Here is a 54,610-nt window from a genome sequence, read left to right on the forward strand (position 1 = left end):
GGTTCAAATAGCTTTGAGTCAAATGGGTAGCCATTGATTACGTGTGCCGATTCTTTAATGCGCACCAGTTTCCAATGGCTAGGGATTTTTCCTAGCCACTCAACCATAGAATCTTTATATTGAGAGTATGGCTTATATCGTCCGGCCATTACGAATGCACCTCTTGTAGTAACTGCATAATCTCAGCGGATACTGCATCCAGATCGACATCGATTTCTACCAAGTCTCGCGGCGGCTGATACTGATAAAAATGCCGATTAAAGGGGATTTCATACCCGACAATACCAACTTGCTGATCCTTAGCGTCTTTTTTGCTGGCGTCTATCCAAGCATCTGGCACGTGTGGCTGAATTTCTTTTAGGAAGTAAGCCTCATTGCTGGCATTAACGCTCTGACTCGGATCGAGCGCGACGTTTTCGTTGTCGCGCAGCTCACTGTCGGCTTGATACTCCAGTACTTCTCCGTCAACGCCAAAAAATCCATACAGTGGATTGGCTTTGGTTTTGTGAACCTTCTTGATGACCTTGGCGGCGGCTGGGTTCTTCCAGCTCACGGCATCGATGATCTGCTTTTTGTCTTTGGCGTCCAAGGCAATGCCCTGTTCCTTGCAGGCAGCTTTGACGGCCTCCTCAAAGGTGTTGAAGTCGTCATACTGGGCAGCACCGATGCTTGCCTGCAACTGTTGCGTCTTGAGCAACAGCCGCTTTTGGTTCATCCAGGTTGTTCTGCTTAGCAGATCCTTAATGTGCTTCTCTTTCAGCTCAGCAAAATGCAGCTTGCAGTAACGACGGACGGCCTCTTCATGGGTACTCAGATCACCGTAGAGCTTGCAGTTGTCGCCATCGCTCCAGCTCTCACCCTCTATGGCACTGTATTCCTGATAGAGCCACTGCATGGCGCTATTAAGGGCGCCGGGGGCGAAACGGCAGGTTGCCACGCGTTCGTCACTGAACTGCCAAGACAACCGCAATGGGCGCTCAATGCTGATACGCCGATAGCCGAACTCGTGGGTGCTGAAAATCTTGCTGGCGAAGGTCTTGGCTGCCTCGGCTTTGGGGTTGGCTGCCTGGCGGCCGCGATTGCTTTTTTGTGCGGCTTGTTTGTCGAGTTCGTAGGCATCGACTGCGGCAAAGCTGCCGAAGGCGCGTATCACTGTGGCAATATCGCTTTCGTCCATTTCATTACGCTTGGAACCGAGGGATTTGCGCATTTTGCCGCACAGGTTCACACCATTGATCAGTTGAACCTTGCCCTTACGCTCTTGGGTTTTTTTGTTGGACAATACCCAAATGTAAGTTGAGATGCCGGTGTTGTAGAACATGTCGGTGGGCAGCGCGACTATGGCTTCGAGCAAATCGGTTTCCAGGATGTAGCGGCGGATTTCTGATTCGCCGGAGCCGGCACCGCCGGTAAACAATGGCGAGCCATTCAGGATAATGCCAATCCGGCCACCACCCTGGGAGCCGTCGCGTACCTTGCTGAGCAGGTGCAGCAGGAACAGCAAGGAGCCATCGCTTACTCGTGGCAAACCTGCGCCAAAGCGGCCACTGAAACCCTTTTGTGTGTGCTCGTCGCTGATTTCTTGCTCGATCTTTTTCCAGTCCACGCCAAAGGGTGGGTTGGACAGCATGTAGTCAAATTCAGTGGCGTAGAGCTGGTCGTTCGACAAGGTGTTGCCGAGCTTGATGTTGCTGACATCCTGGCCTTTGATCAGCATGTCAGCTTTGCAGATGGCATAACTCTCAGGGTTGAGCTCCTGACCATAAGCTCGCATCACCGCCTGGGGGTTCAGCTCATGCACGTATTCCATGCCGGATGAGAGAAAACCGCCCGTCCCGGCCGTAGGGTCGTAGATGGTGCGGATGATGCCGGGCTTGGTCAGCGCATCATCGTCTTCCATAAATACGAGGGAGGTGGTGAGGCGCACGATATCGCGTGGGGTAAAGTGCTCCCCGGCGGTTTCATTCGAGCTTTCCGCAAAACGACGGATTAGTTCTTCAAACACTAGACCCATATCGTGGTTGGAGACCGCTGTGGGGCTTAGGTCGGTCTTTCGAATCCGTAGTACGATCTTGTAGAGCAGATTGGCATCGTTTAGCTGACCGATGAACTCGCTAAATTTGAAGTGTTCGAAAATTTCGCGGGCGTCCTTGGAGAAACCCTGCAGATAGGATTCGAGGTTGGCTTTGATGCCCGCTTCACCGAGTTTGGAGAGATCCATTTTTGAGGTGTTGAAAAACGAAAGCCCACCGCTAGCTCTTAGCAACAGTTTTTCTTGGGCTTCTTCGGAGTGATTGAGTTGCAGGAGTTTTTCATGCTGAATCAGCACCGCTGCTTTGGTCGGCTCCAACACACACTCCAGGCGCCGCAGCAAGGTGAACGGCAGAATGATCCGGCCGTATTGGCTTTGCTTGAAGTCGCCACGGAGTAAATCGGCCAATGACCAGATGAAAGCGGCCAGATTGTTGGAGGCTTGCGACATGTTCTGAAGTCCTTGTAGTGCTCGAAAGCTGCTGAACCACTGTGCAGCTCGGTGATGAATCTAACTGGGGCGCATTATGCTGCAACGACTGCGAGCGGTGATGGCCTCAGTTGGATATTTCACTCAATAGGTTGGGGGCGGGAGGTGACGATCACTTCCCTACAAAATATCCGTGGCGCATCCAGACGTGGGTAACCCTGTGAGATCACCGTTGTCCGCCCCTCCACGCGGGTCCATCCAAGCGGGGCTGCAAAGCCGCCCTGCTTGGATGGACCTCACTTAAAAAATCTAAAGCCCACGCAAACGGTCTGTGGAAAACCACAGATTTCCACCGCTGGATAATTTCATCCACAGCCGCAGAACTCCCGAAAATTGGAGTCTTGACCCAAATTATCCACAGGCGTAGAAAAGATCGGGCAAGCGCTGTCGTTGACAGCAACCCAGGTAGCCAGAACCTTTAAGGCTACGCCACACAGTGGTGGTTCTCCCAAAGTGCGATTAGCGTCCGGCGGCTCGCACGGTCACAGCGATGTGATGGATGCCTACTTTTACCAGTGTGCCCACTGCGGCAACTTCCCTCTTTCATAGCTGCCCTGCAGCAACCTATCCGCTTGGCCATTTCATTGCGCCAACCTGCGCCCGTCTCTTTCTCCCGGAAAGAGACGGGCGCTGCTACCACTGCTGCAGCCCACCTCGTACAAAGCATTGCGGCATTTCCCCTCGTGACAATCGGCGTGACAAACACCGAAGTCACCATCAACAGCGATGCAGATGATGGTGCCGCAGCCCACGGAATGGAACTGCACCTGACTGACAGTCAGGCATGCCCCGGTCATCGCATCACTGCCTTCACCCGACTCAGGATCTCGCGGCGGCGGTCTCGTCAGCCAATGCAGCCTCCACCCGCCCACCGGTATCGGTGCTCAGGAGGCCTGATCATGAGATGCCCAAGCTCCCGGTCGTAAAGAGCCGTCAGTCCCGCGTTAGTGGACAACCCTCACAGGTCGCAGGGGCCTTGATCCCTGATAACACTCAACATTCTTGGCGGGATGATGTGGGGAAAGTTTCAAACGTATGCCTTCGGAAGGAGTTTGATCATGGCACTGGTGGGCAGGCGAGATGGGCGCAATTTTGGCTATGGTCGGCAACTGAGTTATGCCGGGCCACAGGCATTGAAAGATTTGTTTGGCGGCGGGCATTACGGCACGGTCAAGGCGCACAGTGATCGCTGGCAGGCGTTTGTACGCTGGTGTCGCTCGGAGGATGGGCCAGGCGTCAACGATGCACGACAGATTGATCGGCAGACCTTGCTGGACTACGCCGAGCATCTGCGTCAGCAAGTTGAACAAGGTGCTATAGGCATCGCCACCGCGCAAAACCGATTGTCCAGCGTGAACCGGACCATGGCTGCGCTTCGCGTTGATCAGTATGTGACGGTAGTGAGTCCGAGCAAGGCTTTGGGAATGCGGCGCACCAGTGTTCGTCAATCGGTGCCGCAAGGCCAAGATCGCGAACATGTGAAACGGATCGTCGACATACTCTGCGAACTCCAAATGCAACGCGCTGCCGCCATCGTGCACTTGGCGCGAGCCGCCGGAATGCGCTTGCGCGAGGCCATTTTGGCCGACCTTCCTCGACTGCAACGGGAAGCCGAGCAACTCGGGAGGATCAACATCCAGGATGGCACTAAAGGTGGCCGCTCAGGTGCATCGGCACCTCGTTGGATTACGGTAGATGATCATGTTCGTGACGCGCTGAGGTTTGCCGAACAGGTCTCGCCCGACGGTAGCCGCAACCTGCTTGCACCGAATGAACGCTACCTTGAATTCCAACGGGGAATCGCTCGCCCGGCACGGGACATCCTCCATCCGTACAGCCTCAAAGGCTTCCACGAATTGCGGGCGGCCTATGCGTGCGAGCGCTATGAGCAAATCACCCATCATTTCGCGCCCATCAACGGAGGCAGTTGCTATCAGCTCGACCGACGCCTTGATCAGGCGGCCAGAGACCAAATCAGCTATGAACTCGGGCACGGCCGTATCGACGTGGTGTCGGCTTACATAGGCGGCCGAGCATGAGCAAGTCATTCGATATGGAGCTGTTCCTGGCGGGCATCCTGACCGGGTCACATACCACGCGCCAACGCCATCTGCGTCAGGCGAAGGCTATCCAAACAGCGATCGCTGAGCGCTGGCAACGCGACAATCCATGGACTTGGCAGAGAAAACACCTTGCGTGGTTTTTGAATCACCACCTAAACCAGCACACTGAATCGACGCGCTATTACTATTTGCTGACCATCCATTTGCTCACTCTTCGCTTAGGAAAATCCTGGCAGTTCAACCGCTAGACTTGAGCATTAGCGCGTCCCTGCGTCGTTCTGGGTATTCTCACTATCGCTGTCACCTTTGGCTGTAGCGTACTGAGCCCAAAGCTCCATCAGCTCTCGACGCTTTTCGAAGAAGTCAGATCGTGAATAAGCGCTTTCGGTTTCTCCTCGCTCATCATGAGCCAGCGCCAGCTCACAAATCTCTCGAGGGAAATTAGTCTGCTCGCCCGCCCAGTCGCGGAACGTTGAGCGGAATCCGTGGCGAGTGATGCTTTCATAGCCGAGCCCGTGCAGCAGGTTACGAATGCCGTTGGCATGCATGACGCCGCTGCGACCACTTCCTGGAAACACGTAGGGACTTTCGCGGCCGAGCTTGGGAAGACTCTTGAGTAGTGAGACGACTTCTGGCGCCAGCGGGACCGCGAAAGCCTGGCGGGTCTTCATTCGTTCGTCGGATAAAGACCAGCGGCCTGCCTCAAGGTCGAATTCATCCCAGCGTGCGAATCGGACCATATGTGAGCGAGCACCGGTTAGGATCAGTAACTGAGCTGCGATAGAAACGTGGCTGGTGTCCTTACGCAAGGCTTCCATGAGTTTTGGAAGGTCCTGCCATTTCAATGCCGGGTGATGTTGGCGTTTGCGAGCTTTCTTCTTCTCATGCCGGCTGAGGAGATTTTCCAGATGACCGCGCCAGCGAGCCGGATTCTCTCCGGACCTGAGGCCTTGGGCTCTTGCGGCATCGAGTATCTGTTCGATTTGCCCTCGAACCTCATCAGCCGTCCGTGTCTTGCTTGACCAGAGTGGCTGCAAGGCCTTGATCAGGTGCTTGGTCTCGATCTGGTCAGCGGACAGCTTCCCTACTATTGGGAAAGCATAGAGCTCGAGTTTCCTCAGCCAGCCTTTGCGCCATTTCTCTGACCAGCTCGAGCCATGGGCGTCACGGTAGTCGGAGGCTAACTTCTCGAAGGTTATCAGATGTGCCAGTTCTCTGCGTTCGGCTTCCCGCTGAGCAGCTTGTTCAGCCTGTCGTTTCGCGAGTGGATCAGTGCCGTTGAGGATATGGACTTTATTTTCATAGGCGGCTGCGCGGGCTTTTTTCAGGTCGAGTTGAGGGTAACTCCCGAGACCCATCTCCCTGCGTTTGCCGTTCAATTGAAAGCGGAGTACCCAGGTTTTTCGTCCTGAGGGTTTCACCAAAAGACGAAGCCCGTCACCGTCTTCGTACGTCCCTGCCTCAACCAGGTTTTTGACTTGATTGGCGGTCAGTTTGCCCATTTTTTCGCCCTCTGTTCCCCCACTTGTTCCCCCACTTACGCGTGGAACGCCTCGGATCAAAACGGAAGTCACAGGAACAAAAGTAGGCTGAAACCCTTGATCTAGCAAGGCTGTCGCGGTTTTCAGTAGATGAGGCTGGCTTTCAAAAAGGCATTAAAAAGCCGGCTTGTGGCCGGCTTCTCGGGGACTGGCTTGGATCATTTTTGGTAAACCGCGCCAGCCTTCAAAACGTACACCCGGATCTTGCGTCCGGCTGTGGGACTCGGCGAGAAAGTCATCTGCCTTGTCGGTGCGATCAGAGCCGCGGGGCGGGTTGATGCGCAAATGTGGGGCGCAGCATACTGATTTTTTGGGGAAATTCCCAGTGTGGTGTGCGGGGTAGAGCGATTGCGGTGATGTGTAGCAGCTGGCGAAGCCTGCGTTCGGCTGCGAAGCAGTCGTCAATCCGATACCCGCGGTGTACTGAAACATCGGGGTGAATGGTTGTACGACTGCTGCGCAGTCGGACGCAGGCTTCGCCAGCTGCTACAGGGGCTGTGTGTTTACAGGAACGGTACCGTCGGTCGACGTTTGTTCAGCGTCGACCACCAAAACACCCACCCCAACACCCTGATGTTCTGCTTATCAATCTGCTCGGCGCTGAAGATCTCATCCGGATGCTCGGTTTTGTTGTAGCTGCGCAACCGCAGCGCATTCCCGGGCATGCGGTGCAGGTATTTGATGCGCAGCATCCCGTCATGGTCGAGGGCGTAAATTTCCCCATCAATCACCTTGGTCAGCCCACGGTCGATGGCGAGGGTGGAGCCGTCCTCAATCCTCGCGCCCATGCTATTACCGAGCATGTGAATGCCGATCGCGTCAGCATGGTTGATTTCCAGGGAGTCGAGGTGGCTTTTGGGCAGGCGGATAAATTGGCCGGTGTCTTCCACGATGTGGGTTTTGTGAGACCCCGGGGCGATGGGGGATTCTTTGTAGAGGGGCAGTTCGACGTCGCTCGGCTCGATGACCGTGTAGATGCCACGAATCGCCTGGGCGTCGAAGGTGTTGCCTGACTCGTCGAGCAGGCGCAGGTGTTTGGAGTCTTGTGGACCCTCACCGGTCTTGAGCCAGTCGCTGTTGACCGACAGCAGTCTGGACACCTCTTCCATGCGGTAGGCGGGCACGCCGCGGGTGTACCAGTTGTGGATGTTTTGCGCTTCCGTGTCGAAGAAAGCGGCAAATCCTGTCGTCGTTATGTTCGCTTTTTCGAGGAGCGCTTTAAACCGTGGGCCGCTAGTGTTCTTTTTCATAAACACGAGTCTACGGGCGCAGGGTGGGCGTTTGAATAAACGAACCGTTCAAATTTCGAGGGAAATTTACGACCGGATGTAAGACGTATTTTGAACAAATTAAACAAGAAAAAACCGTGACGGCCAGGAGATAAACGTCCTGTTTAAAAACCACTTTATGAGCGCGCACAAAAAACCCCGGATCAACCGGGGTTTTTTTCAAGTCGTCAGTGGCTCAAGGCCAAAGGCGTCTTAGCCTTTGTAGGCTGCAACCGACTTGGTGATCGCGTCACGAGCGGCGTCTGCGCCAGCCCAGCCTTCGATCTTCACCCACTTGCCTTTTTCGAGATCTTTGTAGTTCGCGAAGAAGTGCTCGATCTGCTGGATCAGCAGCGGCGGCAGATCGGTGTATTCCTTCACATCGACGTACAGCTGGGACAGCTTGTCGTGCGGAACTGCGATGACTTTGGCATCGCCGCCGCCGTCGTCGGTCATGTTCAGGATGCCAACCGGACGGGCGCGGATTACCGAACCTGGAGCAACCGGGTAAGGGGTCACGACCAGCACGTCGAGGGGATCGCCGTCGTCAGCCAGGGTGTTCGGGATGTAACCGTAGTTGGCCGGGTAGAACATTGGGGTGGCCATGAAACGGTCAACGAACAGGCAATCGCTGTCTTTGTCGATTTCGTATTTGATCGGCGCGTGGTTGGCCGGAATCTCGATCGCGACATAGATGTCGTTCGGCAGGTCTTTGCCAGCCGGAATCTTGCTGTAGCTCATTGGGCGTTGCCCCCGTTAGTTGACCAGAAATACTTGGCCGGATTGACCAAAAAGTGGCGGCGATTATAGGCATATTCCGCCGATGACGCTATGTACCAGAGGTCGTGTAGACCTTAGTCGTGGTCCCGGTAGACCGGATCTTCAGCCAGAAGTTGCCGTAACCGGCTCAGCGGATCCTGCCGGTAGAAAAGCTTCAGTTGTTCATACACCTGTGGATAAGTCTCGTGCAGCAAATCCGGGGCGCTGAAGAAGTATTCACTGGTGACGGCAAAAAACTCGGCGGGGTTTTCTGCCGCGTACGGGTCGATGGCGGTTTCGGCATCCGGGTTGCGCTCCAGTTGCCGGTCGAGGTCATTGTAGGCCTCTTGCATCACCTTGGCCCATTCGCTGACCCGCATGTCGGGGTGCAGCGGCGGCAGGCCGTTGGCGACGCCGTTGAGCATGTCGAGTTTGTGCGCCAGTTCGTGGATCACCAGGTTGTAGCCTTCCCAGCCACCACTGGCCATTACGCCAGGCCAGGCGAGAATGATCGGCCCTTGCTGCCACGCCTCGCCACTGTGTTCGCCGTCCCACTCATGCTCCACGCCGCTGGCATCGCGATGGCGCTGGGGGCTGAGGAAGTCATCGGGGTAGAGGATGATTTCGTGAAAACCCTGATACCAGTTCAAGTCGCCCAGATTCAGCAGCGGCAATTGCGCCTGCGCTGCCAGCAACAGGCGTTGCTCCTGGTGCAGTTCGACGCCGGGCAGGGCGGTCAGGTGTTTGTCTTCGAGGAACAGCACGCAGGCTTCACGCAGCCATTGGTCTTCAACGGGGCTGATGCCATCGAGAAAGCTCAAGTGCTGGCGCACCCGCTGCCACATGTCGTCGGCAATCGGGTGCTTGGCCAAGGTGCGCTGGCGGCGCCAGGCGCTAAGCGACCACATCGCAGTTCAGCGCGATTGGGCTTTGGACGCGGCGTTGGCGAGGCGGCTGCGGACCATGCCGATGATCATTGGAACCAGCGACAGCAGGATGATGCCCACCACCAGCAGCGACAGGTTTTTCTTGATGAACGGTACGTTGCCGAAGAAGTAACCGAGGGTCACCAGGCCGCCGACCCACAGGATCGTGCCGAAGACGCTGAAGAAAAAGAAACGCGGGTAAGGCATTTTCCCGACACCGGCGACGAACGGTGCAAACGTGCGGATGATCGGCAGGAAGCGCGCCATCGTTACGGTTTTGCCGCCGTGCTTGTCATAGAAATCGTGGGTTTGTTGCAGGTAATCGCGGCGGAAAATTTTCGAGTTCGGGTTACTGAACAGTTTTTCGCCTGCCGTTCGACCGATGAGGTAGTTGGTGCTGTCACCGAGAATCGCCGCCAGCATCAACAGGCCTCCCAGCAATACAGGGTCCATGCCGCCACCGGCTGCAACAGCACCCGCGATAAATAGCAGAGAGTCGCCTGGCAAGAACGGCATCACCACCAGACCGGTTTCACAGAAAATCACCAAAAAGAGAATGGCGTAGATCCAGGCCCCGTAGTTGGTCACCAGCATGTCGAGGTAAACGTCGAGATGCAGCACGATGTCGATCGGGTTGAAATCCATATAAAGCACCTGTGGTGATGGCCCGGCTCTGCAGGCCTGTGCGGATGACTTGGTATTTAGACTACTGGTAGATGTAGTTTTTCTTACAAGCCGGAAAGGTCGTGATTATACGGACTGAAAAGTGAAAAGAGCGTTCAGTTTGTAGCGAGGGATGTCGCGGGGGGATGGATGGTTGATGCGGATTTTTTGTGGGAGCCAGGGAGGGCTCCCACAGTCGATCGGTGCGGTCAGAGTTCGTCGCTGATCGGCAGCACGTAGTTCTTGAACTCGGTGTCTTCCTTGAATCCGATGGATTCATAGGTTTTGCGCGCGACTTCGTTGTGGCTGCTGGTGGAAACACGCATGCGTACGGCATTGGTTTCCTTGGCCATCTTCTTCGCGGTGCGGATCAGGTTATCGGCCACCAACTGGCGGCGGGCATCTTCGGCGACATAGATGTCGTTGAGGATCCACACGCGTTTAAGCGAAAGGGACGAGAAACTCGGATACAGCTGGCAGAAACCCATCAGTTTGTTGCTGTCGTCATCAGACAGCGCGAGATAAATCACCGATTCCTTGCGACGCAGGCGCTTTTCGAGAAAGGCACGCGACGAGTCCGGGTAAGGCAGGGATCCATAAAACTCACGATACTTCACGAACAGTGGGGCCAGAAGGTCCAGGTGCTCGAGGGTCGCTTGAATAATCCGCATGGTAGGTCTCGTCTTCAAATGGCTGTCTTACGTTGATGACGGCGATGGGAAACCCGTGGCGGCCGTTCGTCGATCCTGCCTGAAACCGGCGCGCAAACGCAATGCGGAAACGGTTCAGGCTTCAGGCTGGCCCAACAGGAAGTTTCGTTTCAGGTCCGCGCTGGTGTCCGAATCCAAGGTCTGGAGTTGCGCTTCATCCTTTAGATTGACCCCCGACAACTGTCTGCAACAGGCCTCGCGCATCAAATACACCAAGCGGTGAGCGGCCATGCCATAACTCAGCCCTTCGAGCCGGACGTTGGAGATGCAATTGCGAAAAGCATCCGTCAGCCCGACCTTTGGATTGTAGGTGAAATATAACCCCAGGCTGTCTGGCGAGCTGAGTCCAGGGCGTTCGCCGATCAGGATCACCGTCATTTTCGCCCCCATCAGCTCACCGATTTCGTCGGCCACCGCGACGCGGCCCTGTTCCACCAGCATCACCGGCGATACGGACCAGCCTTCGGCCAGCACCTGTTCCTCCAGGCGCTTCAGAAACGGCAGGGTATGGCGATGAACGGCCAGTGCCGACAGCCCATCGGCCACCACAATCACCAGATCGACGCCGCCGGGATTGGCCGCCGCATAATTGCGTAGTGTCTGCGCCGACGGATCACTCAGTTTTCGGCCCAAATCAGGGCGTTGCAAATAGCTGTTTCGGTCTGCGGCGGCGCTGTGCAGCAACACACTGGCGCGTCCGATCTCAGCCAATTGCTTGCTGAGCTCTGCGTGGTCGAATGGCAAATGCACCGCGTCCCGCGCCTGCGCATGGGCGTACTGGAAATCCAGTTGAGCGCTGGTCGGCATGCTCGTGCCAGTGCGGCCCAAGGCAATGCGCGCCGGTGTCAGGCGGCGCAACTCCAGCAACGGGTTTTGTGGATCAACAGTTGGCTTATCCATAAAAGCACTCATCCCAGTTGCGCCATCGCTTGGCGGAAGGCCGGTGGCAGGCTGTCGCCGAAGTGAATCTTGCCGTCGGCCTGGGTAAAAATGCCCATTTTTGCCAGCCACAGTTCGAATTCCGGTGCCGGTTTCAGTCCCAGCGTCTGGCGGGCGTAGAGGGCATCGTGGAACGAGGTGGTCTGGTAGTTGAGCATGATGTCGTCGGAGCCGGGGATGCCCATGATGAAGTTGATCCCGGCCACACCCAGCAGGGTCAGCAGGGTGTCCATGTCGTCCTGGTCGGCCTCGGCGTGGTTGGTGTAACAGATATCGCAACCCATCGGCACGCCCAACAGCTTGCCGCAGAAGTGGTCTTCGAGGCCGGCACGAATGATCTGTTTGCCGTTGTAGAGGTATTCCGGGCCAATAAATCCTACAACCGTGTTCACCAGGAATGGCTTGAAATGTCGTGCCACCGCGTAGGCGCGGGTTTCACAGGTTTGCTGGTCGATACCGTGGTGGGCGTTGGCTGACAGCGCGCTGCCCTGCCCGGTTTCGAAATACATCAGGTTCTGGCCCAGTGTGCCGCGATTAAGGCTCAAGCCGGCGTCATAGCCTTCGCGCAAAACGTTCAGATTGATGCCAAAACTGGCGTTCGCCGCTTCGGTGCCGGCGATCGACTGGAACACCAGGTCCAGCGGAACACCGCGATTGATCGCCTCGATCGATGTGGTGACATGGGTCAGCACGCAGGCCTGAGTCGGGATTTCGTAGCGCTGGATGATCGCGTCGAGCATTTCCAGCATGGCGCAGATAGAGGCGATGCTGTCGGTGGCCGGGTTGATGCCGATCATCGCGTCGCCGTTGCCATACAGCAGGCCGTCGAGAATGCTCGCGGCAATACCGGCGGGCTCGTCGGTGGGGTGGTTGGGTTGCAAGCGGGTGGATAGCCGGCCACGCAAACCCAGGGTGCCGCGAAACTTCGTGACCACGCGGATCTTCTGTGCCACCAGGACCAGGTCCTGGACGCGCATGATTTTCGACACGGCGGCCACCATTTCCGGCGTCAGGCCGGGGGCGAGTGCACGCAGGCTCAGTTCATCGGCAGCGTCGCTGAGCAGCCAGTCGCGAAAACCGCCGACAGTGAGGTGGCTGACCACGGCGAAGGCGTGTGTGTCGTGAGTGTCGATGATCAGTCGGGTGACTTCATCGGCCTCGTAGGGAATCAGTACTTCCTGCAGGAAATGCGTCAGCGGGATGTCAGCCAGGGCCATCTGCGCAGCCACCCGCTCGCCATCATTGAGCGCAGCGACGCCCGCCAGGAAATCACCGGAGCGCGCCGGGCTGGCCTTGGCCATGACGTCCTTGAGGCTCTCGAAGCGATAGGTCAGAGCGCCGATGGAGTGGGCAAATGCGGCCATGGGACAGTGTCCTCCTGATTCTGAAATGATGACCTGTAGGAGCAAGGCTTGCCCGCGATGGCATCACCGCGGTGTAGCTGTCCGATCGCAGTGATGCCCTCTCGGGCAAGCCTTGCTCCTACAGGGCAGGGTTGTCGACCCCAAATAGGGCAGGCGCCGGGGGATTGGCCCGGCGCCGGTGCATCTCAAATACCTTCGAGCATCGCGTCGGCTGGCGCATCGGCGCGTTGCCTGGCGGTCAATTGGAAATACAGGTAGCCGGCCGCCATGAAGCCGAGAAACACACACCCGATCAGCGTGTTGAACCAGGCCATCGCTACCAGGCACACCACCGCCAGAAACAGCGCAATCCCCGGCACGATCGGATAGCCCGGCGCGCGGAAGGTGCGTTCCAGGTTCGGTTCGGTTTTACGCAGTTTGAACAGGCTCAGCATACTGATGATGTACATCACAATGGCACCGAATACCGACATGGTGATCATTGCCGCCGTCAGGGTCATGCCTTGCAGGTTGACCAGGCCGTCGCTGTAAATCGCCGCGATGCCGATCACGCCGCCGGCCAGAATGGCGCGGTGCGGAGTCTGGAAACGCGAGAGTTTGGCCAGGCCGCTGGGCAGGTAACCGGCCCGCGCGAGGGCGAAGAACTGGCGCGAATAGCCGAGGATAATTCCGTGAAAGCTTGCCACCAGGCCGAACAGGCCGATCCAGACCAGCATGTGCATCCAGCTCGAATTGTTGCCGACCACGGCTTTCATCGCTTGGGGCAGCGGGTCATTGATGTTCGACAGTTGGCGCCAGTCGCCGACGCCGCCGGCCATCACCATCACGCCGATGGCCAGGAACACCAGGGTCAGAATGCCGCTGACGTAAGCCTTGGGAATCGTGCGTTTCGGGTCCTTGGCTTCTTCAGCAGCCATCGCCGCGCCTTCGATCGCCAGAAAAAACCAGATCGCGAAGGGAATGGCGGCAAAGATGCCGGGAATGGAGGCGATGGTGAATTCGTTGGACCCTGACCAGCCATTGAGCACGAAGTTACTGAAGCTGAAGCCCGGCGCCACGACGCCCATGAACACCAGCAACTCGGCGACCGCCAGCACGGTGACCACCAGTTCGAAGGTGGCCGCGATACTGACGCCGAGGATGTTCAGGCCCATGAACACGAAATACGCACCAACCGCCGCGATTTTCGGATCAAGTTCCGGGTATTGCACGTTGAGGTAGGCGCCGATGGCCATGGCGATGGCCGGTGGCGCAAAGACGAATTCAATCAGGGTGGCGATGCCGGCGATCAATCCGCCTTTCTCACCAAACGCCCGCCGGCTGTAGGCAAAGGGCCCGCCAGCGTGGGGAATTGCGGTCGTCAGTTCAGTGAAACTGAAGATAAAGCAGGTGTACATCGTCGCCACCATCAGGGCGGTGACGAGAAACCCCAGTGTGCCTGCGGTGCCCCAGCCGTAACTCCAGCCGAAGTATTCGCCGGAAATCACCAGGCCGACGGCAATGCCCCATAGATGCAGGGTGCCGAGTGTGGGTTTGAGCTGTGTAGAAGAAGTCATAAGTCCTCGCTGTCTTTTTTATTGTTTGATCTTTTGGACTTGCGGTACGACGTTTGGGGGGTGGAAGCCTGAATAGCGGGTACGCAAAGCCCGTGCCAGAGCGGCCAGCCTTTTGTTTTGTGTCATTTAAGACGCCATCGCGAGCAAGCTCGCTCCCACAGGGATCTCTGGTGGGTTGCAAATCCACTGTGGGAGCGAGCTTGCTCGCGATGGCTGCTTGAAGGGCGACACAGAGATACCTGTGTCGCCCTCGATTTTTAGAAGAAGCCCAGCGGATTGATGTCGTAGCTCACCAGCAGGTTTTTGGTCTGCTGATAGTGATCAAGCATCATCTTGTGGGTTTCACGGCCGACGCCGGACTTTTTGTAACCACCGAACGCGGCGTGCGCCGGGTACAGGTGGTAGCAGTTGGTCCATACACGACCGGCCTTGATGGCGCGGCCCATGCGGTAGGCGCGGTTGATGTCGCGGGTCCAGAGGCCGGCCCCCAGGCCGAACTCGGTGTCGTTGGCGATGGCCAAGGCTTCGGCTTCGTCCTTGAAGGTGGTGATGCTCACCACCGGGCCAAAGATTTCTTCCTGGAACACGCGCATTTTGTTGGTGCCCTTGAGCAGGGTCGGCTGGATGTAATACCCGGTCGCCAGGCTGCCCTCGAGTTTTTCTATCTTGCCGCCGGTCAGCAGCTCGGCGCCTTCGCCCTTGGCGATTTCCAGATACGAAAGGATTTTGTCGAATTGCTGCTCGGACGCCTGAGCGCCGACCATGGTGTCGGTGTCCAGCGGGTCGCCACGTTTGATCGACAGGACTTTTTTCATCACGACTTTCATGAAGTCGTCGTAGATCGACTCTTGCACCAGGGCGCGGGATGGGCAGGTGCAGACTTCGCCTTGGTTGAAGAAGGCGAGCACCAGGCCCTCAGCGGCTTTTTCGATGAAGGACGGTTCGGCCTTCATGATGTCTTCGAAGAAGATGTTCGGCGATTTGCCGCCCAGTTCCACGGTGGACGGAATGATGTTTTCGGCAGCGCATTTCATGATGTGCGAGCCGACCGGGGTCGAGCCGGTGAACGCGATCTTGGCGATGCGCTTGCTGGTGGCCAGCGCTTCGCCGGCCTCTTTGCCGAAGCCTTGCACGATGTTCAATACGCCGGGTGGCAGCAGGTCGCCGATCAGCTCGACCAGCACGGTAATGCCCAGCGGAGTCTGCTCGGCAGGCTTGAGCACTACGCAGTTACCGGCGGCCAGGGCCGGGGCGAGTTTCCAGGCGGCCATCAGGATCGGGAAGTTCCACGGGATGATCTGCCCGACCACGCCCAGCGGTTCATGGATGTGATAGGCCACGGTGTTGCCGTCGATCTCGGCGGCGCTGCCTTCCTGAGCGCGGATGCAACCGGCGAAGTAGCGGAAGTGGTCGGCAGCCAGTGGGATGTCGGCGTTGAGGGTTTCGCGAACGGCTTTGCCGTTGTCCCAGGATTCGGTGATTGCCAGCAGTTCCAGGTTTTGCTCGATGCGGTCGGCGATTTTCAGCAGCACCAGCGAGCGCGCCTGGGCGGACGTGGCGCCCCAGGCATCGGCGGCGGCATGAGCAGCGTCCAGGGCCTTGTCGATGTCTTCGGCGGTGGAACGTGGGAATTCGGCAATCGGTTGGCCATTCACTGGCGAGGTGTTGGTGAAGTACTGACCTTTGACAGGCGCGACGAACTCGCCGCCGATGTAGTTACCGTATTTGGCCTTGAACGAAACGATAGCGCCTTCAGTACCGGGGTGAGCGTAACGCATGATGTTGTCTCCTTGGCTTTTGTATTTATAAGAAGAGGCGCATGTGCGCTTGCTTTAAGCGTAGAGCAAGGGTCGGGCCAGCGCCTTGCATGTCAGGCAAATCAAGGCCTTGCGCGGTTTTTGTCGGACAGGCGGGCAGCGCCTGTGACGGTTTCGGTACGGCGTGCGTGACACTTTGTACCGCTAGTGGCACAGCCTGTGACTGACGGGTCTTGCCAGCATTGCAATGCAGGCTAGGCTGGAGGATGCTCGGACTCGCGCACTCTGTAGCAGCTGCCGAAGGCTGCGTCAGAGTGCGAAGCGCTCTCTTGGATTTGGCACTGAAATACGGGATACCGGTTTACGACCGCTTCGCGGCCGGACGCAGCCTTCGGCGGCTGCTACACGGGGGCGAGCCAGACCCTGCGGGGAGAATAATAAGAAATGCACGACAATCATTTGAGTCGCCATGCCCAGCAAGTCTTGACCGTTACCCAGGGCAAATCGCACCTGCGCGGTCCCGGCAGCGATCCGTCCATTGCCCGTTCCTGGCTGCGTTGTCTTGAGGACTATCACCTCGACCCGGCCTTGACCATGGCGCCGACGGTGCTGGAACACGGTCGAGTGCTGGAAAGCCGTGAACGCTTGCAGCAAGTGCTGCACATCGCCGGCAATGAAATGACCAGCCTCCACCAACAGCTTTCCGGCGCTGGCCATGCCGTGTTGCTGACCGACGCCCGTGGCGTGATCCTCAATTGCGTCACCGCGCCCGCCGAGCGCAAGATTTTCGAGCGCGCCGGCCTGTGGCTCGGCGCCGACTGGAGTGAAGCCTGCGAAGGCACCAACGGCATCGGCACCTGCCTGGTGGAACGGCAGTCGCTGACCATCCATCAGGACGAACATTTTCGCGGACGCCATACCGGCCTGACCTGTTCGGCGAGCCCGGTGTTCGATCCCCATGGTGAACTGCTGGCGGTGCTCGACGTATCGTCGGCGCGCCACGATGTCTCCCGGCAAAGCCAGTTTCACACCATGGCCCTGGTCAATCTGTCGGCGAAGATGATCGAAAGCTGCTATTTCCTGCGCTACTTCGACAATCAATGGTTGTTGCGCTTTCATTTGCAGGCCGAATCCGTCGGGCTGTTCAGCGAAGGGCTGCTGGCGTTCGACGGAGAAGGGCGGATCAGTGCAGTCAACCAGAGCGCGCTGAACTTGCTGGGGCATATTCGCGGCGGCTTGCTGGGTAAGCCGGTAGAGGCGTTTTTCGACTGTTCGCTGGATGAGCTGCTCGGCCGCGCGAGTGTCAACGCCAGTGCCAGTTGGCCGTTGCGCACCCGAGACGGGCGAAGTCTGTTTGCCGTTTTGCGCGGGCAGCCACGCAGCATTCCGGTGCCTGTTGTGCAAAGCCCGGTACTTGCCGAACGTGCGCCGCTGTCAGGCATCTGTCTCGGTGATACGGCGTTGCAAGAGGATTTTCGCAAGTCACTGAGGGTGTTCGAGCGCGACGTGCCGCTGCTGATCAACGGCGAAACCGGTTCCGGCAAAGAGGCATTCGCCAAAGCCGTGCACCAGACCAGTCAGCGCTCAGAAAAAGCCTTCGTCGCCCTTAACTGTGCGGCCATTCCTGAAAGCCTGATCGAGAGTGAGTTGTTTGGCTATCGCGGCGGCAGTTTCACCGGCGCGCGCAAGGAAGGCATGCGTGGCAAGTTGCAGCAGGCCGATGGCGGAACACTGTTCCTCGACGAAATCGGCGACATGCCCCTGGCCTTGCAGACCCGGCTATTGAGGGTGTTGGAGGATCGACAAGTGGTGCCGATTGGCGGGGAGCCGGAGGCGGTCAACGTACGAATCATCAGTGCTACGCACCGTAATCTGTTGGAACGGGTGCAGGACGGCGGCTTCCGTGAGGATTTGTATTACCGGCTCAATGGGCTGGAAGTTGCGTTACCGGCGCTAAGGGATCGCAGTGATAAATCCCAATTGCTCGACTTCTTGCTGGAACAAGAGACGGGCGGTGAAGCGGTGCAGATCGATGCGGCAGCGCGTCAGGCGTTGCTGGGCTTCAACTGGCCGGGGAATGTGCGGCAATTGCGTAACGTGCTGCGCACACTGGCTGCGCTGTGTGAGAACGGGAAGATCGGGTGGGAGGATTTGCCAGCGATGATTCGACAGGCGCGGCCGGCGCCGGTGATGACTGTTGAAGCATCGTCGGATCATCCGCTGGACGATGCCGAACGGGTGGCGTTGTTGAATGCGCTGGAACACACGCGTTGGCACATGACGCATACCGCCGAGCAGTTGGGGGTCAGCCGAAATACGCTTTATAGAAAGCTGCGTAAACACGGCATCGCCCGCTAAATCGCGTCGCCCCCATCGCGGGCAAGCCCACTCCCACAGGATTTTCAGTGACCTGTGGGAGTGGGCTTGCCCGCGATGGCGTCTGTGAGACCGAAACACAAGGTGCGATTTTTCCCTCCCTACGCTAACCTGCGGCCATGTTTTACGAGGTCGACTATGCACATTCATATTCTGGGTATCTGCGGCACCTTCATGGGTTCGATGGCGGTTCTGGCCAAGGAACTGGGCCATCACGTCACCGGCTCCGATGCCAACGTCTATCCGCCGATGAGCACACAGCTTGAAGCTCAAGGCATTGAGTTGACCCAAGGCTACGATCCTTCCCAGCTCGATCCGGCTCCGGATCTGGTGGTGATCGGCAACGCCATGTCACGCGGCAACCCGGCCGTCGAGTACGTACTGAACAAAGGCCTTCCTTACGTTTCCGGCCCGCAGTGGCTGGCCGATCACGTGCTGCAAGGTCGTTGGGTGCTGGCCGTTGCCGGTACTCACGGCAAAACCACCACCAGCAGCATGCTCGCCTGGGTGCTGGAGCACGCGGGCATGAGCCCCGGCTTCCTGATCGGCGGCGTGCCGCAGAATTTCTCGGTGTCGGCGCGTTTGGGCGGTACGCCGTTCTTTGTGATCGAAGCCGACGAATATGACAGCGCATTCTTCGACAAGCGTTCCAAGTTTGTTCACTACCGCCCGCGCACGGCGATCCTGAACAACCTTGAGTTCGATCATGCAGACATCTTCCCCGACCTGCCAGCTATCGAGCGGCAGTTCCACCATCTGGTGCGGACCATTCCAAGCGAAGGCCTGGTGATCCATCCGACCACCGAACCGGCGTTGAAACGTGTCATCGACATGGGCTGCTGGACCCCGGTGCAAACCACCGGGGTGGGCGGCCAATGGCAGGTCAAGTTGCTCAGCGAAGACGGTTCGAAGTTTGAAGTGATGTTCGAAGGCGTCGCCCAAGGTGTGGTCGAGTGGGACATGACCGGCCAGCACAACGTCGCTAACGCATTGGCTACGTTGGCGGCGGCGCGTCACGTCGGCGTGGTGCCATCGATGGGCATTGCTGCGTTGAGCGCGTTCAAAAGCGTCAAGCGCCGCATGGAAAAAGTCGCCGAAGTGCGCGGCATCACCATCTACGACGATTTCGCCCACCATCCGACCGCTATCGCCACCACCCTTGATGGCCTGCGCAAACGCATCGGCGATGCGCCGTTGATCGCGATCATCGAGCCGCGCTCCAACTCGATGAAGCTGGGCGCGCACCGAGACGGTTTGCCGGAAAGCGTGGTCGATGCCGATCAAGTGATCTGGTACGCACCCGCCAACCTCGGTTGGGACCTGGCCGGCACCGCCGCGCTGTGCACCGTGCCATCGATTGTCAGCGACTCGCTGGAAGGCATCATTGAGCGCGTGAAAAGCCAGGCGCAGCCCGGTACTCACGTCGTGATCATGAGCAACGGCGGCTTCGGCGGCCTGCACGGCAAACTCGCCGAGGCCCTGCGATGAGCAGTGGTCCGGATCGCGTCACGCTGGCCATGACCGGCGCTTCCGGCGCTCAGTACGGTTTGCGTTTGCTCGATTGTCTGATTCGTGAAGACCGCGAAGTGCACTTCCTGATTTCCAAGGCAGCGCAACTGGTGATGGCCACGGAAACCGACGTTACGCTGCCGGCCAAACCGCAGATGATGCAAGCCTTCCTCACGGAGTACACCGGTGCTGCGGCCGGGCAAATCAAGGTCTATGGCAAGGAAGACTGGATGTCGCCGGTGGCTTCGGGCTCCGGCGCGCCTGCGGCAATGGTGGTGGTGCCTTGCTCCACGGGGACGCTGTCGGCCATTGCGACCGGTGCCTGCAACAACCTGATCGAGCGTGCCGCCGATGTGACCCTGAAAGAGCGTCGCCAGTTGATTCTGGTTCCGCGTGAGGCGCCGTATTCAAGCATCCATCTGGAGCACATGCTCAAGCTGTCGAACATGGGCGTGACGATATTGCCGGCCTCGCCAGGCTTCTATCACCAGCCGCAGACGATTGATGACCTGATCGATTTTGTCGTGGCGCGGATTCTCAATCTGTTGAACATCCCGCAAGACATGCTGCCACGCTGGGGCGAACACCATTTGAGCAGCGATGAATAAGCTGCTGATTACTCTGCTGGCATTGCAACTGACGGGCTGCGCCACCGCGCGCACCCTTGATGCGGCCAAACCCGGAGCGCCCCTGGTGTATGCGGGGACGCGTCTGGATTTGTACGCCATGAACGGCGGATGCTGCGCCAAGGACCGCTTTGGTGCAGACGCGCCGAGCTATCCCGGCGTTGACCTGCCGGCCAGCGCGTTGCTCGACACGCTGCTGTTGCCGTTGTCGGTGCTGACGGTGATCGGAGTGAGTTTTCAGGCAACGGGCGGGTTGTAGTTAGAGGCTATTGTGGCGAGGGAGCAAGCTCCCTCGCCACAGATTTGCGGATTATTTACCGAGCTTGCGCAACTCATCCGACTCCACAATCCGCACTCCATCTTGCTCTTCCAGCGCCAACCGCCACATCGCGCGCGCCAGTTGGCAGGCTTCGATGCCGTGGTATTTGCCGGGGATCAGGCGTGACAGCGGGCCGGCGATTTTCTCGCCCAGGCGTGGGGCGACGCGATCGCCCAATAGCAGAGAGGGGCGGCAAATGGTCAGTTGCGGCCAGTCCTGCGCGCGCAATGCGTGTTCCATCTCACCTTTGACCCGGTTGTAGAAAATCGAGGATCTACGATCGGCGCCCAAGGCGCTGATCACGATCAGGTGGCGTGCGCCCATTTCCCGTGCACGCTTGGCAAACGCCACGACCATGTCCAGGTCCACTGCACGAAACGCAGGTTCCGAGCCGGCCTGCTTGATCGTAGTGCCGAGGCAGCAGTAGGCAATATCGACGCGACCGTTCAGCTGTGGAAGAAACACTTCCGGATCGCCGACAGGGTTTTCCAGGTGCGGGTGTTTGGCGAGTGGACGGCGTGAAGGGGCCAAAACCCTTGAGATCGTTGGCTCATTGAGCAAGCGATCAAGCAGATGTTCACCGGTTAACCCGGTAGCTCCGGCAATCAAGACATGCTGAGGCGTCAAGTACATAGTGTTTCTCCCTTGATACTGTTCAGCTTAGTTGCTCTTTGTATCCTTGCTGTCGATAGAGACACTTTGTAGTGCTTTTCGTGCCTGCTGCTTGCGTAACAACTGCCAGTGAGAGAGGACGGTTTTCGGCGCCCAGATCTGCGGCTCGGAGGCTTCGAAGCTGTCGGCCAGTTCGCGCTCGGCGACGGTGGCCTTGGCCAGTTTGAAGGCTTGCTCCAGGTCATCGGTCTGGTTCAATGCCTGGGCGAACAGTGCGTCGCCGAAGTAGGTGAAATTGGCTTCTTCGGCGCAGCCGAAGGACACACGGTCTGCCCGGGACGCGGTCATGATCAGGGTGCGTTCGTCCTTGAGGGCGGGAATGAAGCCGCCGGAATAGCAGGACGAAATCACAATGATCTTGTCGCGATTTTTCAAGGGTGCAAGCACCGCGGCGAGTTCGTCGGCCGGCAGGTCGGCCAGCTCCATGCGCGGTTGATCGAGCACCAGTTGATGTTCGCTGGTGCCGTGGCTGGTCAGGTAAATGAAAATCAAGTCTTCCGGGCCGCTGCGCTCGGCCAGGGTAGCGGCAGCGCGGCGCAGGTTTTCCCGGGTAGCCATCGGGCGGTCGACGAGGTGGTCGCGGTGATTTACCAGGCGGATTTGCCCGAACGCGCCGAAGCGGCTGCTGAGCATGTTGCTGACGTAATCGGATTCGCGCAGGAACACGCTTTGCTTGCCGTCGCCGCCCAAGGTCAGGGTGTACAACTCGACGGCTGGAGTCGAGGCCGGCACGTTGAGCAGGGCGTCCTCGAGCAAGCGGCCTTGAGCCAGCAAACCGAGCTCCAGGCTGTCAGGCAGCAGCTTGCCGTCGGCGTCACGTACGCGCTGGCCATTGAGCCATGTGCCGCTTTGCACGGTGCCGTCGGTGAGCACCAGCGTGCCGCGTCCCGAGTAACTGTCACTGTCAAATTGACCGGTGTAGAAGCTGCCGTCCGGCAGGTTCAATCGACCTTGGCCGGTGAAGCGCCAATCACTGAACTGGCCGGTGTAATGGCTGCTGTCGGAGCCGATCAACTCGCCCTTGCCGTTCAGGGATCCTTCCTTGAATTGACCGAGCCAGACATCGCCGTCGGCATTTTCGTAGCGGCCCTTGCCGTGCAGTTGATTGTTCTTGAAACCGCCGACATAGATGTCGCCGTCGGCGCTGTTGAAAGTCCCGTTGCCTTCCAGCTGACCGTTGACAAAGTGCCCGGTGAATTGATTGCCGCTGGCGTCGCCGCGCTGGCCTTCCCCGTTGGGTTTGCCGTGGGCGAACTGACCCTGGTACGAGCTGCCGTCATCGAGTTCGAGACGACCGAGCCCTGAATATTGATCGGCCTTGAATTCGCCGCGATAGCTCATGCCGTTTTCTTTGAGCGTGCCTTCACCCTCGCGCCGGCCGAGTTTGAAACCGCCGGTGTAGCTGCTGGCCGGTGTGGTCAGCGAGCCCTGGCCGTCGAACAGGCCCTGATTGAACAGCCCGCGATAGACCTCGCCATTGCTGCCATGCCATTCGCCCTGGCCGTGCCATTGCCCCTTGTCGAACTCGCCGGCGTACCAGCTGCCATTCGGATAGTCGATGCGGCCCTGGCCTTGCAGCAAACCATTGACCAGATCACCGCGATAGCGCCCGCCATCCGGCAGACGGGCATCCGGGGGCAACAGCGATTCGCCATCGCCGCAAGCAGTGAGCAAAAGGGTCAGGGCAAGGAGTGCAAGTGAGCGCATAGCGGGATCCGGGCAATTAGGCGAGCGAGTATGCCGCAGCTATGTGTCGTATATATAGAGAGGGGTGCGAAACAGCGTGAGCTGCTTCGCATCCGCGAGGGTTACACGAAACAGAGGGACAGGGGTTCTGCGATATAGGCCGGTTTGTCCGAGCCTTCTATCTCAAGGGTGGTGGTGGCCTTGAGCAGCCATTGACCGGGTTTTTTCTCGATGACGTCGGTCAGATCAACTTTGAGGCGCACTTTCGAATTGACCTTGACCGGTTGAATAAAACGCACGCTGTCGAGGCCGTAGTTGACCACCATCTTCACGCCTTCGGGCATGACGAGGATGTCTTCCATCAACTTCGGGATCAGTGACAGCGACAGGAATCCATGTGCGATGGTGCTGCCAAATGGCGTTTGCGCGGCTTTGACCGGGTCGACATGAATAAACTGATAGTCACCTGTGGCTTCTGCGAACAGGTTGATCCGCTCCTGATCGATGGTGAGCCATTCGGAACGTCCGAGTTCCTTGCCGACATAATCTTTGAGCTCTGCAACGGGAACCTGGGGCATTGAGACTCTCCTTGTGTTTCATCGGATTTATAGTTTTTCGGGTGGGGGGATTTGACCTCCCTGCGAACCACTGTAGATCAACATGGCCGATTGCTCCGGTCAACTGACCATGCTTTTGGCGAATGCCGATCCATAGCGTTGACGTGCTTATAATGCGCGGCCCCTTTTTGGGTGGGGCGAGCGCGGGAGATGCCGGATGTTGTTACGTGGCCTGACCTGGCTGGTGCTGTTCCAATTGCTGGGCACAGCCATCAACCACTTGTTTTTACCGGTGCTGCCGGGGCCGATTGTCGGCTTACTGCTGTTGCTGGTGTATCTGATTTCACGCGGGCAAGTCGGCGAACCGCTGAGCCTGGCGGCCAGCAGCCTGCTGCGGTACTTGCCGTTGCTGCTGGTGCCGCCGGCCGTGGGCGTGATGGTGTACGCCAAGGATATTGCCGCCGATTTCTGGGCCATCGTCGGTGCGTTGGTGTTGTCGCTGCTGCTGTCCATGGCGTTTGCCGGGGTGCTGATGCAACGCATGGTCAAGCGCCATGCCCATCGCGGAGATGACCAATGACCCTTGATTGGCACGGCGCACTCGACTCGGTGATCCATCATCCGCTGTTCGGCATCGGTATTACATTGGGTGCTTATCAACTGGTGCTGGCGGCTTTTGAGAAAACCCGCTGGATCTTTTTGCAGCCGGTGCTGGTCTCCATGTTGGTGGTGATCGGTGTCCTGCTGACCTGCGGCCTGACCTACGCGGAGTACCGCAAGAGCACCGAGATCCTCAGCATCCTGCTCGGACCCGCAACGGTTGCACTGGCCGTGCCGCTGTACCTCAATCTGCGAAGGATTCGGCAGTTGTTCTGGCCGATATTTACTACGCTGGTGATAGGTGGCGTGGTGGCCACGGGCATGGGCGTGTTGCTGGGGTGGTGGTTCGGTGCCGAGCACATGATCCTGATGACCATGGCGCCGAAGTCGGTAACGTCGCCGATTGCCATGCTGGTGGCCGAGCAGATCGGTGGTGTCGCGGCGCTGGCGGCGGTGTTCGTGTTGATCACTGGCGTGATCGGTGCGATCTTCGGCCCTGGTCTGTTGACGCGGCTCGGTGTGCGCAGCCCGGAAGCGCGCGGCATGGCCTTGGGAATGACGGCCCATGCGGTCGGCACTTCGGTAGCCCTGCAGGAAAGTGAAGAGTGCGGCGCCTTTGCGGCGCTGGCGATGAGTCTGATGGGTGTGGCCACGGCGGTGTTCCTGCCGTTGGCGGTGTCGATGGTGGTGTAAGGAAATGTCTATGAACTTACCGCTTTTCCCGCTAAACACGGTGCTGTTTCCTGGCTGCATCCTCGACTTGCAGATCTTCGAAGCGCGCTACCTGGACATGATCGGCCGCTGCATGAAGCAGGGCGGCGGCTTCGGTGTGGTGTGCATCCTCGACGGCGAAGAAGTCGGCATCGCGCCGGCAGGGTATGCCTTGGTGGGGTGCGAAGCGCGGATCACCGATTTCAAACAGCAGGACAACGGCTTGCTGGGTATTCGGGTGCAGGGCGGGCGCCGTTTCCAGGTTTTGCGCACCGAGGTTCAGCGTGATCAGTTGACCGTCGCTGAAGTCGAATGGCTGGAAGACGAACCCGAGCAACCCTTGCAGGACGAGGACGCCGACCTGGTTGCGTTGCTCAAGGCCTTGGCCGAACACCCGATGGTCGAGGCCCTGAACATGGGGACCGAGGCAACCGGGCAGCAGTCGCTGGCCAATCAACTGGCGTACCTGCTGCCATTTGCCGAGGTCGACAAGATAGACCTGCTGCAACTCGACGATCCGCAGCAACGGCTGGATGCGATTCAGGCGTTGCTGGATGAGTTGCAGGGTGAGTTGTTCGCCTGATCAGTAGGCATACCGCAACAACGTATGTGGCAAATGCCGCAACACAAAGAACCCGAACAACGCCACCAGTACTGGCAGCACCAGCCACCAGACCTTGGGTGGCATGGCATTGAGTGGCGCCTTGCGCTGAGTCAGCCACAAGCTCGCCGCACACACGGCCGCCGCCAGCATCGCACCCGCCAGTACATCGGTCGGCCAATGCGCGCCCAGATACACCCGTGACAGGGAAATTGCCAGCGCGGGCAAGCAGCCCAGCAGCAACCAGGTCAGGCGCATCCGTGGCGGTTGCCCTCGGCCCGCCAGTACGGCGAGGGTCAGGAACAGCGCGAATGAGCCGGAGGCGTGACCGCTGGGCATGCTGTAACTGGTCAATGGATCACTCAACACTTCCGGGCGCAGGCGGGCGAAAAAGTGTTTGGTTGCGGTGTTGGCCAGCGCGGTGCAGAGCAGGGTGCTGCCGGCGAAAATCGCCTGGCGCCATTGCCGCGCAATCAGCAAAAGGCCGGTCAGCAGCGCGCTGAATACCAGCATGTTGCGAAATTCGCCAATCAGTGTGAAGACGACGGCGACTTCGTCGAGCATCGGGCCGCGGTGTTCCTGCACCAGGGTCATTACGCCTTGATCGAGTGCGGTCAGGTGCGGGTAGCCGATGAACAGTCCCACCAGAATCAGAAAACTCATGCCGGCAATCAGCGTCGTCGCCTGGCGATGGCGGCGCAGACTGCTGGTGACGCTCAAGCCCACCAAGACGGCAATACTGCCTGCGACGATCCCGGCTTCAGGCCAGAAACCTTCCGGCAGTGGCAGGCGAATCGCCGCCCCTGTGGCCCAACCGGGTAGCAAATAGGCAACACTCCAGCCAGCGGCGGCCAACACGCTGACTGCGGCAAAGCGCGGAAACGGCATGTCGAACATCCCGGCGACCATCGGCAGCATCGGTCGCAACGGCCCGATGAAGCGTCCGACCAGCAGGCTGGCGATGCCATAGCGTTGGAAATAGGACTCGGCGCCGGCGATCCACTCGGGGTGATGACGCAACCCCGGCAAACGACGGATATTCTGGTGGAAGTGCCGGCCGACGAAGTACGAAACAATGTCACCCAGCACACCGGCAACGAACCCCAGCAACAGCGTTTCACTCAGTGACAACGCACCGCTCCCGGCCAATACCGCCACAGCAAACAGCAACACTGTGCCGGGTACGATCAGTCCGGCAATTGCCAGACATTCCACAAAAGCCACGATGAACACTGCTGCAGCCAGCCATTGCGGATTAGCCGCCAACCAGCCGGTCACGCTATCGAGCCATGGGCCCATAAAAAACAACTCCATCGAACGTTCAATTGGCCACAGGTGGGCAAATACAATTTAAGCAACACCACAGAATCCCTGTGGGATCTGCTTTGCATCAAGATTTCGCTACTGTCATGGCAGCAAAAAATAATCGCGACCTTCGACCTGTCCCCGGCGCAGGGGGTTGCGAGTGCAATACGGCGCGTAAGCCGCGTCGACAAAGCGGTACATCAAATGCTCATCACGCCCATGAGGGATGCCCAGGCGCGTAGTCTGGATGATGTGGGTGGGCGCCGGGCCGATGTCTTCGACCAGCAGCACGTCGTGGTCGAAGCGCTTGGCGTCCCAGACCGGCACCTTCAAACCCAGTGACTTGCAGAGCAATGTTTGCCCGGCACACAGCTTTTGCGAGGGGCGAGGGCGGCCCTGAGTATCGGGGTTGTTCAGCAGCATTTGCGCCAGACTCGCCGGCCCGCTCAATTCATCGACCCATGGATAGGCCGATTTGATCAGCACCGCGTTGCCGGGGCCTTGGGCGCTGAAGTTCAGGGAATCGCCGCCGCGGGCGTAATACATATAGATGTGGCCGCCATCCAGAAACAAAGCCTTACGCTTTTCTGTGTAGCCGAGGGAGGCGTGACTGCCTTTTTCTTCAAAGTAATAGGCTTCGGTTTCGATAATTCGGGCGCTGAGCCACAGGTCGCCGACTCGATGACGGATGACTTTACCGAGTAGATCCTGGGCCAGCGTTTGCGCGTCGCGGTCGAAAAACGCATCCGGGAGCCCGATGGGCCGGCTCGCAGCGGACGCTCGAACAGTCAGGTTGGACATGATGAACGGCGTTTATCAGGGCTGATAGAGCGGTGATGATAACAATTTGCAGCTTAATCACGGCTGAACGTCGGCAAATTGCTCTTGATTTCGACCATCCGCCCGTCACCGCTGTTAGTCGGGGGACGCGACAGCTATAATCTGCCGCTTTACTCTTTACCAAGACCTTAGCAAAGACCACTCCAGACCATGACTGAGTCCGTTCTTGACTACATGACCCGCCTGGGCCGCGCTGCTCGCGAAGCCGCTCGCGTCATCGGCTGTGCCAGCACCGCGCAGAAAAACCGCGCCTTGCAAGCCGCCGCTGATGCGCTGGACGCTGCGCGCGCCGAGTTGACGGCGGCCAATGAACTGGATTTGGCCGCTGGTCGGGCCAATGGTCTTGAGCCGGCCCTGCTGGAGCGTCTGGCGCTGACCCCGGAACGCATCGACGGCATGATCGTCGGTTTGCGCCAGGTAGCTGCATTGCCGGACCCGGTAGGCGCGATCCGCGACATGAGTTTCCGTCCGTCGGGCATCCAGGTTGGAAAAATGCGCGTGCCGCTGGGCGTGATCGGGATCATCTACGAATCCCGTCCCAACGTGACCATCGATGCCGCCAGCCTGTGCCTCAAATCCGGCAATGCAACCATCCTGCGTGGCGGTTCCGAGGCGATCCACTCCAATCGCGCCATCGCCGCCTGCATCCAGCGCGGCCTGGCTGAAGCCGAACTGCCTGGCGCTGTGGTGCAAGTGGTCGAAACCACCGATCGTGCCGCCGTTGGCGCGCTGATTACCATGCCGGAATACGTCGATGTCATCGTGCCCCGTGGTGGCCGTGGCCTGATCGAGCGCGTCAGTCGTGACGCCCGCGTGCCTGTCATCAAGCACCTGGATGGTATTTGCCACGTCTACGTCAGCCCTCACGCTGATCTGGCGAAAGCCCAGCGCATTGCGTTCAACGCCAAGACCTACCGTTATGGCATTTGCGGCGCGATGGAAACGCTATTGGTCGATCAAAGCGTTGCCAAAGATTTCCTGCCATCGATGGCTGCCCAGTTCCGCGAAAAAGGCGTCGAGCTGCGCGGTTGTGAGCGCACGCGGGCGATTATCGATGCTGCGGCGGCGACCGAAGACGACTGGACCACCGAATACCTGGCACCGATTCTGTCGATCCGCGTGGTCGACGGCCTCGATCAGGCCATCGACCACATCAATCGGTACGGCTCCCATCACACCGACTCGATCGTCAGCGAAAACCTCGCTGATACCCGGCGTTTTGTGGCACAAGTCGATTCATCGTCGGTCATGATCAACACGCCGACATGCTTCGCCGATGGCTTTGAATACGGATTGGGTGCCGAGATTGGCATTTCTACTGATAAGCTGCACGCCCGCGGCCCGGTGGGCCTCGAAGGTTTGACGTGCGAGAAGTACATCGTGGTCGGTGATGGCCAGTTGCGCGGCCAGGCGTCGGTCTGACTTGAGCGACCTCGCCCCGACAACCCCAGCCACCGCCGACACGCCTCAACCTCGGCGCATTGGCATGCTGGGCGGCACGTTCGACCCGGTGCACATCGGCCATTTGCGCAGTGCGCTGGAAGTCGCCGAGTCGCTGGCGCTCGATGAGTTGCGTCTGACACCCAGTGCCAGGCCTCCGCATCGTGATACGCCGCAAGTGTCGGCAAAAGACCGTCTGGCGATGGTCGAGTGCGCGGTGGCCGGTGTGGCGCCGTTGGTGGTGGACGCCCGCGAATTGCAGCGGGACAAACCGTCCTACACTATCGATACCCTGGAATTGATGCGTGCCGAACTGGCCGCGCAGGACCAGGTATTTCTACTTCTGGGCTGGGACGCATTTTGCGGCCTGCCCACTTGGCACCGCTGGGAAGAGTTGCTCCAGCATTGCCACATCCTGGTGCTGCAACGCCCGGATGCCGACAGCGAACCGCCGGATGCCTTGCGCAACCTGCTGGCAGCGCGCTCGGTGAGCGACCCGCTGGCCCTCAATGGGCCGAGCGGACAGATTGCATTCGTCTGGCAGACACCGCTCGCGGTATCCGCCACCCAGATCCGTCAACTGCTGGCCAGCGGTAAGTCGGTACGTTTCCTGGTGCCCGACGCGGTCCTGGCCTACATCGATGCGCACGGACTTTACCGTGCGTCGAACTGAAAAGAGGCGCGCTTCAAGGCACGTGACCACGTGTATCGAAGCCCCCGAACATACGAGCAAAACGAGTTTTATATGACTGACAAAGACGTAGCTAAAGTAAAGCGCAAAGGCACATTCAAGAGCGCCCCGCTGCCAGAAGTAGTTCCAACCGGCGCACCACTCGCTGGCGAAGAGCTGGTCAAGGTTGCCGTAGCGGCCCTGGAAGACGTCAAGGCCCAGGACATTCAGGTGATCGACGTTCGTGAAAAGCAGAGCATCACTGACTTCATGATCATCGCTACCGGTACCTCCAACCGCCAGATCGGCGCGATGCTGGACAAGGTCCGCGAAGCGGTCAAGGCTCAGGGCGTCAAGCCGCTGGGTGAAGAAGGCAAGGGTGACAGCGACTGGGTCCTGCTGGACATGGACGATGTCATCGTTCACATGATGACCGCCTCGGCTCGCCAGTTCTACGACCTGGAGCGTCTGTGGTCCGGCGCAGAACAGAGCCGTGCTCTGAACGCGGCTCACCACAGCCCGGAAAACACCCACGAGCATTTCATCAAGCTCAACAAAGACCAGCAATAAGGGCCCGCTGTGCGACTGCGACTGATCGCCGTCGGTTCACGGATGCCCAAGTGGGTGGAAGAAGGCTGGCATGAATATGCCAAGCGTCTTCCGTCCGAGCTGGCGCTGGAACTGGTGGAAATACCGCTCAATACCCGTGGCAAGAACGCCGACGTGGCGCGCTTCATCCGTCAGGAAGGCGAAGCCATGCTGGCCAAAGTCGGGCCGAACGAGCGTATTGTCACTCTCGAAGTCCACGGCAAACCCTGGAGCACTGAGCAGCTGGCGGTCGAACTCGATCGCTGGCGCCTGGACTCGCGCACGGTCAACTTCATGGTCGGCGGCCCCGAAGGGCTGGCGCCGGAAGTCTGTGCCCGAGCTGATCAGCGCTGGTCATTGTCGCCGTTGACGTTGCCGCACCCATTGGTGCGAATTCTGATCGGCGAACAGCTGTACCGTGCCTGGACAGTCCTGTCCGGCCACCCATACCACAAGTAGTTCTGCCCTCATGTCTCAGCCGATTCGCATCAAGGACCACGAAAAAGACGCCCGTCTGGTGCGTGGTCGCGTCGTGTTCGGGGCAATTGCGGTCGTAACGCTGATCTGCGTACTGATTGCGCGGCTGTATTTCCTTCAGGTGATCCAGTACGAGTACCACTCGACCCTCTCGGAAAACAACCGCGTCCATGTGCAGCCGATTCCGCCCACGCGCGGGTTGATCTTCGACCGCAATGGCGTGGTAATCGCCGACAACCGGCCCAGCTTCAGCCTGAGCATGACCCGCGAACGCTCTGGTGAATGGCAACAAGTGCTCGACGTGATCGTCCAGGTGCTGGAGTTGACTCCAGAGGATCGGGTGATTTTCGAGAAGCGCATGCGGCAAGGGCGCCGGCCGTTCGAGCCAGTACCGATCCTGTTCGAGCTGACCGAAGAACAGATCGCCCGTATCGCGGTGAATCAGTTCCGTCTGCCGGGCGTGGAAGTGGTCGCGCAGCTGGTTCGTCACTATCCGCAGGGTGCGCATTTTGCGCACTCGGTAGGTTATATGGGGCGGATCAACGAGAAAGAGCTCAAGTCTCTGGATCCGGTGAGTTACAGCGGCACCCATCAAATTGGCAAAACCGGCATCGAACGCTTCTACGAACCCGAGCTGCACGGTCAGGTCGGTTACGAGGAAGTCGAAACCAACGCTCGGGGCCGCGTATTGCGCGTGCTCAAGCGTACCGATCCGATTCCTGGCAAGGACATCGTCCTGAGCCTGGACATCAAATTGCAGGAAGCCGCCGAGACCGCACTTGGCGGACGTCGTGGTGCCGTCGTGGCACTGGACCCGAAAACCGGTGAAGTGCTGGCGATGGTCAGTCAGCCGAGTTTCGATCCGAACCTGTTCGTCACCGGCATCAGCTCCAAGGCCTATTCCGAGCTGCGCGACTCCATCGACCGGCCGCTGTTCAACCGCGTGTTGCGCGGCCTGTACCCGCCGGGTTCGACCATCAAGCCGGCAGTGGCGATTGCCGGTCTGGATTCGGGGGTGGTCACCGCTTCGACCCGAGTCTTCGACCCCGGTTATTACATGCTGCCCAACTACGATCACAAATACCGTAACTGGAACCGTACGGGTGATGGTTACGTGGATCTGGACACGGCAATCATGCGGTCCAACGACACCTACTTCTATGATCTGGCCCACAAGCTGGGGATCGACCGGTTGTCGTCGTACCTGGGCAAATTCGGCATTGGCCAAAAGGTCTCGCTGGACATGTTCGAAGAGTCGCCGGGCCTGATGCCGTCCCGTGAATGGAAACGTGCGACCCGGCGCCAGGCGTGGTTCCCGGGTGAAACCCTGATTCTGGGGATCGGGCAGGGCTACATGCAATCCACGCCATTGCAGCTGGCCCAGGCCACTGCGCTGGTGGCCAACAAAGGCGTGTGGAACCGGCCGCACCTGGCCAAGACGGTTGAGGGCGTGAAGCCCAAGGATGAAAACCCGATGCCGGACATCGTCCTGCGCGATCCGTCCGACTGGACCAAGGTCAACCACGGTATGCAGCAAGTGATGCACGGCGCTCGCGGTACGGCGCGCAAGGCCTCGATCGGCGCGCAATACCGGATCGCCGGCAAAAGTGGTACGGCCCAGGTGGTCGCGATCAAGCAGGGCGAGAAGTACGACCGCTCCAAAGTGCAAGAACGCCACCGTGACCACGCCTTGTTTGTCGGCTTTGCGCCGGCCGACAACCCGCAAATCGTGGTGTCGGTCATGGTCGAGAACGGCGAGTCCGGTTCCGGGGTCGCCGCGCCTGTAGTGCGTCAAGTCATGGATGCCTGGCTCCTGGACCAGGACGGCCATCTGAAAGCCGAGTACGCCAGCCCTATCAGTGCGGAGGCTACGGCCCGTGAAGAATAATTTCGACCGCATGCTCTCCAGCGAGGATGTGATGCGTCGCCGTGCGACGCTGTTGCAGCGCCTGCACATCGATGGCCCGTTGTTGATTCTGCTGCTGACCCTCGCCGCCGGCAGCCTGTTCGTCCTGTATTCGGCCAGCGGAAAAAGCTGGGACCTGCTGGCCAAGCAAGCCACTTCATTCGGCATCGGCCTGGTGTCGATGATCGTCATCGCGCAGTTCGAACCGCGTTTCATGGCGCGTTGGGTGCCGGTCGGTTATGTGCTGGGCGTGCTCTTGCTGGTGGTGGTGGACGTCATGGGCCATAACGCCATGGGGGCTACGCGCTGGATCAACATCCCCGGCGTGATTCGTTTCCAGCCGTCGGAATTCATGAAAATCCTGATGCCGGCCACCATCGCCTGGTATTTGTCCAAGCGCACCTTGCCGCCGCAGCTCAAGCACGTAGCGGTCAGTCTGTTTCTGATTGGCTTGCCGTTCATCCTGATCGTGCGTCAGCCGGACCTTGGCACCTCGCTGCTGATCCTGGCAGGTGGTGCGTTCGTTCTGTTTATGGGTGGTTTGAAATGGCGCTGGATCATCAGCGTGCTGGCGGCGGCCGTGCCGGTGGCCGTGGCGATGTGGTTTTTCATCATGCACGACTACCAGAAGCAGCGAATCCTGACCTTCCTTGACCCGGAGAGCGATCCGCTGGGCACTGGCTGGAACATCATTCAGTCCAAAGCTGCCATCGGTTCCGGTGGCGTGTTTGGCAAGGGCTGGCTGCTGGGCACCCAGTCGCACCTGGACTTCCTGCCGGAAAGCCACACCGACTTCATCATTGCGGTCATGGGTGAAGAGTTCGGGCTGGTCGGCATTTGTGCGCTGCTGCTGATTTACCTGCTGCTGATCGGTCGCGGGTTGGTGATCACCGCCCAGGCCCAGACATTGTTCGGCAAATTGCTTGCGGGCAGTTTGACCATGACGTTTTTTGTTTATGTTTTCGTCAACATCGGTATGGTCAGTGGCCTGTTGCCGGTGGTGGGGGTGCCGTTGCCGTTCATTAGCTACGGAGGAACTTCGCTGGTGACGCTGCTGTCAGCGTTTGGGGTTTTGATGTCGATCCATACCCATCGTAAGTGGATCGCACAGGTTTGAATAAGGTGAAGATTTCAATGCAAGTAATGCGTGGCTGGGCGACTCGATACGCGCCATGGGTCGGCCTGGTAAGCATCCTTGGCATAACGCAGGACGCGTTGGCCGGCGATTACGAAGGTTCACCCCAGGTGGCCGAATTCGTCGGTGAAATGACCCGCGACTACGGTTTCGCTGGCGAACAGCTGATGGGCGTGTTCCGCGAAGCCGAACGCAAGCAGTCGATCCTGGATGCGATCTCCAAGCCCGCCGAACGGGTCAAGCAATGGAACGAATACCGTCCAATGTTCATCACCGACGCGCGCATTGCCCGTGGTGTGGACTTCTGGCGTCAGCACGAAGCAGTGCTGGCGCGTGCCGAGCAGGAATATGGTGTGCCGGCCCAGGTGATTGTCTCGATCATCGGAGTTGAAACCTTTTTCGGCCGTAATACCGGTAATTACCGGGTGATCGACGCGTTATCGACATTGGGTTTCGACTATCCTCCCCGTGCCGAATTCTTCCGCAAGGAATTGCGTGAGTTCTTGCTGCTGGCCCGGGAAGAACAGGTCGATCCGTTGACCCTCAAAGGTTCCTACGCAGGCGCCATGGGCTTGCCGCAGTTCATGCCGAGCAGTTTTCGCGCGTATGCGGTGGATTTCGACGGTGATGGTCACATTAATATCTGGACCAATCCGGACGATGCCATTGGTAGCGTCGCCAGTTACTTCAAGCTTCACGGCTGGGTTGCCGGCGAACCGGTGGTCAGCCGCGCCGATGTACGAGGCGAGCAGGTGGACGAAGGTTTGACCACGGGCATCGAGCCGACTAAAACCGCAGGGGAGTTGCGGGCTCTAGGGTGGTCAAGTCATGATGCGCTGCGCGATGATATGCCGGTCACGGCTTTCCGCCTTGAAGGTGACAATGGCCCCGAGTACTGGATGGGCCTGAAGAATTTTTACGCAATCACGCGTTATAACCGCAGCGTGATGTACGCCATGGCCGTACATCAACTGTCTGAGCAACTGGTCCAAGCACGGGGCGTCAAGTAATGCGGGCATCGCCTATGGATAAACCCCTCAAGCTCATGGCTTTCGCCGCATTGGCGGTGTTGCTCGCCAGTTGCTCGACCAGTCGCGCACCGGCTCAAAAAACGTCGTCCACTGCCGTGCGCTCGACGCCGGGGCTGGACATCAATCGCGCCCACAAAGATGGCGCGCCGTGGTGGGATGTCGACGTATCGCGCATTCCGGATGCCACGCCGACCCTGCACACCGGCCCTTATAAGGCCAACCCCTATACGGTGCTGGGCAAGACCTATTTCCCGTTGCAAGAATCCAAGACATACGTCGCCTCGGGCACGGCGTCCTGGTATGGCACCAAGTTTCACGGCCAGAACACCGCCAATGGCGAGGTCTACGACCTGTACGGCATGAGTGCCGCACACAAGACATTGCCACTGCCGAGTTACGTTCGGGTGACCAACCTGGACAACAACAAGAGCGTGATCCTGCGGGTCAACGACCGTGGGCCGTTCTACTCGGACCGCATCATCGACTTGTCCTATGCCGCGGCCAAAAAGCTCGGTTATGCCGAGATCGGCACTGCGCGGGTCAAGGTCGAGGGCATCGACCCGCAACAGTGGTGGGCACAAAAGGGCCGTCCGGCGCCTTTGATGCTCAACGAACCTAAAGTCGCGCAAAATAGCGCCCCGGTGATTACGGCCTCGGCCGGCACCGTGGAGCAATGGACGCCACCGCCTCAGCAGCACGCCGCGGCCGTCGTGCCCGTTCAGCTTGATGCAAAAAAAAACGCTTCTGTACCAGCCTCTGGCCAGTATCTGCAGGTGGGCGCGTTCGCCAACCCGGACGCTGCAGAACTCCTGAGATCGAAGCTCAGCGGGATGGTGAGCGCCCCGGTGTTCATCAGCTCGATCGTGCGCAACCAACAGACACTGCATCGGGTGCGCCTGGGGCCGATCGGTTCTCCGGGTGAAATCCAGCAAGTGCAGAACAGTGTGCGCATGGCCAACCTCGGTTCGCCAAGTGTGGTAACAGAGTAAACGTAGGACTTGATTGACGGTTCATCTGCGGTTTTGGGGGGTGAACCAGGTTGTTGGCTCGATACAGAACAAAAGCCCGGCAAGGGTTACAGAGTGAGCAACTGAACACGCGATAACCCGTTAGAAGGTTATTTGATTAGTTTTGCCCCTGGGCAAGTTTCCATTAGCGATTTCGAGAGACGGATGAACATCACCACCTTTGCCAAACGCCTGTTCCTGCTAGTCCCGCTGCTTCTCTCACCTGCCGCTTTCGCGGTCGAGGTGATGCCGTCGCCACCACAACTGGCCGCCAAGGCCTATGTGCTCATGGATGCCAGCAGCGGCAACGTGCTGGTCGAGAACAACGGTGACCAGCGTCTGCCACCGGCCAGCCTGACCAAGCTGATGACCGCGTACATCGCGACCCTGGAAATCCGTCGTGGCCAGATCGGCGAAAACGACCCGGTGACCGTCAGCGAAAACGCCTGGCGTACCGGCGGTTCGCGGATGTTCATCAAGGTGGGTTCGCAGGTCACCGTCAGCGACCTGCTGCACGGCATCATCATTCAGTCGGGTAACGACGCCAGTGTTGCGCTCTCCGAGCACATCGCCGGCAGCGAAGACGCATTCGCTGACGTGATGAACAAAACCGTGGCCGACCTGGGCATGACCAACACCCACTTCATGAACCCGACCGGTCTGCCGAACCCTGAGCACTACTCGTCCGCTCACGACATGGCGGTGCTGGCTCGCGCAATCATTCACGAAGACCCGGCTCACTACGCGATCTACTCGCAGAAGGAGTTCTTCTGGAACGGCATCAAGCAACCTAACCGCAACCTGCTGCTGTGGCGCGACAAGACCGTCGACGGTCTGAAAACCGGCCACACCGATGAAGCCGGCTACTGCATGGTGTCTTCGGCCGTACGTGATGGCATGCGCCTGATCGCGGTGGTGTTCGGCACCAACAGCGAAGTGGCTCGTGCCGCCGAAACCCAGAAGCTGCTGACTTACGGTTTCCGCTTCTTCGAAACCCAGACCTTCTATCAGAAAGGCGCCGAGCTGGCTCAGGCTCCTGTCTGGAAAGGCGCGACCAATCAAGTCAAGGCCGGCCTGGCTGAAGACCTGACCATGACCCTGCCAAAAGGCCAGCTGAAAAAGCTTGCTGCCAGCATGACCATGAACCCGCAACTGGTTGCGCCAATCGCCAAGGGCGACGTGATCGGTAAAGTCGAAGTGAAACTGGACGACAAGGTGGTGCACAGCGCCGATCTGATCGCTCTGGACGCGGTCGAGGAGGGTGGTATCTTCCGCCGCATGTGGGATAGCATCCGTCTATTCTTCTACAGCATGTTCAACTGATAGTGTGCTCCTGCAAGGCCCCGTGCTGATCCGGCGCGGGGTTTTGCTGTCGCCACGGCTTACGCTTACGAGGCCGTTACGCCATGACCGATACCGAAGTAAAGGCACCAAAGATCGAATTTCCCCAAGTTGATTATCCGGTTAAGGTGATCTGCGATACGGGCGTCGGCAACAAAGACAAGATCATCGAAATCGTCAAGAAATACGCGACCATCAACGATGAGCGTGTCGATGAGCGTCAAAGCAGCAACGGCAAATACACCACCATTCAGTTGCACATCGTCGCGACCGACCAGGACCAGCTGTACAACATCAACAGCTATCTGCGGGCGACCGGCTTCGTGCACATGGTGCTGTGATGTCTGGCACGCTGGGCTTTCGTGAGCTCGGCCAGATGGCTTACGAGCCGGTCTGGCATGCCATGCAACGCTTCACCAACGAACGCGGTACCGATGCCGCCGACGAGATCTGGCTGGTCGAGCACCCGCCGGTGTTCACCCAGGGGCAGGCTGGCAAGGCCGAGCATCTGCTGCTTCCCGGGGATATTCCGGTGGTGCAGGTCGATAGGGGCGGTCAGGTGACCTATCACGGCCCTGGCCAACTGGTGGCCTATCTGCTACTGGACGTACGCAAGCTGGGGTTTGGCGTGCGTGACCTGGTCAGCCGCATGGAGCAATGCCTGATCGAGTTACTGGCCAGCTACGGCGTTACTGCCGCCGCCAAGCCGGACGCACCGGGTGTCTACGTCAACGGGGCGAAAATCGCATCTCTGGGTCTGCGGATCCGCCACGGTTGTTCCTTTCATGGCCTGGCCCTGAACGTGGACATGAACCTGGAACCGTTTCGACGGATTAATCCCTGCGGCTACGCCGGGCTGGCGATGACCCAGCTGAGCGATCACGCAGGATCGATTGAATTTGCCGAGGTAAGTGCCCGGCTGCGCGCGCAGCTCGTCAAACACCTCGACTATGCTGAGCAGACGACCCTAACGGGCGGAATCGACTGATATGACTACTGATGCAGTGCAAACCATGATCCCGACGCTTGATGTCACCGAGCGTCCGGCCCCGCGTGCCAAGGTTGAAGCCGGCGTCAAGCTGCGCGGCGCCGAGAAGGTTGCACGTATCCCGGTGAAGATCATTCCGACCACCGAACTGCCAAAGAAACCCGACTGGATTCGTGTACGCATCCCGGTTTCCCCGGAAGTCGACCGCATCAAGGCCCTGTTGCGTAAACACAAGCTGCACAGCGTGTGCGAAGAAGCGTCCTGCCCGAACCTGGGCGAGTGCTTCTCCGGCGGTACCGCGACGTTCATGATCATGGGCGACATCTGCACCCGTCGCTGCCCGTTCTGCGACGTCGGCCACGGCCGTCCGAAACCACTGGACGTGAACGAGCCGGAAAGCCTGGCCATCGCCATCGCCGACCTGAAACTCAAGTACGTGGTGATCACCTCGGTTGACCGCGACGACCTGCGTGACGGCGGTGCCCAGCACTTTGCCGACTGCATCCGCGAGATCCGCAAACTGTCGCCGAACGTGCAGCTCGAAACCCTGGTTCCGGACTACCGTGGCCGGATGGACGTGGCACTGGAAATCACTGCCGCCGAGCCACCGGATGTGTTCAACCACAACCTGGAAACCGTGCCGCGTTTGTACAAAGCAGCGCGTCCGGGTTCGGATTACCAGTGGTCGCTGACCCTGCTGCAGCGTTTCAAGCAAATGATGCCGCACATTCCAACCAAGTCCGGTTTGATGCTGGGCCTGGGCGAAACCGACGAAGAAGTCATCGAAGTCATGAAGCGCATGCGCGAGCACGACATCGACATGCTGACACTGGGTCAATACCTGCAACCGTCTCGCAGCCACTTGCCGGTGCAGCGTTTCGTGCACCCGGACACTTTCGCCTGGTTCGCCGAGGAAGGTTACAAGATGGGCTTCAAGAACGTCGCTTCCGGCCCGCTGGTACGTTCGTCGTACCACGCCGACGAGCAGGCGAAGCTGGTTAAAGCCGAGCTGATGTCGTCCTGATCGGCCGTTAAACATAAAGCGCCCGCAAGGTTTCAACGCCTTGCGGGCGTTTTTTTGCCTTGCCTGCGCCGGCCAGCGTTTTTTCTTGCACTCTGCGGGTGACGACCCCTCTTCTGTTTGTCCCCGTACCTGACTACTGTGTGCTGAAGTTTTCACGCAGGGAGATTCATGGATGACCATTCGACCGACCCATACGCTGTATCCGCATAAACCTGTTCCGGCGTTGCCGTCGCAAGGGCTGATCGGCGTCATTGCACCAGCAGGTCCCGCCGGGCTGGACACTGACAAAGCCATTGCCTGGATGCACGCTCGCGGTTATGCGTTGCGGGTGTATCCCGGGGTGTATGAAAAGGACGGTTACCTGGCCGGCAGTGACGAAGTGCGGCTCAATGATTTGCACGCGGCATTCGCCGACACCGAGGTCGACGCGATCATCTGCCTGCGGGGTGGTTACGGCACACCGCGTTTGCTCGACCGCATAGATTTCGAACTGCTGCAAAACAACGCCAAGCCGTTCATCGGCTACAGCGACATCACGGCGCTGCACGTGGCGATCAGCCGTTATGCCGGTTTCGTGACCTTTCATGGCCCGCTGCTCAATGCCGACCTGTTGGGCGACAAGCAAAAACCGACCGAGTCTTCGTTTTTCAACATGCTCCGTGGGCAGGTGAAGGCCGGCAGCGTGTTGGCTCATCCGGCGGCTTACCCGTTGACCACTATCGAGCCCGGCATCGCGCATGGGCGCTTGCTGGGAGGCAACCTGTCGATGATCTCCGCGACCATGGGCACGCCTTACGAGCTGGAGGCCGAGGGCGTCATCCTGTTGATCGAGGACATCAACGAGCCGCTGTATCGCATCGACCGGTTACTGACCCATCTGCGTCTGGCCGGAACGCTGGGCAAGCTGCGCGGGGTGCTGGTGGGAGATATCGCGGGGGTCGAGCCGGCGGCGCTGGAGCGGTTGCTCAAGCAGACGTTCGAGCCGTTGCGGATACCCGTGCTGGCCGGATGGCGCAGTGGGCATTGCGACCCGAATCTGACGCTGCCGATGGGGGCGTTGGTCAAGCTGGATGCGGGGAAAAAGGAGTTGGTGTTGGAGCAGGATGTGGTGGTCAGGCGCTAGAGTTTCGTCGCCTGATGGTCAGTCATCGCGAGCAAGCTCGCTCCCACAGGTTTTGTGTCGTTCACAAATCCAATGTGGGAGCGAGCTTGCTCGCGAAGGCGGCAGTCGCCATACGGCTGACTAGCGGTTACGCAGTCCTTCCAGCAACTTGTGCGTCGGATACCCATCCGCCGGCCAGCCAAACGACTGCTGTGCACTGCGGATCGCTTTGCGCGTATTGGCGCCGATAATGCCGTCCGGGGTGCCCGCGTCGTAGTTCTGGGCGCTCAACAGGCTTTGCAGTTCCATGCGCTCGGTGCGGCTCAATGGCAAGTCATCTTTGGGCCAGGTGCCGCTGATCAGCCCCGCACCATTGAAACGTTCGGACAACAGACTCACCGCCAACGCATAGGACGACGAGTTGTTGTACTTGAGGATCGCGCGGAAGTTGTCGAGCACCAGGAATGCCGGACCACGGTAGCCGGCCGGCAGTAGCAGGGCCGCGGAGAGGTGTTCCGAGCCTGGCGGGACCCGAGCGCCAGCGGGCATCGAAACTCCCAGTTGCAACCATTCGGCGACACTTTTGCGAATCGTGCCATCGGCCAGGACGTAGTTGAAACTGCCCGGCAGTTGCACTTCAAAGCCCCACGGCTGGCCTTTCTGCCAGCCGGAGCTTTGCAGGTAGTGCGCGGTCGAGGCCAGGGCGTCGGCGGAGCTGTTCCATATGTCACGGCGACCGTCACCATCGAAGTCGACAGCGTGGGTGTTGTAAGTCGTCGGGATGAATTGGGTCTGGCCCATGGCGCCGGCCCAGGAACCGAGCATCTTCTCGGGGGTGATGTCGCCCTGTTGCAGGATTTGCAGGGCGGCGATCAGTTGATCGTGGGCAAAGCCCGGGCGCCGGCCTTCGTACGCCAGGGTCGCAAGGGAGTTGATGACCGACTTGCTGCCCTGGAACTGACCGAAGTTACTCTCCATGCCCCACACCGACACGAGTGCCTGGCGGTCGACGCCATAACGCTGTTCGATGCTTTGCAGGATGGCCGCGTTTTCGCTGAGCAGCGCCTGGCCTTTACGTACTCGCAGGGGAGAAAGGGCGCCGTCGAGGTATTCCCACACCGGACGGGAAAATTCCGGTTGGCTGCGATCGGCACGGATCACGCTCGGGTCGAAGCTGACATCGGCAAAGGCGCGGTCGAACATATCGGCGCGGATACCGGCGGCCAGCGCGTCTTTGCGGAAACCCGCTTGCCATTCGGCGAACGTCTGGGTGGGCTGGATGTCGAGGTTTTCTCCGGCCGGGACCACGGGCGGAATGACCGCAGGGGCTGTCGCGACGGGAAGGGTTTGCAGCGGCTGGGCGTCGGCGGCGGTCGGCTTTTCCGCGCAGGCGACAAGCAAAATGAGGCTGGAGGCAGCGATCAGTTGGCGAACGGGCCAACGACGGGAAAGACTAAGGGGCATGCACAGGTCCAGAAGATACGAATCAGGTACAGACCTTAACATGTAGAAGGGGTGTTCTGCTTTAAGCAGCCAGAAAGTAAGAAGCCTCCCAGCTATTAGACTGGAAGGCTTCGCGGCGGTAGCTGCCTTTGCCCTTGCCGGCTCGTTCCTGACGGCTGCGGAACAGTGGCTGGGCGATGATGGATTTGGCCTTGTTGGGGCCATGCTTTGATGGCTTTTTGCTCATGATGATTTCTCGCTAGTGAGTGGGTTTTGCGGGGCAAATCATCGGCCGAAGTTGGGGTTCTGTCTAGTCCCCGGGACGTGTAGGATCTTTCGCTGATCACAGAACCTGTAGCAGCTGGCGAAGCCTGCGTTCGGCTGCGAAGCAGTCGTAAACTCTGAATCCACTATCGTCCTGAAGAAACTCATTACTTGATTTGGCGACTGCTGCGCAGCCGGACGCAGGCTTCGCCAGCTGCTACAAGGGCGTGTTTATTCGGCGGGTAAGGTCAGGCGTTGGCCGGCCATCAGCAGTGACAATCGACTGAGGCTCATCCATGGCGAACCCGCTGCTTGGCCTTTGATTTGCGCATCGATGCGCTGGGCCTCCAGCAGCAGCTGCGCCCAGCGTTGCGCCGAATAACGTTGCAGGGCCTTGCTCATCAGCGGTTTGCGTTTGTCCCAGATGGGAGGTCGAGCCTGGCTGAAGGCTTTGTCCAGTGGCACACCCTGGCTGTATTGCAGTGACAGGTTGGCCAGCAGGCGCAGTTCCCGGGCCAGCGCCCAGAGAATCACCGGAGGTTCGACACCCTCACCGCGCAGCCCTTCGAGCATGCGCAAGGCGTGGGCCGCTTCGCCGTTGAGGATCGCGTCGGTCAGGCCGAATACGTCGAACCGCGCACTGTCGGCCACGGCAGCCTGTACGGTTTCGACGGTAATTTGCCCACCTTCGGCCATCAATTTCAGCTTTTCGATTTCCTGCGCGGCGGCAAGCAGGTTGCCCTCGACGCGCGCGGCAATCAATTCGACTGCGTCCTGGCTGGCCGACAACCCGGCCTGAGACAGGCGCTGGCGGATCCAGCTCGGCAACTGATTGGCATCCACCGGCCAGATTTGCACGAACTGCGTGTGCTGGCCTTCGATCAGCGCCTTGCCCCACTTGGTCTTCTGAGCACTGCCATCGAGCTTGGGCAGGCTGATCAGCAAAATGGTGTCTTCGGCCGGGCGAGAGCAGTACTCGATGAACGCGGCGGCGCCCTTGTCGCCGGGTTTTCCGGAGGGCAGGCGCAGTTCCAGCAAACGTTTTTCGGCAAACAGCGACATGCTTGCACCGGCTTGCAACAACGTACCCCAGTCGAAACTGGCGTCGGCGGCAAAGACCTGACGTTCGTCAAAGCCTTGCTGGCGGGCGGCTGCACGAATGGCGTCGGCAGCCTCCTGACACAGGAGCGGGTCATCGCCGCTGATGATGTAGACCGGCGCGAGGGCACCTTGCAGGTGTTTACCGAGTTGGGCGGGGGCAAGTTTCATAAGAGAGTGCGAACGGGGCGCCGGAGCGCCCCGTAAGTCTTACTGTTTCGGGATGTCGATTGGCGACTGACGCGGAGTTTCCGCTTCAGCCTTCTGTGCGGCTTCCAGTGCCTGTGCTTCGGCCTTGGCCCTGGCTTCGGCAGTCTGTTGCAACTGATCCAGCTGGGTTGGCGAGATCTGTTGCAGGCGCAGCATCATGCGTTGAATCAGTTCTCGGCGGGTATCTACACGGGCTGAGGCGGCTTCCTGATCGGAACCCACCAGGTTGTTGCCGTCGTGCAAAAAGATCTTTTGCACCTGGATTTTGTCGCTCAGCAGTGACAGGTCATGTGCGCCACGAATGTCGTAGTTCAGGACGGTGGTTATTTCATACTCGCCAGTACGGCCGGCACCTGCGTAGCTGAGAATGCGCTGGCTTTCCTGCTCGTCGGTCAGCACCAGTTTGTAAGGCGCGCCGGTGAAGACTTTGACCCCGCTGCTTTCCAGCATCTGACGCAGTTGCACCACGGTTGGGCCGTAGGCATTGCGGGCGCTCACGTCGAGCTCCTTGATCGCCAGTTCGGTGGTGCCGGTGCCGCGCAGCTGAAAACCGCAGGCGCTCAACAGGACCGCAAGGCCCATCACCAGCAGATTGCGTTTGATCATTTTGTTGCTCCCCTTGAAACCATGTGGGCCGGTCAAACGGCCCGAAAGGTTTTACTCGGCGTCGGGCTTGGCCCGGCGCCTGTTCCAATTAGCTGGCGACGATATTGACCAGTTTCCCGGGCACGACGATCACTTTGCGAATAGTCAGGCCGTCGACAAAACGCAGCACGTTTTCATTGGCCCGTGCAGCGGCTTCGACGTCTTCGCGGCTGGCGCTGGCCGGCATTTCGATGTGGCCGCGCAGCTTGCCGTTGACCTGAATCACCAGTTGCAAGCTGTCTTGTACCAACGCGCTGTCATCCACCACCGGCCAACCGGCGTCGATCACAGGGGCAGCGTGGCCCAGTTGACTCCACAGCTCGTGGCTGATGTGCGGCGTGATTGGAGCCAGCAGCAGCGTCACGGTTTCCAGACCTTCGTGAATCAGTGCGCGATCCTGTTCGGTGGTTTGTGCAGCCTTTTCCAGCACGTTCATCAGCGTCATCACTTGGGCGATGGCGGTGTTGAATTTGTGATTCTGGCCGACGTCCTGGCTCGCTTGCTTGATAGCCAGGTGGATCGAGCGGCGAACGGCTTTCTGCTCGTCGTTCAGGCCGGCGATGTCCAGCTTGCCCGGCAGGCCCTGAGTGACGTGCGCTTGAGCCAGGCGCCAGACGCGCTTGAGGAATCGGTGCGAGCCTTCGACGCCGGAGTCAGACCATTCCGCACTCATGTCGGGTGGCGAGGCGAACATCATGAACAGGCGGCAGGTATCTGCGCCGAACTGGTCGATCATCGACTGTGGGTCGACGCCGTTGTTCTTCGACTTGGCCATCTTCTCGGTGCCGCCGATTTCCACCGGGAAGCCGTCAGCTTTCAACTTGGCGCTGATAACCTTGGCCTTGCTGTCACGCTCAAGTTCGACGTCCGCCGGGTTGAACCAGGTGTAAGCGCCGTTGGCTTCGCGACGATAGTAAGTCTCGGCGATCACCATGCCCTGGGTCAGCAGGTTCTTGAACGGCTCGTTGGAGCTCACCAGGCCTTCGTCGCGCATCAGCTTGTGGAAGAAGCGTGCGTAGAGCAGGTGAAGAATCGCGTGTTCTATACCGCCGATGTACTGATCCACCGGCAGCCAGTGGTCAGCCGCGGTTTTTTCTACCAGGCCACCTTCATAGTGTGGCGAGGCGTAGCGGGCGTAGTACCACGAAGACTCGACGAAGGTGTCCATGGTGTCGGTCTCACGCTTGGCAGGCTGGCCGCATTTCGGGCAGCTGCACTCGTAGAACTCGGGCATGCGCGCCAGTGGCGAACCTGCGCCGTCCGGCACGACGTCTTCCGGCAGTACTACAGGCAACTGGTCTTCCGGAACCGGCACATCACCACAGCTGTTGCAGTGGATGATCGGGATCGGGCAGCCCCAGTAGCGCTGGCGGCTGATGCCCCAGTCGCGCAGGCGGAACTGAGTGCGCGAGGCGCCGAGGCTTTTCTTGATCAGCGCCACTTCGATGGCATCGAAGGCGCCTGCGAAGTCCAGACCGTCGAACTCACCGGAGTTGATCAGCGTGCCGTGCTCGCCATAGGCGTCTTGCCATGGGGCAGGGTGGGTGTCGCCAGAGCTTGTGCGCACCACGGACTTGATCGGCAGGTTGTACTTGGTAGCGAACTCGAAATCACGTTCGTCGTGGGCCGGCACAGCCATGACCGCGCCATCGCCGTAATGCATCAACACATAGTTGGCGACCCACACCGGCAGTTTTTCACCGGTCAGCGGGTGCTCGACGAAAAGCGAGGTCGGCAGGCCTTTTTTCTCTTGAGTGGCGACGTCGGCTTCAGCCACGCTGCCGCCCTTGCATTCAGCGATGAACGCTTGCAGCTCAGGGTTGTTCTGTGCGGCCAGGGTCGCCAGGTGGTGTTCGGCAGCCACGGCAACGTAAGTCGCGCCCATCAGGGTGTCCGGACGGGTGGTGAAGACTTTCAGCGCGCCGGTTTCACCGATGGAATCGACGTTGTACGGGAACTGCACTTCCATGCCGCGCGATTTGCCGATCCAGTTGCGCTGCATGGTCTTGACCTGTTCAGGCCAGCCCGGAAGGTCGTCGAGGCTTTCCAGCAGCTCATCCGCGTAAGCGGTGATCTTGAAGTAGTACATCGGGATTTCGCGCTTTTCGATCAGCGCGCCGGAACGCCAGCCGCGACCGTCGATCACCTGCTCGTTGGCCAGAACGGTCTGGTCGACCGGGTCCCAGTTCACGGTGCCGCTTTTCTTGTAAATCACGCCTTTTTCGAACAGACGAGTGAACAGCCATTGTTCCCAGCGGTAGTAATCAGGCTTGCAGGTGGTCACTTCGCGCGACCAGTCCACTGCCAGGCCCAGGCTGCGCAGCTGGTTTTTCATGTAGGCGATGTTTTCGTAGGTCCACTTGGCGGGCGCTACGTTGTTCTTCATCGCGGCGTTTTCCGCCGGCATGCCGAAGGCGTCCCAACCCATGGGTTGCAGAACGTTTTTGCCTTGCATGCGCTGGTAGCGGGAGATCACGTCGCCGATGGTGTAGTTGCGCACGTGCCCCATGTGTAGTTTGCCGCTGGGGTAAGGGAACATCGACAGGCAGTAGAAAGTCTCCTTGCCTGGCTGTTCACTGACTTCAAAGGACTTTTGCTCGTCCCAGAATGACTGGGCGGCGGCTTCGATTTCACGGGGCTGATATTGTTCGTGCATGGCTACTTTTGAACTGAATAGGGGTGGCCTAATCCTCTTCAATGCAACGCTGGACGGTGAACACGCCAAATCGGCGTTTCGGTGCCCAGACGAGCTGGAAGTGGAGTTACAGGAAGCGCCGTAGCATACATGACCGCGCTCTACCGAGGGAAACCCTGATTACTGCCGTGCGTCCTTCAAAAACAGCTGCGAGGGCCGTTGGTCGCGGCGTTCAGCCGGTTTGTCCATGGAAGCTAAGCTCTAAATGGGGAGTAGGTCTTATCTTCCAATGAGGTGAGGGATGGTTGAGTCACAGCAAAAAGTCACAAAACCGGAGTTGTACGAACGACTGATCGATCGTCTGGGAATGGCCCTGGACGCTGCAAAAACTGCTGGCCGGCTGCGCGATGAGCGTCCCTTGGAGCTGGAATTGCGCGGCCTTAGCCCCGCAGAGTTTGAATTGGTCAAAGCCTATCTGGATCGCAGTGAACGTGAAACACACGGATGCTTGTCAGCAGCAGTGAAGCAACTCGACGCACCACGTTCGGCCAAAATCATCTGGCTCAAGGATAAAGTCCCGGGCAAGGACGCGGTAAAGGCCCGGTCCCTGCAATTCAAGTAACGGCTCCACGCCATGAAACGTGGTTTTTTAAAGCATAGTCTTCGCGCATTTCTTGTCGCATTGCGTCAACCCACTTAGGCTTCGGGCATCTCAGGAGATGCTCGATGCCTTTTCGTTATTTTGTGAAACAACTTTTGTTGCCTCCCGGCATTCTTTTGCTGTTGCTGGTTCTTGCGTGGTGGTTGCGCCGCTCAAGGCCAAGGCTTGCGGCTGCCTGCTTCGTATTGGGGGCCGGCGGCTTCTGGCTGATGAGCTTGCCGGTGATGGTGGAGTGGAGTGCCAGGGCGCTGGAGCGAAACCCACCGTTGGCGTTCGACGAATGGGCGACCCTGGCGCAGCGCGCGGACGCGATTGTGGTGTTGGGCTCTGGACGTGAACGTGGCGATATTGCCTGGGGGACCGACCAGCCAACCGGCATTGGCCTCGAGCGTGAGCGTTATGCCGCGCGGCTGGCCAAGGCGTCCGGCTTGCCGATTCTGACCAGTGGTGGCCTGCACTACGGTACGCCGCCGACTGAAGCGAAGTTGATGGCGGACTCGCTGCTGGATGATTTCGGCGTGACGGTACGCTGGCAGGAAGGACGCAGCCGCACGACGTGGGAGAACGCGCAGTTCAGTGCCGAGGTGTTATTGCCCCAAGGGATCAAGCGGGTGGTGGTCGTGACTCATGCCTGGCACATGCCGCGATCTGTCTGGAGTTTCCAGAAGGCAGGATTTGAAGTGGTGCCCGCGCCGGTGGGCTTTTTAGGCGTGGACAATGCGCGACCGCTGGGTGGCTGGATGCCGGAATTCAAGTCGATCTGGCAATCCGGTCAATTGCTGAACGAGGCGGTGGGGCAGGTCGGGTATTCGATGTTCTACCGCTGAAGATCAAAAGATCGCAGCCTCGTTTCACTCGACAGCTCCTACAGGGGATTGCGTACTCTGTAGGAGCTGTCGAGTGAAACGAGGCTGCGAATTTTTCAGGCGCCGCAATACTTAAACGGTTTTCGCCATCCGGCTGGCAACCAGCGCCCAGCCAAACAACAGCACGCAAACAATGATCAGCGGCCACGAGCGCCATTGCAGGTAAGGCGTCAGGTTGTGCATCGGCACGACTTCGCCGTACAGGATGCCGCGTTCGAACTGCGGGATCTGCGCAGTAATCTGGCCAAACGGGTTGATCAGGCCGGACACGCCATTGTTGGTGGCGCGGATCATCCAGCGGCCCGCCTCAAGCGCGCGCATCTGCGCCATCTGCAAATGTTGCAGCGGGCCGATGGAGGTGCCGAACCAGGTGTCATTGCTGATGGTCAGCAACAAATCGCTGCGAGCCGCGAGGCTGGCGGCGAATTCCGGGTAGACCACTTCGTAGCAGATGAACGGCGCAATCTGATAACCCTTGGCCTGCAGCATCGGCTGATCGGAGGGGCCTCGGGCGAAATCGGACATAGGCAGGTCGAAGAACGCGATCAGCCCGCGCAGCACATCCTGCAACGGCACGTATTCGCCGAACGGCACCAGTTTTTGCTTGAGGTAGGTGCCATCACCTTCGCCAACCACGGTGATGCCGTTGAAGAAGCGCTTCTCATGGCGTACTTCCATGCGCACCGGTACTCCGGTAATCAGCGCGGATTTACGATCGGCGGCGAAACTGCCCATCATGTTCAGGTAGCCTTCGGCGGATGACTTGAGCACCGGAACGGCGGTTTCCGGCCAGATCAGCAGGTCGACGCGTTTGGAGGTAAAGCTCATGTCACGGTACAGCTCCAGTTGCGCGTTAAGCTGCGCCGGGTCCCACTTCATGCTTTGTTCGATATTGCCTTGAATCGCCGCAACGCTCAGCGCCGGACCGGATGGGCTGGTCCAGGCGTGACCTTTGAGCGCAATGCCGACAGCCCAAGGGCCGATCAACAGCAACACACCGGCTGCGATGAAGCCTTTGCGACCCGTCTTGATCAGGCGCGAGGCGTTGTAAATCAGTGCCGCCGTCAACGCAAGGGTGAACGACACCAGCCACATCCCGCCCAGTGGCGCGAGCCCGGCCAACGGGCCATTGAGCTGGCTGTAACCGGAGTAAAGCCACGGGAAACCGGTGAGGAACCAGCCGCGAAACGCTTCCTGACCGACCCACAACGCCGCAAAGGCCAAGGCATCGGCCAGCGGCGCTTCGTTGCGACGCAGCCAGCGCGCCCAGATCCAGGCAGGCAGGGCAAAGAACCAGGCAATCGCCGCGGTGAACGCCAGCATCAGCAAGCCGGCCAGCAATACCGAAGCGCCGCCGAAGTTGTGAATGCTGTAGTAGATCCAGCTGGTACCGGCGCCAAACAGGCCGAAACCGAAACACCAGCCACGGCCCAGCGCCTGACGAGGGTTCAGTTCCCGTAAACCGGCATAGAAGAAACCGACTGCCAGCAACGCCAATGGCCAGATGTCGAACGGCGCCAGCGCCAGGGTGGTGAGTGCACCGGCCGCCACGGCCAGCAGGTTACCGGGCCAGCCGGGGCGGGTTACGCGGAGCATGTCAGTCCTTAACGGGCAATTGGAGTCAGGCGCAGCAAGTGAATTCGACGGCTGTCGGCGTTCAGGATGCGGAAACGATAAGGGCCGATTTCAGTGATTTCGTTGCGCTTTGGCAAGTGCCCGAACGCGCTCATCACCAAACCACCGACGGTATCAAACTCATCGTCGGAGAATTCACTGTCGAAGAACTCGTTGAAGTTCTCGATCGGTGTCAGGGCCTTGATCAGGAAGTCACCGCTGGGCAGCGGCTTGATGTAGCTGTCTTCTTCGACGTCGTGCTCGTCCTCGATGTCGCCGACAATTTGCTCCAGCACGTCTTCGATGGTCACCAGGCCAGCCACACCGCCGTATTCGTCGATGACGATGGCCATGTGGTTGTGGTTGGCACGAAACTCACGCAGCAGCACGTTAAGGCGCTTGGACTCGGGCACGAAGGTGGCCGGGCGCAGCAGGTCCTTGATGTTGAAGCTGTCGCCGTTCTCCCTGAGGATCAATGGCAGCAAGTCCTTGGCCAGCAGCACGCCCATCACGTCATCGTGGCTTTCGCCGATCACCGGGTAGCGGGAGTGGGCCGAGTCAACCACGGCAGGCAGGAACTCGCGAGGTGTCTGGGTCGCCTTGATGCTGACCATTTGCGAGCGCGGGACCATGATGTCCCGTACTTGCAGGTCCGCAACCTGGATGGCGCCTTCGACGATGGCCAGCGCTTCGCTGTCCAGCAACTTGTTCTGGTGTGCATCGCGCAGGAGCTCCAGCAGCTCCTGACGGTTTTTCGGCTCGTGGGCAAAAGCCTGGGTGAGCTTACCCAGCCAAGACTTCTGCCCGTTGCTCGATCGATCTTCGCTCATAGCGATTACTCTGAATCCTTTGTTGTAACGATAGGGGATGTTTCGGTTTCGTCGTCCGCATAAGGGTCGGGATAGCCCAACTCTGCAAGCAACGTTCGTTCCAGTGCTTCCATTTCTTCGGCTTCGTCGTCATCTATATGGTCGTAACCCAGCAGATGCAAGCAGCCGTGAATGACCAGATGTGCCCAATGGGCCTTGAGTGCCTTGCCTTGCTCGGCGGCTTCGCGCTCGACCACGGCCACGCAGATCACCAGATCGCCCAGCAACGGGATGTCCAGAAACTCGTCGGGCACATCGGCGGGGAACGACAGCACGTTGGTGGCGTAATCCTTTTGCCGCCAGGTGTGATTCAGTTCGCGGCCTTCTTCTTCATCGACCAGGCGAATGGTCATTTCCGAATCGGCAGTGCGCTGGCGCAGGGCCAGTTCGCACCATTGGCGGAACTCGGCTTCGCTGGGGGTGGACGCTTGTGTCGCTAGTTGCAGATCAAGCTCAAGCATCGCGGCGGTTGTCCTTCGGGGCTTCTTCGGTCACGCGATTTTCGAAGCGCTCGTAGGCTTCGACGATGCGCTGCACCAGTGGATGGCGCACAACGTCCTTGGGCATGAAATGGGTGAAGCTGATGCCCGGCACGTCTTTGAGCACCTCGATCACATGGTGCAGCCCGGACTTGGTGCCTTTCGGCAAGTCGACCTGGGTGATGTCGCCGGTGATGACCGCGGTGGACCCAAAGCCGATACGGGTCAGGAACATCTTCATCTGCTCGACGGTGGTGTTCTGGCTTTCGTCGAGGATGATGAAACTGTTGTTCAGCGTGCGACCGCGCATGTAAGCCAGCGGCGCAACTTCGATGACCTGGCGTTCGATCAGCTTGGCGACGTGTTCGAAGCCGAGCATTTCGTAGAGCGCGTCATAGAGCGGGCGCAGGTACGGGTCGATCTTCTGCGACAAGTCGCCGGGCAGGAAGCCAAGCTTTTCGCCCGCTTCAACCGCCGGGCGCACCAGCAGGATGCGGCGAATCTGTTCACGCTCCAGCGCGTCTACCGCGCAGGCAACGGCCAGGTAGGTCTTGCCGGTACCGGCAGGGCCAATGCCGAAATTGATGTCGTTACCGAGAATTTCCTTCACATAGCGCACTTGATTCAAGCCACGAGGGCGAATCATGCCTTTTTTGGTGCGCAGTGCGACGGAGGGTTCGGCAGGGGAGTGGTTATCCAGCTCTTCGACGGCCGATTCCTGCAGGAACAGGTGAACCATGTCCGGCGACAGCTCGGTACCTTTGGTTTCTCGGTACAGGCGGCGCAGGAGGTTTTCCGCGGAGGTGGTGTGTTTGGGCTCGCCGATCAATTCGAACTGGTTTCCGCGATTGCGGATCTCGATGGTCAGGCGCTGTTCGATCAAGCGCAAATGCTCGTCGAATTGCCCGCACAGATTGGCGAAGCGGCGAGCCTCAAAGGGCTCGAGGATGAAACGATGCGGTTCTATGGGTGCGTTCAAGGTCGTATTTAGCCGCCCTGGGGCAATTAAGATGAAATCAAGGATAACGCCAGTGGCCTGGGTGCGAAAGCTCTTAAATATCCCATTTTCAAACACCGCCCCGTAGGAGCAAAGCTTGCTCGCGATGGCTGTCTGGCATTCAACCTTTAAGTTGTCTGACTTGGCGCCATCGCGAGCAAGCTCGGCTCCTACAGGGATGTGTGGTGTTATTGAATGAGAGAGCCCCGCAGCGAGTGCGGTTGTGCGGCGTCAATGTGCACGTCGGCGAACTGTCCGATCAGCGTTGGATTGTCGCAGCGGAAGTTGACGATACGGTTATTCTCGGTCCGGCCTTGCAGCTCGCCGGGGTCTTTTTTCGAATAGTCGGTGACCAGAATCCGCTGGACCGAACCGACCATTTGTCGGCTGATCTCGAAACCTTGCTGGTTCAGGCGATGTTGCAGGGCATTCAGTCGCTCTTTTTTCAGCTCTTCCGGCGTCTCGTCGGCCAGGTCGGCCGCAGGGGTGCCCGGGCGCTGGCTGTAGACGAACGAGTAGGAAAAGTCGAAGCCGACGTCTTCGATCAGCTTCATCGTTTGTTCGAAGTCTTTCTCGGTTTCGCCCGGGAAGCCGACGATGAAGTCCGAACTGATGCAAATGCCCGGCACGGCGGCCCGCAGCTTGCGCAGTTTGGATTTGTATTCCAGCGCGGTGTGGTTGCGCTTCATCGCCGAGAGAATCCGGTCCGAACCCGACTGCACCGGCAGGTGCAGGTGTTTGACCAGTTCCGGCACATCGGCGTGGGCCTGGATCAGGCTGTCGGAGAACTCCAGCGGGTGCGACGTGGTGTAGCGAATCCGGTCGATGCCATCGACTGCGGCCACGACACGAATCAGCTCGGCCAGATCGGCGAGGCGACCGTCATGCGTGGTGCCGCGATAACCGTTGACGTTCTGACCCAGCAGCGTCACTTCGCGTACGCCGTTTTCGGCCAGGTGGATGATCTCGGCAATCACGTCGTCGAACGGGCGGCTGACTTCTTCACCGCGGGTGTACGGCACCACGCAGAACGTGCAGTACTTGCTGCAGCCTTCCATCACCGAGACATAGGCACTCGGGCCGTCGATGCGCGGCTCGGGCAAATGGTCGAATTTTTCGATTTCCGGGAACGAGACGTCGACTTGCGGCAGTTTGGTGGCGCGAGCAGCGTCGATCATTTCCGGCAGGCGGTGCAGGGTTTGCGGGCCGAACACCACGTCGACGTACGGGGCACGATCGCGGATGGCAGCGCCTTCCTGACTGGCCACGCAACCGCCGACGGCGATCACCATTTCAGGGTTGGCGAGTTTCAGTTCACGCCAGCGGCCGAGCTGGGAGTACACCCGGTCCTGGGCGCGTTCGCGAATGGAGCAGGTGTTGAGCAGGATCACGTCGGCATCTTCAGCGCGAGCAGTGACTTCCAGGGCCTGGTGTTCACCCAGCAAGTCGACCATGCGCGAGCTGTCGTACTCGTTCATCTGGCAACCGTGGGTTTCGATGTAAAGCTTCTTGGCCATGGATACAGTCATCACGTGATTCAAAGAACCGCGCATTATAGGGAACATGTCCCAAGGTTCCTACCGTTGTGCGTCCGGTGGCTATGCTATAGTTCGCGCCCTCATTTTTATCCCCGATGTGTTGCCCGCCCGCCATGACCAAACGTGAAGCCCCAATCTACAAGGTGATTTTCCTCAACCAGGGCCAGGTGTACGAAATGTATGCCAAGCAGATCTACCAAAGTGATCTGTGGGGGTTTCTGGAAGTGGAAGAGTTCGTCTTTGGCGAGCGCACGCAAGTGGTCGTCGATCCGAGCGAAGAGAAGCTCAAGGCTCAGTTTGAAGGCGTTGTGCGCAGCTTTGTGCCGATGCATTCGATTGTGCGCATCGATGAGGTAGAGCGTCTGGGTACGCCGAAAATCAGCGAAGCCCGTGGCGCGGTCGGCAATGTCATGCCGTTTCCGATGCCGATGCCTGAGAAGTAGACTTCAAGACCGAGTTGCTCCCATCGCGGGCAAGCTGAACTGGCCTAATAATTTCGGACACCTCTTAAGGGCGATATGATTTCGCCAACTTGGAGGCTCCATGAACGAAAGAAAGGTCTATACGCGCGAGTTCAAGCTTCATGCTGCCAGCATGGTGCTTGATGATAACTGCCCGGTTTCAGATGTTTGTGCATCGCTGGATATCGGGCCCACCGCTTTACGGCGCTGGGTCGATCAGGTTCGTAAGGAACGTGAAGGGCAGCCAGTCAA

53 protein-coding genes (1 of these 53 running past the window's edge) are annotated in these 54,610 nt (G+C 59.1%); 26 read left to right on the top strand and 27 right to left on the bottom strand.

Annotated features, from left to right (window positions below; genetic code table 11):
* Together BMS17_RS15460 and BMS17_RS15465 are read right to left on the bottom strand one after the other, a co-directional pair.
* A protein-coding gene (locus BMS17_RS15460) for a restriction endonuclease subunit S (RefSeq protein WP_218191588.1) crosses the window boundary here: on the bottom strand, positions 1-149 show its 5' portion. Its footprint begins 1,189 nt before the window's first position; only the first 149 of its 1,338 coding nucleotides appear in the window; the start codon lies at positions 147-149; the stop codon falls past the left edge of the window.
* On the bottom strand, positions 149-2,482 hold the full coding sequence (locus BMS17_RS15465) for a class I SAM-dependent DNA methyltransferase (RefSeq protein WP_047543319.1): 2,334 nt from the start codon (positions 2,480-2,482) through the stop codon (positions 149-151). Before BMS17_RS15465 ends, BMS17_RS15460 begins: the two co-directional genes overlap by 1 nt.
* Positions 2,483-3,579: 1,097 nt before the next feature.
* Here BMS17_RS15465 and BMS17_RS15475 point away from each other — a divergent pair.
* Positions 3,580-4,560, top strand: coding sequence for an integrase domain-containing protein (locus tag BMS17_RS15475; RefSeq protein WP_077431198.1), 981 nt, complete (start codon positions 3,580-3,582; stop codon positions 4,558-4,560).
* Positions 4,557-4,832 (top strand): hypothetical protein, encoded by a 276-nt coding sequence (locus BMS17_RS15480; protein WP_047543325.1) that lies wholly within the window; start codon positions 4,557-4,559, stop codon positions 4,830-4,832. Before BMS17_RS15475 ends, BMS17_RS15480 begins: the two co-directional genes overlap by 4 nt.
* A 9-nt stretch (positions 4,833-4,841) precedes the next feature.
* Here BMS17_RS15480 and BMS17_RS15485 read toward each other — a convergent pair whose 3' ends face one another.
* The 10 genes from BMS17_RS15485 to BMS17_RS15530 all read right to left on the bottom strand — a co-directional run bounded on the left by BMS17_RS15485 (position 4,842) and on the right by BMS17_RS15530 (position 16,088).
* Positions 4,842-6,086: an integrase arm-type DNA-binding domain-containing protein gene (locus tag BMS17_RS15485; RefSeq protein ID WP_047543328.1), complete on the bottom strand. Its 1,245-nt coding sequence runs from the start codon at positions 6,084-6,086 to the stop codon at positions 4,842-4,844.
* Positions 6,087-6,628: 542 nt separating this feature from the next.
* Entirely contained in the window at positions 6,629-7,375 is a 747-nt protein-coding gene (locus tag BMS17_RS15490; RefSeq protein ID WP_046028760.1) for a S24 family peptidase, read from the bottom strand.
* A gap of 231 nt (positions 7,376-7,606) precedes the next feature.
* Positions 7,607-8,134: an inorganic diphosphatase gene (ppa, locus tag BMS17_RS15495; protein ID WP_008052339.1), complete on the bottom strand. Its 528-nt coding sequence runs from the start codon at positions 8,132-8,134 to the stop codon at positions 7,607-7,609.
* Positions 8,135-8,247: 113 nt separating this feature from the next.
* Positions 8,248-9,060 (bottom strand): zinc-dependent peptidase, encoded by an 813-nt coding sequence (locus tag BMS17_RS15500; RefSeq protein WP_046028754.1) that lies wholly within the window; start codon positions 9,058-9,060, stop codon positions 8,248-8,250.
* A gap of 6 nt (positions 9,061-9,066) precedes the next feature.
* Positions 9,067-9,723: a DedA family protein gene (locus BMS17_RS15505; RefSeq protein WP_046028753.1), complete on the bottom strand. Its 657-nt coding sequence runs from the start codon at positions 9,721-9,723 to the stop codon at positions 9,067-9,069.
* 227 nt (positions 9,724-9,950) lie between these two features.
* A complete protein-coding gene (locus BMS17_RS15510; protein ID WP_046028751.1) occupies positions 9,951-10,412 on the bottom strand; it encodes an N-acetyltransferase in 462 nt (153 codons plus the stop codon).
* Between the two features lie 114 nt (positions 10,413-10,526).
* The gene (gene eutC / locus BMS17_RS15515; RefSeq protein WP_175648967.1) at positions 10,527-11,351 is read right to left on the bottom strand and encodes an ethanolamine ammonia-lyase subunit EutC; all 825 of its coding nucleotides are present in this window, start codon (positions 11,349-11,351) and stop codon (positions 10,527-10,529) included.
* A gap of 8 nt (positions 11,352-11,359) precedes the next feature.
* Positions 11,360-12,754, bottom strand: a complete 1,395-nt coding sequence (locus BMS17_RS15520) for an ethanolamine ammonia-lyase subunit EutB (RefSeq protein ID WP_046028748.1) — start codon at positions 12,752-12,754, stop codon at positions 11,360-11,362.
* A 185-nt stretch (positions 12,755-12,939) separates the two neighbouring features.
* Entirely contained in the window at positions 12,940-14,310 is a 1,371-nt protein-coding gene (gene eat / locus BMS17_RS15525) for an ethanolamine permease (RefSeq protein ID WP_046028747.1), read from the bottom strand.
* Positions 14,311-14,567: 257 nt separating this feature from the next.
* Complete coding sequence (locus tag BMS17_RS15530; RefSeq protein ID WP_077431199.1) at positions 14,568-16,088, bottom strand: aldehyde dehydrogenase family protein; 1,521 nt, start codon at positions 16,086-16,088, stop codon at positions 14,568-14,570.
* A gap of 423 nt (positions 16,089-16,511) precedes the next feature.
* On the opposite strand from BMS17_RS15530, the gene BMS17_RS15535 reads away from it, so the two are divergent.
* The 4 genes from BMS17_RS15535 (at position 16,512) to BMS17_RS15550 (ending at position 20,837) form a co-directional block, all read left to right on the top strand.
* Complete coding sequence (locus BMS17_RS15535; RefSeq protein ID WP_077431200.1) at positions 16,512-18,425, top strand: sigma-54-dependent Fis family transcriptional regulator; 1,914 nt, start codon at positions 16,512-16,514, stop codon at positions 18,423-18,425.
* Between the two features lie 156 nt (positions 18,426-18,581).
* Complete coding sequence (mpl, locus tag BMS17_RS15540; protein WP_077431201.1) at positions 18,582-19,931, top strand: UDP-N-acetylmuramate:L-alanyl-gamma-D-glutamyl-meso-diaminopimelate ligase; 1,350 nt, start codon at positions 18,582-18,584, stop codon at positions 19,929-19,931.
* On the top strand, positions 19,928-20,560 hold the full coding sequence (gene ubiX, locus BMS17_RS15545; protein WP_046028741.1) for a flavin prenyltransferase UbiX: 633 nt from the start codon (positions 19,928-19,930) through the stop codon (positions 20,558-20,560). Before mpl ends, ubiX begins: the two co-directional genes overlap by 4 nt.
* The gene (locus BMS17_RS15550) at positions 20,553-20,837 is read left to right on the top strand and encodes a YceK/YidQ family lipoprotein (RefSeq protein WP_046028738.1); all 285 of its coding nucleotides are present in this window, start codon (positions 20,553-20,555) and stop codon (positions 20,835-20,837) included. The genes ubiX and BMS17_RS15550 overlap by 8 nt, the downstream gene beginning before the upstream one ends.
* Before the next feature lie 51 nt (positions 20,838-20,888).
* Here the strand turns inward: BMS17_RS15550 and BMS17_RS15555 are convergent, their stop codons facing one another.
* The 3 genes from BMS17_RS15555 to BMS17_RS15565 form a co-directional block, all read right to left on the bottom strand.
* Complete coding sequence (locus BMS17_RS15555) at positions 20,889-21,530, bottom strand: oxidoreductase (RefSeq protein WP_046028737.1); 642 nt, start codon at positions 21,528-21,530, stop codon at positions 20,889-20,891.
* A gap of 27 nt (positions 21,531-21,557) precedes the next feature.
* On the bottom strand, positions 21,558-23,276 hold the full coding sequence (locus BMS17_RS15560) for a C13 family peptidase (RefSeq protein WP_077431202.1): 1,719 nt from the start codon (positions 23,274-23,276) through the stop codon (positions 21,558-21,560).
* Positions 23,277-23,377: 101 nt separating this feature from the next.
* Positions 23,378-23,833, bottom strand: coding sequence for a MaoC family dehydratase (locus tag BMS17_RS15565; RefSeq protein ID WP_046028734.1), 456 nt, complete (start codon positions 23,831-23,833; stop codon positions 23,378-23,380).
* 196 nt (positions 23,834-24,029) lie between these two features.
* Here BMS17_RS15565 and BMS17_RS15570 point away from each other — a divergent pair, with 196 nt between their 5' ends.
* From BMS17_RS15570 to BMS17_RS15580, 3 genes are read left to right on the top strand one after another with little or no spacing between them, the layout of a single operon-like run.
* A complete protein-coding gene (locus BMS17_RS15570) occupies positions 24,030-24,392 on the top strand; it encodes a CidA/LrgA family protein (protein ID WP_046028732.1) in 363 nt (120 codons plus the stop codon).
* Complete coding sequence (locus BMS17_RS15575) at positions 24,389-25,105, top strand: LrgB family protein (RefSeq protein WP_046028731.1); 717 nt, start codon at positions 24,389-24,391, stop codon at positions 25,103-25,105. Before BMS17_RS15570 ends, BMS17_RS15575 begins: the two co-directional genes overlap by 4 nt.
* A gap of 10 nt (positions 25,106-25,115) precedes the next feature.
* Entirely contained in the window at positions 25,116-25,706 is a 591-nt protein-coding gene (locus BMS17_RS15580) for an LON peptidase substrate-binding domain-containing protein (protein WP_046028730.1), read from the top strand.
* Here BMS17_RS15580 and BMS17_RS15585 read toward each other — a convergent pair whose 3' ends face one another.
* Together BMS17_RS15585 and BMS17_RS15590 are read right to left on the bottom strand one after the other, a co-directional pair.
* The gene (locus BMS17_RS15585; protein ID WP_046028878.1) at positions 25,707-27,023 is read right to left on the bottom strand and encodes a bifunctional DedA family/phosphatase PAP2 family protein; all 1,317 of its coding nucleotides are present in this window, start codon (positions 27,021-27,023) and stop codon (positions 25,707-25,709) included.
* 108 nt (positions 27,024-27,131) lie between these two features.
* Positions 27,132-27,830, bottom strand: a complete 699-nt coding sequence (locus tag BMS17_RS15590; protein ID WP_046028729.1) for a DNA-3-methyladenine glycosylase — start codon at positions 27,828-27,830, stop codon at positions 27,132-27,134.
* A 189-nt stretch (positions 27,831-28,019) separates the two neighbouring features.
* Here BMS17_RS15590 and BMS17_RS15595 point away from each other — a divergent pair, with 189 nt between their 5' ends.
* The 13 genes from BMS17_RS15595 to BMS17_RS15655 all read left to right on the top strand — a co-directional run bounded on the left by BMS17_RS15595 (position 28,020) and on the right by BMS17_RS15655 (position 40,599).
* Positions 28,020-29,291: a glutamate-5-semialdehyde dehydrogenase gene (locus BMS17_RS15595; protein ID WP_077431203.1), complete on the top strand. Its 1,272-nt coding sequence runs from the start codon at positions 28,020-28,022 to the stop codon at positions 29,289-29,291.
* On the top strand, positions 29,260-29,982 hold the full coding sequence (gene nadD / locus BMS17_RS15600) for a nicotinate-nucleotide adenylyltransferase (protein WP_077431204.1): 723 nt from the start codon (positions 29,260-29,262) through the stop codon (positions 29,980-29,982). The genes BMS17_RS15595 and nadD overlap by 32 nt, the downstream gene beginning before the upstream one ends.
* Positions 29,983-30,054: 72 nt before the next feature.
* The gene (gene rsfS / locus BMS17_RS15605; protein WP_046028725.1) at positions 30,055-30,549 is read left to right on the top strand and encodes a ribosome silencing factor; all 495 of its coding nucleotides are present in this window, start codon (positions 30,055-30,057) and stop codon (positions 30,547-30,549) included.
* Positions 30,550-30,558: 9 nt separating this feature from the next.
* Positions 30,559-31,026: a 23S rRNA (pseudouridine(1915)-N(3))-methyltransferase RlmH gene (gene rlmH, locus BMS17_RS15610; protein ID WP_003185785.1), complete on the top strand. Its 468-nt coding sequence runs from the start codon at positions 30,559-30,561 to the stop codon at positions 31,024-31,026.
* A 10-nt stretch (positions 31,027-31,036) separates the two neighbouring features.
* The gene (gene mrdA, locus BMS17_RS15615) at positions 31,037-32,932 is read left to right on the top strand and encodes a penicillin-binding protein 2 (protein ID WP_046028724.1); all 1,896 of its coding nucleotides are present in this window, start codon (positions 31,037-31,039) and stop codon (positions 32,930-32,932) included.
* A gap of 31 nt (positions 32,933-32,963) precedes the next feature.
* The gene (gene rodA, locus BMS17_RS15620; protein ID WP_046028876.1) at positions 32,964-34,067 is read left to right on the top strand and encodes a rod shape-determining protein RodA; all 1,104 of its coding nucleotides are present in this window, start codon (positions 32,964-32,966) and stop codon (positions 34,065-34,067) included.
* 17 nt (positions 34,068-34,084) lie between these two features.
* Positions 34,085-35,095, top strand: a complete 1,011-nt coding sequence (gene mltB / locus BMS17_RS15625; RefSeq protein ID WP_046028723.1) for a lytic murein transglycosylase B — start codon at positions 34,085-34,087, stop codon at positions 35,093-35,095.
* Positions 35,095-36,105: a septal ring lytic transglycosylase RlpA family protein gene (locus BMS17_RS15630; protein WP_046028722.1), complete on the top strand. Its 1,011-nt coding sequence runs from the start codon at positions 35,095-35,097 to the stop codon at positions 36,103-36,105. Before mltB ends, BMS17_RS15630 begins: the two co-directional genes overlap by 1 nt.
* A 183-nt stretch (positions 36,106-36,288) precedes the next feature.
* The gene (locus tag BMS17_RS15635; RefSeq protein WP_046028721.1) at positions 36,289-37,446 is read left to right on the top strand and encodes a D-alanyl-D-alanine carboxypeptidase family protein; all 1,158 of its coding nucleotides are present in this window, start codon (positions 36,289-36,291) and stop codon (positions 37,444-37,446) included.
* A gap of 83 nt (positions 37,447-37,529) precedes the next feature.
* Positions 37,530-37,805: a DUF493 domain-containing protein gene (locus tag BMS17_RS15640; protein ID WP_046028720.1), complete on the top strand. Its 276-nt coding sequence runs from the start codon at positions 37,530-37,532 to the stop codon at positions 37,803-37,805.
* Positions 37,805-38,452 carry a lipoyl(octanoyl) transferase LipB gene (gene lipB / locus BMS17_RS15645; RefSeq protein ID WP_046028719.1) on the top strand — a complete coding sequence of 216 codons (648 nt, stop codon included), beginning with the start codon at positions 37,805-37,807 and terminating at the stop codon, positions 38,450-38,452. Before BMS17_RS15640 ends, lipB begins: the two co-directional genes overlap by 1 nt.
* 1 nt (position 38,453) lies before the next feature.
* Positions 38,454-39,476 carry a lipoyl synthase gene (gene lipA, locus BMS17_RS15650; RefSeq protein WP_007946663.1) on the top strand — a complete coding sequence of 341 codons (1,023 nt, stop codon included), beginning with the start codon at positions 38,454-38,456 and terminating at the stop codon, positions 39,474-39,476.
* Positions 39,477-39,648: 172 nt separating this feature from the next.
* Entirely contained in the window at positions 39,649-40,599 is a 951-nt protein-coding gene (locus BMS17_RS15655; RefSeq protein WP_077431206.1) for an LD-carboxypeptidase, read from the top strand.
* A gap of 120 nt (positions 40,600-40,719) precedes the next feature.
* Here BMS17_RS15655 and BMS17_RS15660 read toward each other — a convergent pair whose 3' ends face one another.
* The 5 genes from BMS17_RS15660 to leuS all read right to left on the bottom strand — a co-directional run bounded on the left by BMS17_RS15660 (position 40,720) and on the right by leuS (position 46,894).
* Positions 40,720-42,042, bottom strand: a complete 1,323-nt coding sequence (locus tag BMS17_RS15660; protein ID WP_077431207.1) for a lytic murein transglycosylase — start codon at positions 42,040-42,042, stop codon at positions 40,720-40,722.
* A gap of 61 nt (positions 42,043-42,103) precedes the next feature.
* Positions 42,104-42,268, bottom strand: coding sequence for an alternative ribosome rescue factor ArfA (gene arfA, locus BMS17_RS15665; protein ID WP_003176285.1), 165 nt, complete (start codon positions 42,266-42,268; stop codon positions 42,104-42,106).
* 248 nt (positions 42,269-42,516) lie between these two features.
* On the bottom strand, positions 42,517-43,554 hold the full coding sequence (gene holA, locus BMS17_RS15670; RefSeq protein ID WP_077431208.1) for a DNA polymerase III subunit delta: 1,038 nt from the start codon (positions 43,552-43,554) through the stop codon (positions 42,517-42,519).
* A gap of 39 nt (positions 43,555-43,593) precedes the next feature.
* A complete protein-coding gene (gene lptE / locus BMS17_RS15675) occupies positions 43,594-44,199 on the bottom strand; it encodes an LPS assembly lipoprotein LptE (protein WP_046028715.1) in 606 nt (201 codons plus the stop codon).
* 88 nt (positions 44,200-44,287) lie between these two features.
* Positions 44,288-46,894: a leucine--tRNA ligase gene (leuS, locus tag BMS17_RS15680; RefSeq protein ID WP_046028714.1), complete on the bottom strand. Its 2,607-nt coding sequence runs from the start codon at positions 46,892-46,894 to the stop codon at positions 44,288-44,290.
* A gap of 280 nt (positions 46,895-47,174) precedes the next feature.
* Between leuS and BMS17_RS15685 the strand changes: the two genes are divergently transcribed.
* Positions 47,175-47,495 (top strand): hypothetical protein, encoded by a 321-nt coding sequence (locus tag BMS17_RS15685; protein WP_046028713.1) that lies wholly within the window; start codon positions 47,175-47,177, stop codon positions 47,493-47,495.
* A gap of 104 nt (positions 47,496-47,599) precedes the next feature.
* Positions 47,600-48,361 (top strand): YdcF family protein, encoded by a 762-nt coding sequence (locus tag BMS17_RS15690; RefSeq protein WP_046028712.1) that lies wholly within the window; start codon positions 47,600-47,602, stop codon positions 48,359-48,361.
* A 111-nt stretch (positions 48,362-48,472) separates the two neighbouring features.
* Here the strand turns inward: BMS17_RS15690 and lnt are convergent, their stop codons facing one another.
* The 5 genes from lnt to miaB form a co-directional block, all read right to left on the bottom strand.
* Positions 48,473-49,996 (bottom strand): apolipoprotein N-acyltransferase, encoded by a 1,524-nt coding sequence (gene lnt / locus BMS17_RS15695; RefSeq protein ID WP_046028711.1) that lies wholly within the window; start codon positions 49,994-49,996, stop codon positions 48,473-48,475.
* Positions 49,997-50,004: 8 nt separating this feature from the next.
* On the bottom strand, positions 50,005-50,844 hold the full coding sequence (locus BMS17_RS15700; RefSeq protein ID WP_046028710.1) for an HlyC/CorC family transporter: 840 nt from the start codon (positions 50,842-50,844) through the stop codon (positions 50,005-50,007).
* A 5-nt stretch (positions 50,845-50,849) separates the two neighbouring features.
* On the bottom strand, positions 50,850-51,344 hold the full coding sequence (gene ybeY, locus BMS17_RS15705) for an rRNA maturation RNase YbeY (protein WP_046028709.1): 495 nt from the start codon (positions 51,342-51,344) through the stop codon (positions 50,850-50,852).
* The gene (locus BMS17_RS15710) at positions 51,337-52,341 is read right to left on the bottom strand and encodes a PhoH family protein (RefSeq protein WP_046028708.1); all 1,005 of its coding nucleotides are present in this window, start codon (positions 52,339-52,341) and stop codon (positions 51,337-51,339) included. Before BMS17_RS15710 ends, ybeY begins: the two co-directional genes overlap by 8 nt.
* 206 nt (positions 52,342-52,547) lie before the next feature.
* Positions 52,548-53,876, bottom strand: coding sequence for a tRNA (N6-isopentenyl adenosine(37)-C2)-methylthiotransferase MiaB (gene miaB, locus BMS17_RS15715; RefSeq protein WP_046028874.1), 1,329 nt, complete (start codon positions 53,874-53,876; stop codon positions 52,548-52,550).
* Between the two features lie 134 nt (positions 53,877-54,010).
* Between miaB and BMS17_RS15720 the strand changes: the two genes are divergently transcribed.
* Complete coding sequence (locus BMS17_RS15720; RefSeq protein WP_007894425.1) at positions 54,011-54,340, top strand: DUF1820 family protein; 330 nt, start codon at positions 54,011-54,013, stop codon at positions 54,338-54,340.
* A gap of 100 nt (positions 54,341-54,440) precedes the next feature.
* A partial coding sequence (locus BMS17_RS30940) for a transposase (RefSeq protein ID WP_139348140.1) occupies positions 54,441-54,610 on the top strand: 170 nt, incomplete at its 3' end.

It is taken from the genome of Pseudomonas sp. C9 (genome assembly GCF_002000165.1).
Lineage (GTDB): Bacteria > Pseudomonadota > Gammaproteobacteria > Pseudomonadales > Pseudomonadaceae > Aquipseudomonas.

What these genes read in the sequence shown, in the direction of transcription:
- BMS17_RS15465 (WP_047543319.1), bottom strand. Translation starts at nt 2,482, where the DNA reads ATGTCGCAAGCCTCCAACAATCTGGCCGCTTTCATCTGGTCATTGGCC.
- BMS17_RS15475 (WP_077431198.1), top strand. Translation starts at nt 3,580, where the DNA reads ATGGCACTGGTGGGCAGGCGAGATGGGCGCAATTTTGGCTATGGTCGG.
- BMS17_RS15480 (WP_047543325.1), top strand. Translation starts at nt 4,557, where the DNA reads ATGAGCAAGTCATTCGATATGGAGCTGTTCCTGGCGGGCATCCTGACC.
- BMS17_RS15485 (WP_047543328.1), bottom strand. Translation starts at nt 6,086, where the DNA reads ATGGGCAAACTGACCGCCAATCAAGTCAAAAACCTGGTTGAGGCAGGG.
- BMS17_RS15490 (WP_046028760.1), bottom strand. Translation starts at nt 7,375, where the DNA reads ATGAAAAAGAACACTAGCGGCCCACGGTTTAAAGCGCTCCTCGAAAAA.
- ppa (WP_008052339.1), bottom strand. Translation starts at nt 8,134, where the DNA reads ATGAGCTACAGCAAGATTCCGGCTGGCAAAGACCTGCCGAACGACATC.
- BMS17_RS15500 (WP_046028754.1), bottom strand. Translation starts at nt 9,060, where the DNA reads ATGTGGTCGCTTAGCGCCTGGCGCCGCCAGCGCACCTTGGCCAAGCAC.
- BMS17_RS15505 (WP_046028753.1), bottom strand. Translation starts at nt 9,723, where the DNA reads ATGGATTTCAACCCGATCGACATCGTGCTGCATCTCGACGTTTACCTC.
- BMS17_RS15510 (WP_046028751.1), bottom strand. Translation starts at nt 10,412, where the DNA reads ATGCGGATTATTCAAGCGACCCTCGAGCACCTGGACCTTCTGGCCCCA.
- eutC (WP_175648967.1), bottom strand. Translation starts at nt 11,351, where the DNA reads ATGGATAAGCCAACTGTTGATCCACAAAACCCGTTGCTGGAGTTGCGC.
- BMS17_RS15520 (WP_046028748.1), bottom strand. Translation starts at nt 12,754, where the DNA reads ATGGCCGCATTTGCCCACTCCATCGGCGCTCTGACCTATCGCTTCGAG.
- eat (WP_046028747.1), bottom strand. Translation starts at nt 14,310, where the DNA reads ATGACTTCTTCTACACAGCTCAAACCCACACTCGGCACCCTGCATCTA.
- BMS17_RS15530 (WP_077431199.1), bottom strand. Translation starts at nt 16,088, where the DNA reads ATGCGTTACGCTCACCCCGGTACTGAAGGCGCTATCGTTTCGTTCAAG.
- BMS17_RS15535 (WP_077431200.1), top strand. Translation starts at nt 16,512, where the DNA reads ATGCACGACAATCATTTGAGTCGCCATGCCCAGCAAGTCTTGACCGTT.
- mpl (WP_077431201.1), top strand. Translation starts at nt 18,582, where the DNA reads ATGCACATTCATATTCTGGGTATCTGCGGCACCTTCATGGGTTCGATG.
- ubiX (WP_046028741.1), top strand. Translation starts at nt 19,928, where the DNA reads ATGAGCAGTGGTCCGGATCGCGTCACGCTGGCCATGACCGGCGCTTCC.
- BMS17_RS15550 (WP_046028738.1), top strand. Translation starts at nt 20,553, where the DNA reads ATGAATAAGCTGCTGATTACTCTGCTGGCATTGCAACTGACGGGCTGC.
- BMS17_RS15555 (WP_046028737.1), bottom strand. Translation starts at nt 21,530, where the DNA reads ATGTACTTGACGCCTCAGCATGTCTTGATTGCCGGAGCTACCGGGTTA.
- BMS17_RS15560 (WP_077431202.1), bottom strand. Translation starts at nt 23,276, where the DNA reads ATGCGCTCACTTGCACTCCTTGCCCTGACCCTTTTGCTCACTGCTTGC.
- BMS17_RS15565 (WP_046028734.1), bottom strand. Translation starts at nt 23,833, where the DNA reads ATGCCCCAGGTTCCCGTTGCAGAGCTCAAAGATTATGTCGGCAAGGAA.
- BMS17_RS15570 (WP_046028732.1), top strand. Translation starts at nt 24,030, where the DNA reads ATGTTGTTACGTGGCCTGACCTGGCTGGTGCTGTTCCAATTGCTGGGC.
- BMS17_RS15575 (WP_046028731.1), top strand. Translation starts at nt 24,389, where the DNA reads ATGACCCTTGATTGGCACGGCGCACTCGACTCGGTGATCCATCATCCG.
- BMS17_RS15580 (WP_046028730.1), top strand. Translation starts at nt 25,116, where the DNA reads ATGAACTTACCGCTTTTCCCGCTAAACACGGTGCTGTTTCCTGGCTGC.
- BMS17_RS15585 (WP_046028878.1), bottom strand. Translation starts at nt 27,023, where the DNA reads ATGGGCCCATGGCTCGATAGCGTGACCGGCTGGTTGGCGGCTAATCCG.
- BMS17_RS15590 (WP_046028729.1), bottom strand. Translation starts at nt 27,830, where the DNA reads ATGTCCAACCTGACTGTTCGAGCGTCCGCTGCGAGCCGGCCCATCGGG.
- BMS17_RS15595 (WP_077431203.1), top strand. Translation starts at nt 28,020, where the DNA reads ATGACTGAGTCCGTTCTTGACTACATGACCCGCCTGGGCCGCGCTGCT.
- nadD (WP_077431204.1), top strand. Translation starts at nt 29,260, where the DNA reads ATGGCCAGTTGCGCGGCCAGGCGTCGGTCTGACTTGAGCGACCTCGCC.
- rsfS (WP_046028725.1), top strand. Translation starts at nt 30,055, where the DNA reads ATGACTGACAAAGACGTAGCTAAAGTAAAGCGCAAAGGCACATTCAAG.
- mrdA (WP_046028724.1), top strand. Translation starts at nt 31,037, where the DNA reads ATGTCTCAGCCGATTCGCATCAAGGACCACGAAAAAGACGCCCGTCTG.
- rodA (WP_046028876.1), top strand. Translation starts at nt 32,964, where the DNA reads ATGCGTCGCCGTGCGACGCTGTTGCAGCGCCTGCACATCGATGGCCCG.
- mltB (WP_046028723.1), top strand. Translation starts at nt 34,085, where the DNA reads ATGCAAGTAATGCGTGGCTGGGCGACTCGATACGCGCCATGGGTCGGC.
- BMS17_RS15630 (WP_046028722.1), top strand. Translation starts at nt 35,095, where the DNA reads ATGCGGGCATCGCCTATGGATAAACCCCTCAAGCTCATGGCTTTCGCC.
- BMS17_RS15635 (WP_046028721.1), top strand. Translation starts at nt 36,289, where the DNA reads ATGAACATCACCACCTTTGCCAAACGCCTGTTCCTGCTAGTCCCGCTG.
- BMS17_RS15640 (WP_046028720.1), top strand. Translation starts at nt 37,530, where the DNA reads ATGACCGATACCGAAGTAAAGGCACCAAAGATCGAATTTCCCCAAGTT.
- lipB (WP_046028719.1), top strand. Translation starts at nt 37,805, where the DNA reads ATGTCTGGCACGCTGGGCTTTCGTGAGCTCGGCCAGATGGCTTACGAG.
- lipA (WP_007946663.1), top strand. Translation starts at nt 38,454, where the DNA reads ATGACTACTGATGCAGTGCAAACCATGATCCCGACGCTTGATGTCACC.
- BMS17_RS15655 (WP_077431206.1), top strand. Translation starts at nt 39,649, where the DNA reads ATGACCATTCGACCGACCCATACGCTGTATCCGCATAAACCTGTTCCG.
- BMS17_RS15660 (WP_077431207.1), bottom strand. Translation starts at nt 42,042, where the DNA reads ATGCCCCTTAGTCTTTCCCGTCGTTGGCCCGTTCGCCAACTGATCGCT.
- arfA (WP_003176285.1), bottom strand. Translation starts at nt 42,268, where the DNA reads ATGAGCAAAAAGCCATCAAAGCATGGCCCCAACAAGGCCAAATCCATC.
- holA (WP_077431208.1), bottom strand. Translation starts at nt 43,554, where the DNA reads ATGAAACTTGCCCCCGCCCAACTCGGTAAACACCTGCAAGGTGCCCTC.
- lptE (WP_046028715.1), bottom strand. Translation starts at nt 44,199, where the DNA reads ATGATCAAACGCAATCTGCTGGTGATGGGCCTTGCGGTCCTGTTGAGC.
- leuS (WP_046028714.1), bottom strand. Translation starts at nt 46,894, where the DNA reads ATGCACGAACAATATCAGCCCCGTGAAATCGAAGCCGCCGCCCAGTCA.
- BMS17_RS15685 (WP_046028713.1), top strand. Translation starts at nt 47,175, where the DNA reads ATGGTTGAGTCACAGCAAAAAGTCACAAAACCGGAGTTGTACGAACGA.
- BMS17_RS15690 (WP_046028712.1), top strand. Translation starts at nt 47,600, where the DNA reads ATGCCTTTTCGTTATTTTGTGAAACAACTTTTGTTGCCTCCCGGCATT.
- lnt (WP_046028711.1), bottom strand. Translation starts at nt 49,996, where the DNA reads ATGCTCCGCGTAACCCGCCCCGGCTGGCCCGGTAACCTGCTGGCCGTG.
- BMS17_RS15700 (WP_046028710.1), bottom strand. Translation starts at nt 50,844, where the DNA reads ATGAGCGAAGATCGATCGAGCAACGGGCAGAAGTCTTGGCTGGGTAAG.
- ybeY (WP_046028709.1), bottom strand. Translation starts at nt 51,344, where the DNA reads ATGCTTGAGCTTGATCTGCAACTAGCGACACAAGCGTCCACCCCCAGC.
- miaB (WP_046028874.1), bottom strand. Translation starts at nt 53,876, where the DNA reads ATGGCCAAGAAGCTTTACATCGAAACCCACGGTTGCCAGATGAACGAG.
- BMS17_RS15720 (WP_007894425.1), top strand. Translation starts at nt 54,011, where the DNA reads ATGACCAAACGTGAAGCCCCAATCTACAAGGTGATTTTCCTCAACCAG.